The 54,312-nt window shown below is 68.3% G+C and carries 53 protein-coding genes, 1 tRNA gene, 1 pseudogene and 1 riboswitch (2 of these 56 running past the window's edge); of the genes and pseudogenes, 33 read left to right on the top strand and 22 right to left on the bottom strand.

Going from position 1 to position 54,312, the window contains the following annotated elements; genetic code table 11:
* On the bottom strand, window positions 1–114 hold the 5' portion of the coding sequence (locus ACFWZ4_RS07310; RefSeq protein WP_231326092.1) for a (2Fe-2S)-binding protein. Its footprint begins 93 nt before the window's first position; only the first 114 of its 207 coding nucleotides appear in the window; the start codon lies at window positions 112–114; its stop codon lies off the left edge, out of view.
* A gap of 47 nt (window positions 115–161) precedes the next feature.
* Complete coding sequence (locus tag ACFWZ4_RS07305; protein WP_439704063.1) at window positions 162–707, bottom strand: RNA pyrophosphohydrolase; 546 nt, start codon at window positions 705–707, stop codon at window positions 162–164.
* A 158-nt stretch (window positions 708–865) separates the two neighbouring features.
* Between ACFWZ4_RS07305 and ACFWZ4_RS07300 the strand changes: the two genes are divergently transcribed.
* The 15 genes from ACFWZ4_RS07300 to glmU all read left to right on the top strand — a co-directional run bounded on the left by ACFWZ4_RS07300 (window position 866) and on the right by glmU (window position 12,885).
* Window positions 866–942 (top strand) — tRNA-Met (locus ACFWZ4_RS07300).
* Window positions 943–1,029: 87 nt separating this feature from the next.
* Window positions 1,030–1,392, top strand: coding sequence for a 6-carboxytetrahydropterin synthase QueD (gene queD, locus ACFWZ4_RS07295; RefSeq protein ID WP_439704062.1), 363 nt, complete (start codon window positions 1,030–1,032; stop codon window positions 1,390–1,392).
* 118 nt (window positions 1,393–1,510) lie between these two features.
* Entirely contained in the window at window positions 1,511–1,897 is a 387-nt protein-coding gene (locus tag ACFWZ4_RS07290; RefSeq protein ID WP_439704061.1) for a phasin family protein, read from the top strand.
* A 254-nt stretch (window positions 1,898–2,151) separates the two neighbouring features.
* Window positions 2,152–2,517, top strand: coding sequence for a hypothetical protein (locus ACFWZ4_RS07285; RefSeq protein ID WP_231322889.1), 366 nt, complete (start codon window positions 2,152–2,154; stop codon window positions 2,515–2,517).
* Between the two features lie 3 nt (window positions 2,518–2,520).
* Complete coding sequence (gene atpB, locus ACFWZ4_RS07280; protein WP_439704060.1) at window positions 2,521–3,327, top strand: F0F1 ATP synthase subunit A; 807 nt, start codon at window positions 2,521–2,523, stop codon at window positions 3,325–3,327.
* Between the two features lie 68 nt (window positions 3,328–3,395).
* A complete protein-coding gene (atpE, locus tag ACFWZ4_RS07275; RefSeq protein ID WP_291196641.1) occupies window positions 3,396–3,674 on the top strand; it encodes a F0F1 ATP synthase subunit C in 279 nt (92 codons plus the stop codon).
* Window positions 3,675–3,767: 93 nt separating this feature from the next.
* On the top strand, window positions 3,768–4,238 hold the full coding sequence (locus tag ACFWZ4_RS07270; protein WP_291196643.1) for a F0F1 ATP synthase subunit B: 471 nt from the start codon (window positions 3,768–3,770) through the stop codon (window positions 4,236–4,238).
* Between the two features lie 2 nt (window positions 4,239–4,240).
* A complete protein-coding gene (locus ACFWZ4_RS07265) occupies window positions 4,241–4,774 on the top strand; it encodes a F0F1 ATP synthase subunit delta (RefSeq protein WP_439704059.1) in 534 nt (177 codons plus the stop codon).
* A gap of 125 nt (window positions 4,775–4,899) precedes the next feature.
* Complete coding sequence (gene atpA, locus ACFWZ4_RS07260; protein WP_439704058.1) at window positions 4,900–6,450, top strand: F0F1 ATP synthase subunit alpha; 1,551 nt, start codon at window positions 4,900–4,902, stop codon at window positions 6,448–6,450.
* 87 nt (window positions 6,451–6,537) lie between these two features.
* Window positions 6,538–7,455: a F0F1 ATP synthase subunit gamma gene (gene atpG / locus ACFWZ4_RS07255; RefSeq protein WP_439704057.1), complete on the top strand. Its 918-nt coding sequence runs from the start codon at window positions 6,538–6,540 to the stop codon at window positions 7,453–7,455.
* A gap of 141 nt (window positions 7,456–7,596) precedes the next feature.
* Entirely contained in the window at window positions 7,597–9,030 is a 1,434-nt protein-coding gene (atpD, locus tag ACFWZ4_RS07250; protein WP_439704056.1) for a F0F1 ATP synthase subunit beta, read from the top strand.
* Window positions 9,031–9,083: 53 nt separating this feature from the next.
* Window positions 9,084–9,512, top strand: coding sequence for a F0F1 ATP synthase subunit epsilon (locus ACFWZ4_RS07245; RefSeq protein ID WP_091335041.1), 429 nt, complete (start codon window positions 9,084–9,086; stop codon window positions 9,510–9,512).
* 269 nt (window positions 9,513–9,781) lie between these two features.
* Window positions 9,782–10,300: an energy transducer TonB gene (locus tag ACFWZ4_RS07240; protein WP_439704055.1), complete on the top strand. Its 519-nt coding sequence runs from the start codon at window positions 9,782–9,784 to the stop codon at window positions 10,298–10,300.
* A gap of 64 nt (window positions 10,301–10,364) precedes the next feature.
* Complete coding sequence (locus ACFWZ4_RS07235; protein ID WP_439704054.1) at window positions 10,365–11,447, top strand: hypothetical protein; 1,083 nt, start codon at window positions 10,365–10,367, stop codon at window positions 11,445–11,447.
* 64 nt (window positions 11,448–11,511) lie between these two features.
* A complete protein-coding gene (gene glmU / locus ACFWZ4_RS07230) occupies window positions 11,512–12,885 on the top strand; it encodes a bifunctional UDP-N-acetylglucosamine diphosphorylase/glucosamine-1-phosphate N-acetyltransferase GlmU (protein WP_439704053.1) in 1,374 nt (457 codons plus the stop codon).
* A 201-nt stretch (window positions 12,886–13,086) separates the two neighbouring features.
* Here the strand turns inward: glmU and ACFWZ4_RS07225 are convergent, their stop codons facing one another.
* Window positions 13,087–14,079: a pteridine-dependent deoxygenase gene (locus ACFWZ4_RS07225; protein WP_439704052.1), complete on the bottom strand. Its 993-nt coding sequence runs from the start codon at window positions 14,077–14,079 to the stop codon at window positions 13,087–13,089.
* A gap of 90 nt (window positions 14,080–14,169) precedes the next feature.
* Between ACFWZ4_RS07225 and ACFWZ4_RS07220 the strand changes: the two genes are divergently transcribed.
* The 8 genes from ACFWZ4_RS07220 to fabG all read left to right on the top strand — a co-directional run bounded on the left by ACFWZ4_RS07220 (window position 14,170) and on the right by fabG (window position 20,537).
* Window positions 14,170–14,439, top strand: coding sequence for a phosphopantetheine-binding protein (locus tag ACFWZ4_RS07220; RefSeq protein WP_439704051.1), 270 nt, complete (start codon window positions 14,170–14,172; stop codon window positions 14,437–14,439).
* A gap of 85 nt (window positions 14,440–14,524) precedes the next feature.
* The gene (locus ACFWZ4_RS07215) at window positions 14,525–15,229 is read left to right on the top strand and encodes a xanthomonadin biosynthesis protein (RefSeq protein ID WP_439704050.1); all 705 of its coding nucleotides are present in this window, start codon (window positions 14,525–14,527) and stop codon (window positions 15,227–15,229) included.
* Window positions 15,226–15,531 (top strand): hydroxymyristoyl-ACP dehydratase, encoded by a 306-nt coding sequence (locus ACFWZ4_RS07210; RefSeq protein ID WP_439704049.1) that lies wholly within the window; start codon window positions 15,226–15,228, stop codon window positions 15,529–15,531. Before ACFWZ4_RS07215 ends, ACFWZ4_RS07210 begins: the two co-directional genes overlap by 4 nt.
* Window positions 15,528–16,481 carry an LpxL/LpxP family acyltransferase gene (locus ACFWZ4_RS07205; protein WP_439704048.1) on the top strand — a complete coding sequence of 318 codons (954 nt, stop codon included), beginning with the start codon at window positions 15,528–15,530 and terminating at the stop codon, window positions 16,479–16,481. Before ACFWZ4_RS07210 ends, ACFWZ4_RS07205 begins: the two co-directional genes overlap by 4 nt.
* Window positions 16,405–17,043, top strand: coding sequence for a LolA-related protein (locus ACFWZ4_RS07200; RefSeq protein ID WP_439704047.1), 639 nt, complete (start codon window positions 16,405–16,407; stop codon window positions 17,041–17,043). The genes ACFWZ4_RS07205 and ACFWZ4_RS07200 overlap by 77 nt, the downstream gene beginning before the upstream one ends.
* A gap of 2 nt (window positions 17,044–17,045) precedes the next feature.
* Window positions 17,046–19,379 (top strand): MMPL family transporter, encoded by a 2,334-nt coding sequence (locus ACFWZ4_RS07195; RefSeq protein ID WP_439704046.1) that lies wholly within the window; start codon window positions 17,046–17,048, stop codon window positions 19,377–19,379.
* Window positions 19,363–19,803: a phosphotransferase gene (locus tag ACFWZ4_RS07190; protein WP_439704045.1), complete on the top strand. Its 441-nt coding sequence runs from the start codon at window positions 19,363–19,365 to the stop codon at window positions 19,801–19,803. The genes ACFWZ4_RS07195 and ACFWZ4_RS07190 overlap by 17 nt, the downstream gene beginning before the upstream one ends.
* Window positions 19,800–20,537, top strand: coding sequence for a 3-oxoacyl-ACP reductase FabG (gene fabG, locus ACFWZ4_RS07185; RefSeq protein WP_439704044.1), 738 nt, complete (start codon window positions 19,800–19,802; stop codon window positions 20,535–20,537). The genes ACFWZ4_RS07190 and fabG overlap by 4 nt, the downstream gene beginning before the upstream one ends.
* 122 nt (window positions 20,538–20,659) lie before the next feature.
* Here the strand turns inward: fabG and ACFWZ4_RS07180 are convergent, their stop codons facing one another.
* From ACFWZ4_RS07180 to ACFWZ4_RS07150, 7 genes are all read right to left on the bottom strand, one after another.
* A complete protein-coding gene (locus ACFWZ4_RS07180; protein WP_439704043.1) occupies window positions 20,660–22,585 on the bottom strand; it encodes a M56 family metallopeptidase in 1,926 nt (641 codons plus the stop codon).
* A 2-nt stretch (window positions 22,586–22,587) separates the two neighbouring features.
* A complete protein-coding gene (locus ACFWZ4_RS07175) occupies window positions 22,588–22,974 on the bottom strand; it encodes a BlaI/MecI/CopY family transcriptional regulator (RefSeq protein ID WP_439704042.1) in 387 nt (128 codons plus the stop codon).
* 233 nt (window positions 22,975–23,207) lie between these two features.
* On the bottom strand, window positions 23,208–23,657 hold the full coding sequence (locus ACFWZ4_RS07170; protein ID WP_439704041.1) for a nuclear transport factor 2 family protein: 450 nt from the start codon (window positions 23,655–23,657) through the stop codon (window positions 23,208–23,210).
* A gap of 29 nt (window positions 23,658–23,686) precedes the next feature.
* Complete coding sequence (locus ACFWZ4_RS07165) at window positions 23,687–24,553, bottom strand: helix-turn-helix domain-containing protein (protein ID WP_439704040.1); 867 nt, start codon at window positions 24,551–24,553, stop codon at window positions 23,687–23,689.
* A gap of 33 nt (window positions 24,554–24,586) precedes the next feature.
* A complete protein-coding gene (locus ACFWZ4_RS07160; RefSeq protein WP_439704039.1) occupies window positions 24,587–25,594 on the bottom strand; it encodes a ribonucleotide-diphosphate reductase subunit beta in 1,008 nt (335 codons plus the stop codon).
* A gap of 275 nt (window positions 25,595–25,869) precedes the next feature.
* Window positions 25,870–26,094, bottom strand: coding sequence for a hypothetical protein (locus tag ACFWZ4_RS07155; RefSeq protein WP_439704038.1), 225 nt, complete (start codon window positions 26,092–26,094; stop codon window positions 25,870–25,872).
* 12 nt (window positions 26,095–26,106) lie between these two features.
* Window positions 26,107–28,521, bottom strand: coding sequence for a ribonucleoside-diphosphate reductase subunit alpha (locus ACFWZ4_RS07150; RefSeq protein WP_439704037.1), 2,415 nt, complete (start codon window positions 28,519–28,521; stop codon window positions 26,107–26,109).
* 243 nt (window positions 28,522–28,764) lie between these two features.
* Window positions 28,765–28,979, bottom strand: a riboswitch (cobalamin riboswitch).
* Window positions 28,980–29,244: 265 nt separating this feature from the next.
* On the opposite strand from ACFWZ4_RS07150, the gene ACFWZ4_RS07145 reads away from it, so the two are divergent.
* Window positions 29,245–30,264 carry an SDR family oxidoreductase gene (locus ACFWZ4_RS07145; protein ID WP_439704036.1) on the top strand — a complete coding sequence of 340 codons (1,020 nt, stop codon included), beginning with the start codon at window positions 29,245–29,247 and terminating at the stop codon, window positions 30,262–30,264.
* Window positions 30,265–30,268: 4 nt separating this feature from the next.
* Window positions 30,269–30,739 carry a DUF421 domain-containing protein gene (locus ACFWZ4_RS07140; RefSeq protein WP_439704035.1) on the top strand — a complete coding sequence of 157 codons (471 nt, stop codon included), beginning with the start codon at window positions 30,269–30,271 and terminating at the stop codon, window positions 30,737–30,739.
* A gap of 133 nt (window positions 30,740–30,872) precedes the next feature.
* Here ACFWZ4_RS07140 and ACFWZ4_RS07135 read toward each other — a convergent pair whose 3' ends face one another.
* The 4 genes from ACFWZ4_RS07135 to ACFWZ4_RS07120 form a co-directional block, all read right to left on the bottom strand.
* Window positions 30,873–31,271 carry a hemerythrin domain-containing protein gene (locus ACFWZ4_RS07135; RefSeq protein WP_439704034.1) on the bottom strand — a complete coding sequence of 133 codons (399 nt, stop codon included), beginning with the start codon at window positions 31,269–31,271 and terminating at the stop codon, window positions 30,873–30,875.
* Entirely contained in the window at window positions 31,268–33,091 is a 1,824-nt protein-coding gene (locus ACFWZ4_RS07130) for a putative bifunctional diguanylate cyclase/phosphodiesterase (protein WP_439704033.1), read from the bottom strand. The genes ACFWZ4_RS07135 and ACFWZ4_RS07130 overlap by 4 nt, the downstream gene beginning before the upstream one ends.
* A 144-nt stretch (window positions 33,092–33,235) precedes the next feature.
* Entirely contained in the window at window positions 33,236–34,342 is a 1,107-nt protein-coding gene (gene zapE / locus ACFWZ4_RS07125) for a cell division protein ZapE (protein ID WP_439704032.1), read from the bottom strand.
* Window positions 34,343–34,454: 112 nt separating this feature from the next.
* Window positions 34,455–35,144 carry an alpha/beta hydrolase gene (locus tag ACFWZ4_RS07120; protein ID WP_439704031.1) on the bottom strand — a complete coding sequence of 230 codons (690 nt, stop codon included), beginning with the start codon at window positions 35,142–35,144 and terminating at the stop codon, window positions 34,455–34,457.
* 54 nt (window positions 35,145–35,198) lie between these two features.
* On the opposite strand from ACFWZ4_RS07120, the gene ACFWZ4_RS07115 reads away from it, so the two are divergent.
* The gene (locus ACFWZ4_RS07115) at window positions 35,199–35,777 is read left to right on the top strand and encodes an ACP phosphodiesterase (RefSeq protein WP_439704030.1); all 579 of its coding nucleotides are present in this window, start codon (window positions 35,199–35,201) and stop codon (window positions 35,775–35,777) included.
* A 165-nt stretch (window positions 35,778–35,942) separates the two neighbouring features.
* Here ACFWZ4_RS07115 and ACFWZ4_RS07110 read toward each other — a convergent pair whose 3' ends face one another.
* A complete protein-coding gene (locus ACFWZ4_RS07110; RefSeq protein ID WP_231322953.1) occupies window positions 35,943–36,464 on the bottom strand; it encodes a c-type cytochrome in 522 nt (173 codons plus the stop codon).
* A gap of 313 nt (window positions 36,465–36,777) precedes the next feature.
* Here ACFWZ4_RS07110 and ACFWZ4_RS07105 point away from each other — a divergent pair, with 313 nt between their 5' ends.
* From ACFWZ4_RS07105 to ACFWZ4_RS07095, 3 genes are all read left to right on the top strand, one after another.
* Window positions 36,778–38,001 (top strand): efflux RND transporter periplasmic adaptor subunit, encoded by a 1,224-nt coding sequence (locus ACFWZ4_RS07105; RefSeq protein WP_439704029.1) that lies wholly within the window; start codon window positions 36,778–36,780, stop codon window positions 37,999–38,001.
* 176 nt (window positions 38,002–38,177) lie between these two features.
* Entirely contained in the window at window positions 38,178–41,420 is a 3,243-nt protein-coding gene (locus ACFWZ4_RS07100; RefSeq protein ID WP_439704028.1) for an efflux RND transporter permease subunit, read from the top strand.
* 595 nt (window positions 41,421–42,015) lie between these two features.
* Window positions 42,016–45,129 carry an efflux RND transporter permease subunit gene (locus ACFWZ4_RS07095; RefSeq protein WP_439704027.1) on the top strand — a complete coding sequence of 1,038 codons (3,114 nt, stop codon included), beginning with the start codon at window positions 42,016–42,018 and terminating at the stop codon, window positions 45,127–45,129.
* A 263-nt stretch (window positions 45,130–45,392) separates the two neighbouring features.
* Here ACFWZ4_RS07095 and acpA read toward each other — a convergent pair whose 3' ends face one another.
* The 3 genes and pseudogenes from acpA to ACFWZ4_RS07080 all read right to left on the bottom strand — a co-directional run.
* A complete protein-coding gene (acpA, locus tag ACFWZ4_RS07090) occupies window positions 45,393–47,081 on the bottom strand; it encodes an acid phosphatase (protein ID WP_439704026.1) in 1,689 nt (562 codons plus the stop codon).
* Window positions 47,082–47,172: 91 nt separating this feature from the next.
* Complete coding sequence (locus ACFWZ4_RS07085) at window positions 47,173–47,487, bottom strand: Lrp/AsnC family transcriptional regulator (protein WP_439704025.1); 315 nt, start codon at window positions 47,485–47,487, stop codon at window positions 47,173–47,175.
* Window positions 47,488–47,584: 97 nt separating this feature from the next.
* A pseudogene (locus ACFWZ4_RS07080) lies at window positions 47,585–47,668 on the bottom strand (Lrp/AsnC family transcriptional regulator); the annotation flags it as partial.
* Between the two features lie 114 nt (window positions 47,669–47,782).
* Here ACFWZ4_RS07080 and ACFWZ4_RS07075 point away from each other — a divergent pair.
* Window positions 47,783–48,697 carry a DMT family transporter gene (locus tag ACFWZ4_RS07075; RefSeq protein ID WP_439704024.1) on the top strand — a complete coding sequence of 305 codons (915 nt, stop codon included), beginning with the start codon at window positions 47,783–47,785 and terminating at the stop codon, window positions 48,695–48,697.
* Window positions 48,698–48,770: 73 nt separating this feature from the next.
* The gene (locus ACFWZ4_RS07070) at window positions 48,771–49,454 is read left to right on the top strand and encodes a glutathione S-transferase family protein (protein ID WP_439704023.1); all 684 of its coding nucleotides are present in this window, start codon (window positions 48,771–48,773) and stop codon (window positions 49,452–49,454) included.
* Between the two features lie 3 nt (window positions 49,455–49,457).
* Here the strand turns inward: ACFWZ4_RS07070 and ACFWZ4_RS07065 are convergent, their stop codons facing one another.
* The 4 genes from ACFWZ4_RS07065 to ubiE all read right to left on the bottom strand — a co-directional run bounded on the left by ACFWZ4_RS07065 (window position 49,458) and on the right by ubiE (window position 51,806).
* Window positions 49,458–50,072: an FmdE family protein gene (locus ACFWZ4_RS07065; RefSeq protein ID WP_439704022.1), complete on the bottom strand. Its 615-nt coding sequence runs from the start codon at window positions 50,070–50,072 to the stop codon at window positions 49,458–49,460.
* A gap of 2 nt (window positions 50,073–50,074) precedes the next feature.
* Window positions 50,075–50,341, bottom strand: a complete 267-nt coding sequence (locus ACFWZ4_RS07060; RefSeq protein ID WP_231322971.1) for a DUF2249 domain-containing protein — start codon at window positions 50,339–50,341, stop codon at window positions 50,075–50,077.
* A 73-nt stretch (window positions 50,342–50,414) separates the two neighbouring features.
* A complete protein-coding gene (locus ACFWZ4_RS07055; RefSeq protein WP_439704021.1) occupies window positions 50,415–51,050 on the bottom strand; it encodes a TMEM175 family protein in 636 nt (211 codons plus the stop codon).
* Window positions 51,051–51,053: 3 nt separating this feature from the next.
* Window positions 51,054–51,806: a bifunctional demethylmenaquinone methyltransferase/2-methoxy-6-polyprenyl-1,4-benzoquinol methylase UbiE gene (gene ubiE / locus ACFWZ4_RS07050; protein ID WP_091334956.1), complete on the bottom strand. Its 753-nt coding sequence runs from the start codon at window positions 51,804–51,806 to the stop codon at window positions 51,054–51,056.
* 892 nt (window positions 51,807–52,698) lie between these two features.
* Here ubiE and ACFWZ4_RS07045 point away from each other — a divergent pair.
* Window positions 52,699–53,196: a MarR family winged helix-turn-helix transcriptional regulator gene (locus ACFWZ4_RS07045; protein ID WP_439704020.1), complete on the top strand. Its 498-nt coding sequence runs from the start codon at window positions 52,699–52,701 to the stop codon at window positions 53,194–53,196.
* A gap of 15 nt (window positions 53,197–53,211) precedes the next feature.
* Window positions 53,212–54,312, top strand: partial view of an FUSC family protein gene (locus ACFWZ4_RS07040; RefSeq protein ID WP_439704019.1) — the 5' portion only. It continues 996 nt past the right edge of the window; 1,101 of the gene's 2,097 nt are visible here — the first part of the coding sequence; it begins with the start codon at window positions 53,212–53,214; its stop codon lies off the right edge, out of view.

The following is a 54,312-nucleotide window of genomic DNA, read 5'->3' as shown; positions in this document are numbered from 1 at the left end:
GGAGCAGCCGGTACGCGCCTGTAGCTCGGAGAAGGTGCGCACGCCGTCGGCGACGGCGCGGCGGATATCGCCGTCGGTCACGGCGTTGCAGAGGCAGATGTACATGCCGCGCATTCCAGCGCGAATGCGAATGATTGTCAACTAGGTTTCCGCACTCTTGTTCAGGCGACCGCGCGGTCGCCTGGACGGGTGCCCTCGGGCGCGCGCGGCAGGGCGCCGAGCTGGACGCTCAGCAGCTCCTCCACCAGCGGCGCGAAGTGGCGAAGCGCGCGTTCGTACACCTGGCGCTTGAAATTGACCACGTGCACGGCCGGATACCAGAAGTCGACCCAGCGCCAGATATCGAACTCCGGCTTGTCGCAGGCGTCCAGCTTGAGTGCCTCCTCGCCGCCGACCAGGCGCAGCAGAAACCACACCTGCTTCTGGCCGATGCAGGTGGGTCGCTGATGGTGGCGCACATAGCGGTTGGGCAGGCGATATCGCAGCCAGCCGCGGGTGCTGGCGATGACTTGAACATGTTCCGGCGCGAGCCCCGTCTCTTCGGCCAGTTCGCGGTACATGGCCTCGAGCGGGGTTTCGTCGCTGCGCATGCCGCCCTGCGGGAACTGCCAGCCATCGTGGCTGACGCGGCGGGCCCAGAACAGCTGGCCGTCGCCGTTGAGCAGCACGATGCCTACGTTGGGGCGATAGCCATCCGCGTCGATCATGTCGCCTCCTCAAGCCCGCGTGCCACGGATGCAGCGGCCCTGGACCTCGAATCCAACCATAGCGCGCGTGACGTGGGAAAGCGAAGAGGCTTGAACCGGCCGGATGCGCCGATTACACTGCCGGGCTCCGTTGGCGCCTCGCGCCGGCGATGCCCCATGGCTATGTAGCTCAGCCGGTTAGAGCACAGCACTCATAATGCTGGGGTCGGTGGTTCGAGTCCACCCATAGCCACCACGCGCCCGCGGCGCCGTGTCTTTCCCACCGCCTCCCCTTTGCGTCGTCGCCTTGGCCTGGCCCCGGGGCGACATACAATGGCTCGCTATGCACATCCATAAAATGTTCCAGATCGAGGCGGCACACCGGTTGCCCAACGTGCCGGCCGGGCACAAGTGCGCGCGACTGCACGGGCATTCGTTCCGCATCGAGATCCACGTCGAAGGCGAGCCGGACCTGGCCATGGGCTGGGTGATGGACTTCGCCGACGTCAAGGCGGCTTTCGCGCCGCTGTTCGAGCAGCTGGATCACCACTATCTCAACGAGATCGAAGGGTTGGAGAACCCGACCAGCGAGATGCTTGCGCGCTGGATCTTCCGTCGCCTGGAGTCCCGCCTGACGGGGCTGGACCGGGTGGTGGTGCACGAAACCTGCACGTCGGGTGCGAGCTGCAGCCGGGATAGCTTCTGATGCGTTGCGGAAGCTTCTCGCGTCCGGCCCTTTGGTGGCGTCCGTTGCTTGATGTTGCAATGCACAAAAACCTTTGCTAGGCTTGTTTCACTCCCAAGACTCCCGCGAGGGGCAAGCCATGACCAAGCCGTTCGATTCCCAGATGTTTGCCTACGCCCGTCAGTTCGCCGACAACGCATTCAAGGCGCAGGCGCTGGTCTTCAAGGGGCTGGAACAAACCGTCGGACTCCAGTTGGCCGCGCTGGAACAGCATTCCCACGCCGCCGCCGATTTCCTGCTCACCGCTGGCGAGGCGCGTGACCCCGAGGCCCTGCGCGGCTTGTGGGACAAGGGCGTGGCGCTGAGCCGTGCCCAGGCCGAACAGGGCGTGGCGCTGAGCCAGAACCTGGTGGCCGTGGGTCGCCAGACGGTCGAATCGCTCGGCGCGATGGTGCAGCCGCTCACGGCCGCCAACGACGCGGTCGCCGCGAATGCCGCTGCTGGCCGTAAGGCGGCAGCCAGGTAAGGGCTTCTGCCCGCGTCCCATCCTCCCCGCCGGGACGCACTTCGAGGGTCGGACTTTGGTCCGACCATTTTTTATGGGGACTCGATGCAAGAACTTGCGCCACCTCTCAAGGTGAACACGAGCGCCCGCACGACAAGATGTCGCAGCCGCTGCGGCTTGTCCGTCCAAACGCCCGGCTGATATACTTTTGCGGATTGGATCGTGGCCCGCAGCTGCAAGGGTGACGCCTGGTGCGAAGCCGCGCGGGAACACACGTGCTCAACAGTCTTGCCTCCGGACGCCGTCTGGCCCTGCGCATCGTGATGTGGCAGGTCGCCGCGGCAGCGCTGGTCGGCCTCGTCTTCCTGATGCAGGGGCGCCGCGAAGCCTTGGCGGCTCTTGCAGGCGCCCTTGTGGTGGCGCTGGGCAACGCGCTGCTTGGCGCGCGGGCCTTCGCCGGGATGCACGGGGCTGGCATGGCACTGGGCCGGCTGCTGGTGGGCATGATCCTCAAGTGGATTGCGGTCATCGGAGGGATGGGCGTGATCCTGATCAAACTGAAGTTGCCGCCGCTGGCTGCCATTACGGGGCTGGCGGCTGCTTACGCGGTTCATCTGCTGGCGTTTCGATTCAAGGGTTGACACATGGCAAGCGAGCCGCAGGGCGGTCTTACCGAATACATCTCCCACCACCTCAAGCACCTGACTCCGCATACGAGTCCGGAAGGCTTCTGGGCGGTGCACGTCGATTCGGTCACTGTGTCGCTGGTGCTCGGCGTCCTGTTCTGCCTTTGGTTCTGGGCGAAGGCACGCAAGGCGACGGCCGGGGTGCCCGGCAAAGGTCAGGCGTTCGTCGAGATCGTGCTCGAGTTCGTCGACGGCCAGGTCAAGGACGTGTTCCACGGCGACCGCCGCGTGCTGGGCCCGCTCGCGTTGACCGTGTTCGTCTGGGTGTTCCTGATGAACGCGATGGATCTACTGCCGGTCGATCTGTTGCCCTGGATCACCGAGAAGTTCGGTATCGGCCACTTCCGTGCCGTGCCCACGGCCGACATCAACATGACGTTCGCGATGTCGTTGACCGTGCTGATCCTGATCATCTTCTACAGCTTCAAGGCCAAGGGCTTCAGCGGCTACATGCACGAGATGTTTACCGCGCCGTTCGGCAAACACCCGCTGCTGTGGATCCCCAATTTCGCGCTGAATCTGGTCGAGCTGCTCTCCAAGCCGGTGAGCCTGGCGATGCGACTGTTCGGCAACATGTACGCCGGCGAGCTCGTGTTCATGCTGATTGCCGGGCTGTTCACCGCCGGCAGCTGGGCGCTGTATGGCATGGGCATCATCGGCTACACCGTGTGGGGGATCTTCCACATCCTGATCATTTCGATCCAGGCCTTCATCTTCATGGTGCTGACCGTCGTGTACATCTCGATGGCTCACGACCACCACTGATCTGCAGTCCCGTCTTTCGAACAACGTCCAACCGAAACACATAAGCTTTTCTTTCTGAGGAGATCGTCGTGGAAGCTATCGTTCAAATCGCGCAAATCCAGGGTTTCACCGCCATCGCGCTGGGCCTGATCATCGGCCTGGGCGCCCTCGGCGCCTGTATCGGTATCGGCGTCATGGGTTCGAAGTTCCTGGAAGCCGCTGCCCGCCAGCCGGAGCTGGTGCCGCTGCTGCAGGGCCGCATGTTCCTGCTCGCCGGCCTGATCGACGCGGCGTTCCTGATCGGCGTGGCGCTGGCGATGTACTTCGCGGTGGCCAACCCGCTGCTGTCGGCCCTCACGGCGAAGTAAGCCCGAAGCGGCGCTTGCGCACCGCTCCCCTACGGGCGCCCGCGTCAGCGGCGCCCGTACCCGTATCACCCCGCATTTACAGGTAACGCAGCGATGGATTTCAACGCGACCTTGATCGGCGAAATGATCGCCTTCGCGATCCTGATCTGGTTCACGGTCCAGTTCATCTGGCCGCACATCAACAAGGCCATCGAAGAGCGCCAGCTCAAGATTGCCGAAGGCCTCGATGCCGCCGAGCGCGCCCGCGCCGAGTTGCGCGATGCCGACAGCAAGGTGGCCGCCGAGATCAAGGTGGCACGCCAGCAGGCGGCCGAGATCATCGATCGCGCCCAGCAGCAGGCCAATCAGATCCTCGATAAGGCCCGCGCCGATGCCATCGGCGAGATCAACCGCCTGAAGGCCAGCGCGCAGGACGACATCGCCTCGATGGCCCAGCGTGCCCGCGAGGAGCTGCGCGAGAAGGTCGGCGCGCTCGCCGTGCAGGGCGCCGCCAAGATCGTGCAGCGCGAGATCGATCCGGCCGCGCACAAGGCGCTGCTCGACCAGCTCGCCACCGAGATCTGACCATGGCCCAGGCAATCACGCTCGCCCGTCCGTATGCGCGCGCCGCCTTCGAGCTGGCGCACGAGGCCGGCACGCTCGGCGAATGGTCGCAGGCCTTCGGCTTCGCCGCGGCGGTCGCGAAGGACCCGCGCGTGGCCGCGCTCGTCGGCGATCCGCGTGTGCAGCCGATGCAGCTCGTGGCGCTCCATCTGCCGCAGGGCATGGCTGCCGACAACGCGTTCGCGCAGTTCCTCACGACGCTCGCCGAACAGCGCCGCCTGGCGCTGTTGCCGGAAGTGGCGGATCTGTACGAGGAGCACAAGCGTGAGGCCGGCTCCCAGCTGAAGGTCAAGGTGACCAGCGCGATGGCGCTGGATGCCACGCAGGCCGAGCAGCTGAAGGCGTCGCTCAAGCGCCGCTTCAAGCGCGAGATCGAACTGGAAGCCAAGGTCGATCCAGCCTTGCTCGGCGGCGTGGTGATCGATACCGGCAACGAAGTCATCGACGGCTCCGCGCGCGGTCGCCTGCAGCGTCTCGCCAGCGTCCTGGCAAATTGATTCAAGCGCGGCGTTCGCGTCGCGAATCGGGGCCGGCCATCCGGCACTGAAGAAAATATCGAAGAGTAAAACCGGCCATGGGGTCGGACTCTTGAAAAAGCATTCCCAAATTCAGGAAAGCGACCATGTCCAGCACCACTCTGAACCCGTCCGAGATCAGCGAACTGATCAAGAGCCGCATCGAGCAGTTCAAGCTCGGTGCCGAGGCCCGCAACGAAGGCACCATCATCAGCGTGTCCGACGGCATCGTGCGCATCCACGGCCTGGCCGACGTGATGCAGGGCGAAATGATCGAGCTGCCGGGCAACGCCTTCGCGCTCGCACTGAACCTCGAGCGCGACTCGGTCGGCGCCGTGGTGCTGGGTGAGTTCCAGCACCTGAAGGAAGGCGACACCGCCAAGACCACCGGCCGCATCCTCGAAGTGCCGGTCGGCCCGGAGCTGCTCGGCCGCGTCGTCGACGCGCTGGGCAATCCGATCGACGGCAAGGGCCCGATCGCCGCCAAGAAGACCTCGCCGATCGAGAAGGTCGCGCCGGGCGTGGTGTGGCGCAAGTCGGTCGACCAGCCGGTGCAGACCGGCTACAAGGCGATCGACTCGATGATCCCGATCGGCCGCGGCCAGCGCGAGCTGATCATCGGCGACCGCCAGACCGGCAAGACCGCCGTGGCGATCGACGCGATCATCAACCAGAAGGATTCGGGCATCTACAGCATCTACGTCGCGATCGGCCAGAAGCGCTCGTCGATCGCCAACGTGGTGCGCAAGCTGGAAGAGAACGGCGCGCTGGCCAACACCATCGTGGTCGTCGCCTCGGCCTCCGAGTCCGCCGCGTTGCAGTACATCGCGCCGTATTCGGGCTGCGCCATGGGCGAGTACTTCCGCGACCGCGGCGAAGACGCGCTGATCGTGTACGACGATCTTTCCAAGCAGGCCGTGGCTTACCGCCAGATCTCGCTGCTGCTCAAGCGCCCGCCGGGTCGCGAAGCCTACCCGGGCGACGTGTTCTATCTCCACTCGCGCCTGCTCGAGCGCGCCGCGCGCGTCAACGAGGCCTACGTCGAGAAGGAAACCAACGGCGAGGTCAAGGGGAAGACCGGTTCGCTCACCGCGCTGCCGATCATCGAGACCCAGGCCGGCGACGTGTCGGCGTTCGTGCCGACCAACGTGATCTCGATCACCGACGGCCAGATCTTCCTGGAGACCGACCTGTTCAACGCCGGCATCCGCCCGGCCGTGAACGCCGGTATCTCGGTGTCGCGCGTGGGCGGTGCGGCGCAGACCAAGATCGTCAAGAAGCTCTCCGGCGGCGTGAAGCTGTCGCTGGCGCAGTTCCGTGAGCTGGCTGCGTTCGCGCAGTTCGCCTCGGACCTCGACCCGGCCACCCGCGCCCAGCTCGACCGCGGCCAGCGCGTGACCGAGCTGATGAAGCAGAAGCAGTACGCGCCGCTGTCGATCGCCGAGCTCGCGCTGTCGGTGTACGCCGCCGAGAAGGGCTACCTGGACGACCTGCCGGTCGCCAAGGTGCTCGACTTTGAGCGTGGCCTGCACGCGTTCTTCCATCAGAACCATGGTGAGCTGATGAAGAAGATCGTCGCCACCGGGGACTGGAACGGCGAGATCGAGGGCGTCTTCAAGAGCGGCCTGGACGAATACAAGAAGACCGGTTCCTGGTGAACCCGCCGGAGGGCTTTCGGGCCCGCCGTGCACGTTGATGGCGGGCGATAAGCCCGCCCCACGCAGGTCGAACCCAAGAGCAGACAGATGGCAAGCGGACGCGAAATCAAAACCAAGATCAAGAGCACGCAGAACATGCGCAAGGTGACGCGTGCGCTCGAGATGGTCTCGGCCTCGAAGATCCGCAAGGCGCAGGACCTTATGAAGGCCTCGCGTCCGTATGCGCGGATGATGCGCCGGGTGATCGCCCACGTGGCCCAGGCCAACACGGACTTCAAGCATCCGTTCCTCATCGAGCGCGAGAACGTGGCGCGCGTGGCCTTCATCGTGATTTCCACCGACCGCGGCCTGTGCGGCGGCCTGAACTCCAACCTGTTCCGCCGCGTCCTGCCGGCAGTGCGCGAATGGCAGGACAAGGGCGTGCAGGTCGACGTGGTGGCGATCGGTCAGAAGGCGATCCAGTTCTTCCGCCGCATCAAGGGCGTCAACCTGGTCGGCAGCGTCAGTCATCTGGGCGAGCGTCCCAAGCTCGAACAGTTGGTCGGCGTGATCAAGGTCGTGCTGGACGCCTATACGGCCAATGGGCTGGATCGAGTGTTCCTGGCCTACAACGACTTCGTCAACACCATGACGCAGAAGCCGATGGTCGATGCGCTGCTGCCGCTGCCGCTGGTTGCGGCCGAGCTGGCCGCGCAGCAGGCGTCGGGCGACAACGCCTATGCCGGCATCACGCTGGAACAGACCCACGACTGGGACTACATCTACGAACCCGATGCCGCCGCCGTGCTGGAACACGTGCTCGGCCGCTACATCGAGTCGGTGGTGTACCAGGGCGTGCTGGAGAATCTCGCCAGCGAGCACGCCGCGCGCATGGTCGCCATGAAGAGCGCCTCGGACAACGCCAACAAGGTCATCGCCGAGCTGACGCTCAGCTACAACAAGGCACGTCAGGCCGCGATCACGCAGGAGATCTCGGAAATCGTTGGTGGTGCCGCGGCGGTGTGAGTGCTGCGGTGTTTACTAGTGCGAGCATCCATGCTCGCAAGAGCAGATCAAAAAGCGGCCATCCATGGCCGCACTCTTCACAAGAGCGACGCTTCGGTGGCGCTTTTTAAAGAAACCTAGAAATCCATCCGGAGCACATCCATGAGCCAGGGCAAAGTTGTTCAGATCATCGGCGCGGTCATCGACGTCGAGTTCGCGCGCGATCAGGTGCCGCAGGTGTACGACGCACTGAAGATCGACGGCATGGACATCACGCTGGAGGTCCAGCAGGTGCTGGGCGACGGCGTCGTCCGTACCATCGCGCTGGGCTCCACCGAAGGTTTGCGTCGCGGCCTGGTCGCGCACAACACCGGCGAAGGCATCAAGGTGCCGGTCGGTGCCGCGACCCTCGGCCGCATCATGGACGTGCTCGGCAACCCGATCGACGAGGTCGGCCCGATCAACGCCGAAGACCACTGGGTCATCCACCGCGAAGCGCCGACCTACGACGAGCAGGCCGCGGCCAACGAGCTGCTGGAAACCGGCATCAAGGTGATCGACCTGGTCTGCCCGTTCGCCAAGGGCGGCAAAGTCGGCCTGTTCGGCGGCGCCGGCGTGGGCAAGACCGTGAACATGCTCGAGCTGATCAACAACATCGCAACCCAGCACGCGGGCCTGTCGGTGTTCGCCGGCGTGGGCGAGCGTACCCGCGAGGGCAACGACTTCTACCACGAGATGCAGGACGCGGGCGTGGTCAAGCTCGACAACCTTCCCGAATCGAAGGTGGCGATGGTTTACGGCCAGATGAACGAGCCGCCGGGCAACCGTCTGCGCGTGGCACTGACCGGCCTGACCATGGCCGAGTACTTCCGCGACCAGAAGGACGAGAGCGGCAAGGGCAAGGACGTGTTGCTGTTCGTCGACAACATCTACCGCTACACCCTGGCCGGCACCGAGGTGTCCGCGCTGCTCGGCCGTATGCCGTCGGCAGTGGGCTACCAGCCGACCCTGGCCGAGGAAATGGGCGTGCTGCAGGAGCGCATTACCTCCACCAAGACCGGTTCGATCACCTCGATCCAGGCCGTGTACGTGCCCGCGGACGACCTGACCGACCCGTCGCCGGCGACCACCTTCGCGCATCTGGATGCGACCGTGGTGCTGTCGCGTAACATCGCCGCGCTCGGCATCTACCCGGCGGTGGACCCGCTGGATTCGACCAGCCGCCAGCTCGATCCGAACGTGATCGGCGCCGAGCACTACGACGTCGCCCGCCGCGTGCAGGGCACGCTGCAGCGCTACAAGGAGCTCAAGGACATCATCGCGATCCTGGGCATGGACGAGCTGTCCGAGGAAGACAAGCAGGTCGTGTCGCGCGCGCGCAAGTGCGAGCGCTTCTTCAGCCAGCCGTTCCACGTGGCCGAAGTGTTCACCGGCGCGCCGGGCAAGTACGTGTCGCTGGCCGAGACCATCCGCGGCTTCAAGATGATCGTGGACGGCGACGTGGACCACCTGCCGGAGCAGGCGTTCTACATGGTCGGCGGCATCGACGAGGCGATCAAGAAGGGCGAGGAGATGTCCGCCAAGAAGGCGGCCTGATCCGACGGCGGGCCATCCGGCCCGCCATCCCCTGAGCAGAACGAGACATCCACATGGCAACCACCATCCGCGTCGAAGTCGTCAGCGCCGAAGCCGCGATCTACTCGGGCGAGGCCACGATGGTCGTCGCCACCGGCGACCAGGGCGAGCTGGGCATCACGCCACGCCACGCCCCGCTGATCACCCGCCTGAAGCCGGGCAAGGTCGTCGTGACCGAGGCCGGCGGCGAGAAAGTCGACATCTCGATCACCGGCGGCGGCATCCTGGAAGTGCAGCCGCACGCGGTCACCGTGCTGGCCGACACGGCCGTGCGCTCCGAGGAGATCGACGAGGCTGCCGCCCTGGCCGCCAAGAAGGAAGCCGAGGACGCCCTGGCCAACCGCTCCGACGCCATCGACGTGGCCGAGGCGCAGGCCAAGCTGGTCGCCGCGCTGACCCAGCTGCAGGCGCTCGAGCGCCTGCGCCGCAACCTGAAGCACTGACGGGTTGCGAAGCATCACCAGGGAACGCCGGCCTTGCGCCGGCGTTTTCGTTTTCGGCAACCGGGCTCGCGTTCCCTCCGGAAGGAGGGTTTGGGATAAGGGGCCGCGCTTGCGGGTACACGCAAGTCAGCTGTGGTTCCGAACGGATTTTTCCGTGAGCCCCGACCTCGCCCCGGTCCTATCCCCGGAGTGAAGAGCAGGCAAGGCTGCGCATTGGCGCGTGCGGCGCCCCCGGCTAGGCTGTACCGGAATCCAGGAAGGACCGGAACATGATCCGTGCGATCAGTCTGCTCGGCACAGCCGCCTTCCTGTCGGCCTGCGCACACACGGCGCAGAAGCCCGCGACCGATCCGGGTGTCGGCTCGACCAGTTACCGGATAGCCGACGACACGGGGCTGGCGCACTACTCGCTGGCCCTGGGCCAGGTCGCCACGGGTGCCACCATCGAGCAGCACGTCCCGCCTGCCTACCCCGCCTCGGAGCTTGCAGCCTGCCCGCCGCAGGTCGAACTGCCCGCACGCGTGGTCGTGGACCCGCGAGGAAACGTCAGCGAGGTGCGCATGGCACCACCGGCCGCACAACGTTTTTTTGCCGAGGCCGTACGGAGGGCCGTGCAGGACTGGCGCTACACGCCGCTGACCATCACCCGCTGGGCGGCCGATGCGGACGGGAACAGTCATGCGGTGGATACCGAAGCCAAGCCCTTCAGCCTCGACTACGTGTTCACCTTCCGCTGCGAGCACGGCCATACCTCGGTGTCCTCGGGGCCGGAATCGCCCGCCGGTTGATCTGAACGCTGCGCCCACACGCCCCCGCCTAGACTCGCGGCGGACTGGGCTGTCAGGACCCTGCATGAAACACGTCGCCCGCCGTACGCTGGTCATCGTGCTGGTCATCGTCGCGCTCCTGGTGGTGGCGCGATTGGCCCTGCCCTACGTGGTCAAGGACTATCTCAACCGCAAGATGGACCGCATGGGCGACTACCACGGCCACGTCGCCGACGTGGACATTCACCTGTGGCGCGGCGCCTACAGCCTTGGCGACCTGCGCATCGACAAGGTCGACGGCAAGGTGCCGGTGCCGTTCTTCAGCGCAGGCACGACCGACATTGCGATCAGCTGGCGCGCGCTCACCCACGGCACCGTCCGCGGCCGCGTCGAGTTCGACCATGCCAGCCTCAACTTCGTCGACGGCGGCGACCAGGCGCCCAGCCAGGCCGGCAAGGGCGTGGACTGGCGCCAGCAGCTGGAGGCGCTGATGCCGATCCGGCTGGACGAGGTGACCGCGCACAACAGCCAGGTGACCTTCCATAACTTCGTGTCGCACCCGAAGGTGGACATGAAGATGACCGACGTGGAAGCCAGGGCAGTCAACCTGAGCAACGCAAACCGCGCCCAAGGCAGTCGCGTGGCCGACTTCCACGCCACCGCCAACGTGCTCGGCAATGCGCCGCTGACGGCCGATGCCAGCTTCGATCCACTGGATCCGAAACTGCTGGATTTCACCTTCGACCTGCGCGTCCGGGAGATCGAGCTCAAGCGCCTCAACGACCTGGCACGCGCTTACGCCAAGCTCGACTTTGCCGGCGGCAACGGCACCTTCGTCATGCAACTGCAGGCTCGCAATGGCGAGCTCAACGGTTATGCCAAGCCGCTGCTGCACGACGTCAAGGTGTTCAGCTGGAAGCAGGATGTCGAGCAGGACAAGGAGAACCCGTTGCGGGTCGCCTGGGAGGCTCTCGCCAGCGGTGTCACCTGGCTGTTCAAGAACCATGAGAAAGACCAGTTCGCGACCAAGGTGCCGATCAGCGGCCGGATCGACAACAAGGACGTCGGCGCCTGGCAGGCGGTGATCAACGTGCTGCACAACGCCTTCGTGCAGGCGTACACGCCCAAGCTCGAAGATTTGAAGCCGGCGCCGGAAAAGCAGGACTGACCAGTCCGCTTCACGACCGCGCTGTTATCCTCAGCGCCCGTTGAAGGCTTCCACCGGTATCCGCATGCCCGCTTCGCCCCTCCACGTCGTGATCCTCGCCGCCGGCGAGGGCAAGCGCATGAGATCCCGCAAGCCCAAGGTGCTGATGCCGCTGGCCGGCAAGCCTCTGCTGGGCCACGTGCTGGCGACCGCCCGGGCGCTGTCGCCGAGCACCATCCACGTCGTGTACGGGCATGCCGGCGAGCAGGTGCACACCGCTTTCGCCGCCGATCCGGACATCGGATGGGTCGAGCAGGCCGAGCGGCTCGGCACCGGCCACGCGGTGGCGCAGGCGCTGGCGCACATCCCCGACGGTGCACGCGTGCTGGTGCTCTACGGCGACGTGCCGCTCTTGCGCGCTGACACACTGGCGCCGCTGGTTGCGGCCGACGGCCTGGCGCTGCTTGCCACCGTGCTGGACAACCCCTTCGGCTATGGTCGCGTGCAGCGCGATGCCGAAGGTCGCGTCGCCGGTGTGGTGGAGGAAAAGGACGCCGATGCCGCGCAGCGCGCCATTCGACTGGTCAACACCGGCATCCTCGCTGGCGACGCGGTCGCGCTGCGTGGGTGGATCGGCCGGCTGGAGCGCAACAACGCGCAGGGCGAGTACTACCTCACCGACGTCTTCGCGATGGCCGCCGCCGAAGGCCGTCCCGCCGCCTGCGTCGAATGTCCCGATCCGGTCGAGGCGGCCGGTGCCAACAACCCGCTGCAGCTCACCGAACTGGAAGACCACCATCGTCGCCGTGCGACGCGGGAACTCTTGCTGGCGGGCGTGCGCATGGCCGACCCGGCACGGCTGGATGTCCGCGGCCAGGTGCATGCCGGCATGGACGTGGAGCTGGACATCGACGTGCTCCTCGAAGGGCGCGTGGCGCTCGGCGACGAGGTACACGTGGGTCCGTTCGTGCGGCTGAAGGACGTGCAGCTGGCCGCCGGTACGGCAGTGCTGGCGCACTGCGACCTCGAAGGCGTCATCACCCACGGCCCGTGCACCATTGGCCCGTTCGCGCGGCTGCGTCCTGGCACCGAATTGGCAGCCGGCGTGCACATCGGGAACTTCGTCGAGACCAAGCAGGCGAGCCTGGGCGAAGGCAGCAAGGCGAACCACCTCACCTACCTGGGCGACGCGAGCATCGGCGCGGGCGTCAACGTGGGCGCAGGCACCATCACCTGCAACTACGACGGTGCCAACAAGCACCTGACGCGCATCGAGGATGGCGCCTTCATAGGGTCCAACAGCGCACTGGTCGCGCCGGTGACGATCGGCTCCAACGCCACCATCGGCGCAGGGTCCGTGATCACCAAGGACGCGCCCGAGGGCGAACTCACGGTCGGGCGTGCGCGTCAGCAGATGATTTCCGGCTACAAGCGGCCCATCAAGAAACCTAAGCCGTAGGAGCGCACCTGTGCGCGACAGCCGTCTGCACGGGACCGCGCGTGGCCGGGGGCACGCGTTCCCGCGAGCTGCCATCACCCTTGCGCTTGGGAAAGCTGGCAAGTGTGAAGCGCACTGTGTGTGTGACATGCGTGAGCGGGCCGCGCGGTCGCGCACAGGTGTCGCTCCTACCACCGCGACACGGCCCTCCCGGGATGTGCGTCAGGCGTAACGCCAGCCGTCGATCTCCACCAGCAGTTCGGTGCGGCAGATGTCGCCGTGGAGCAGCAGCACCGGCACGCCGGGCAGGCGCCGGGTGATGAACTCGCGCACCTGCGCGGCGTCGGCCGGATGGCGCACGTATGCCTTCAGCGGCGAGTGGGTATCGAAGCCGGGTGCGAGGCGACCGCGCGCCAGCAGCGCCTCGAGGTTGGTGAAGGTCTCCTCGAGCTGCGCTTGCAGGTCGTCCTCATGCGCCGAGGCGTGGCCGACCACGGCCGCCGTGCCGGAAATCGCCAGTGCATCCTGCGCCGGCAGCAGCATCGCGCGGGCGAAGCTCGGCGGCGTGCGGCCGTACTGGCGCGGGTAGCACCAGGCGCTGACCTGTCGCGGGTTCTCGATCCGCTCGCCCGGCTGATCGCACGCCAGCAGGTACACCTGCAGGCGGCCGCGCGGTCCGTGGTGGCCGATCGCGGTGGCGGCCGGGTAACCCTCGGTGAAGAACCCGCCCATGCCGGTGGCGCGGCCTTCGCAGAACAGCTTGTAACGCTCGGCGTCTCCTTCGCCCTGGTTGATCGCCTCCAGGTAATTCCAGATTCGCAGCACGTGCCGTTCGGCGCGGCCTTCGACCAGCCGGCGCAACGCGTGGTAGGCATGGGTCGCCGCGGGACCGGGGCCACCATGGGCGGCTTCGTCCAGCTCCACCGCGGCGAACAGCCAGCCGCCGCCGGCCGCCCAGCGCACATCGCCGTCGCGGCCGTGGTCCACCTCGGCATCGACTTGCCAAAGCTCCAGCGACGCCGGCGCGTCGAAACTCTCCAGCGCCACGCGCAACCAGCGCGGATCCTCGCTCGCCGGCGCGCCGCTACCGAACCCGAACACCGCCAGCGTGCCGTACTCGGCCAGCACCGTAGCCGCCTCACCGCTGCGATAGGCGACCCGCGGCGCGCGGCGCGGCAGCGGTTCGGCCAGTGCGTTTTCACAACCCTGCATCATGCATTGCCAAACCAGGAGCAACAGGCCGCTATGTTACACTCCGCGCCGGTTGCCGCCGGGGGGAGGCACGCATGGGGTACGGAAAAAAGCATGGCAGAACAGACTGCGGTCCAGCTCGAGCTGGCCACCTTGATCGTCCAGAGCCTGAATCTGGAATCGGTCGCACCCGAACAGATCGACCCGGACGCACCGCTGTTCGGCGGCGATCTGGGACTGGATTCGATCGACGCGCTGGAAATCGCGTTGGCGGTGTCCAAGCGCTACGGCTTCCAGCTGCGCTCGGACAACCCGGAGAACAAGCGCATCTTCACGAGCCTGGCCACGCTCTCGGCGCACATCGAGCAGAACCGCGCCGCTTGAGCTGGCGCGTATGCGTCCTCGTGACGCGCTCGCCAACCCATCGCGCGGATCATCGACTTTTCCACCACTGATGCACGCGCACGTCATGTCCAAAGCCCGGCGCCCCGGCAAGCGCCCGCTGCCGCTGTTGCTCGCCTATCCGTTGCTGGCCGTCGCCGGCGCCTTAATGCACCGGCAATTGCTCTCGCTGGCGGCGCTGTCGCTGCTGCTGGGCTTGTTGTGGTGGCCGGCTCTGCGTGACCGCCGCCCGGCGGCCTGGCTGCTGTGGCTGGCTCTGTCCGGCATGTTGGGCTGGCTCGCTTCGCGCGGCCTGGCCTCGCTGGTTCTCGACGCGGTGCCCGTACTGTTGAACCTGCTGCTGGCTTGGGTGTTCGGACGGACCCTGCGGGCGGGGCGCCAGCCGCTGGTGGCGCAGTTCATCGAGGCGATCGAAGGCGCGCCACGGCTGGCCATGCCGGGCATCGTCCCCTATGCGCGCGGGCTCACCGCGTTCTGGAGCTTGCTGTTGACCGCCCAGGCGCTGCTGCTGGGCGTTCTGCTGTCGTGCCAGGTACCGGGGGGCCTGCTCGAAAGGATGGGCGCCCCTTCGCCCTGGCCGCTGCCGCAGCCATGGGTCCAGGGCTACGTGCACCTGGGCGCCTATCTGTTGATGGCGCTGGTGTTCATCCTGGAATACATCTTCCGTCGCTGGCACTTGCGGCACCTGCCGCACCTGGGCCTGCATGATTTGTTGCACCGGCTGGCGCTACGCTGGCCCCAGCTGATCCGCGGCAGGAACCGCGAGCCATGAGTACCGACAGCTACCACACCACTTTTTCCTTCGCGGCCGGCCACCCGAGCCTGGCAGGCCACTTTCCGGGGCGCCCGCTGGTCGCCGGCGTGCTGCTGCTCGAACAGGTCGCCGACGCCCTGCGTGCCTGGCGCGGCCAGCGGCTGGCCTGCGTACGCGAGGCCAAGTTCGTCGCGCCGCTCCAGCCGGAGGAGTCGGCCGAACTGGAATTGACGCCGGCCGGCGCGCAGGTACGCTTCGAAGTACGTCGCGACGGCACTCTGCTGGCGCGCGGCCTGGTCGAGGGAGCGACTGACGCATGACCCAGCATTGGCAAAGCCGGCCCGAAGGCGGCGGACGTTTCGCGCTGTGGCTGATCCGCAACATCGCGCTGTACGGCGGGCGGCGTTTCGGACGGCTGTTTCTCTACCCGATCACGCTCTACTTCTTCCTGCGCCGCGGCCCCGAGCGCGCCGCCTCGCGCGCCTACCTGAGCCGCGTGTTCGGTCGGCGCGCCTCGTCCTGGCAGGTGATGCGGCACATCCATTGCTTCGCCGCCACGATCATGGACCGGATCTTCCTGCTCGCCCACGGCGAGAAGCACTTCGAGATCGAGACGGTCGGGCTGGAGATGCTCGACGAACGCCTGGCGCGAGGGCATGGCGTGCTGCTGTTCGGCTCCCACCAGGGCAGTTTCGAGGCGCTGCGCGCGATCGGCGCGCGACGCCCGCAGATGCCGTTGCGCGTGCTGCTGGACAAGCAGAAGACCCCGGCGATGACCGAATTGCTCGAAGCGCTGGCGCCGGAAGTGGGCGCCTGCGTGATCGACGCCTCGCAGGACGGCACCTCGATCACCCTGGCGATCGCCGAAGCCTGCCAGCAAGGCGCACTGGTCGCGCTGCTGGCCGATCGCGGGCGCAGCCACGAGGCGTTGCGCCACGCACCGTTCCTCGGCCAGGGCGCGCCGTTCCCGGTCGGTCCCTGGCTTCTGGCCCATTCGCTGAAGGTGCCGGTGGTGCTGTGCTTCGGGCTGTACCTGGGTGGCCGGCGCTACCGCCTGGTGTTCGAGCCGCTGGTGGACCAGGTGGATATCCCGCGCCACGCCCGTGGTCCGGCGCTGGATGCGCTCATCGCCCGTTATGCCCAGCGGTTGGAGCATTACGTCCACGTGGCCCCCTACAACTGGTTCAACTTCTATGACTTCTGGCAGCAAGATCAGCGCGGTCCTGTGCACTCTGGCCCTGACCTGCTCGGCGAACGCCTCGGCACCTGACGCCACCGATGCGCTGATCAGCCAGCTGGGCCGTCCCGCGCCCGCGCGCACCGCGTTCGCCGAAGCGCGCTTCATGCAGGTGCTCGACCGTCCGCTGGTGGTCTCCGGCGAACTGGCCTGGCTGGGCGGCGACACGCTCGAGCGCCACGTCACCAAACCGCACGAAGAGACCGCGCGCATCGCCGACGGCAAGGTCACCCAGCAGCGTGAAGGCAAGGGTGAGCGCAGCTTCTCGCTGGAGCGCGCACCGCAGCTGAAAGTGCTGGTGGACAGCTTCGTGGCGCTGCTCGGCGGCGACCCGGGCCACCTGCGCCAGGCCTTCGCGATCGCCCGTCGCGGCGACGCCACGGGCGCCTGGACGCTCACGCTGACCCCGCGTGATCTGGAGGTCGCGCGCACCGTCGCCACCATCCGCATCGACGGCAAGGGCGACGAGGCACGCTGCATGTGGATGCAGGAAGCGGACGGCGATGTCGCCATCGACCTGCTCGGCAGCCTGGCCGCGAAGATGCCGGCCGAACCCACCCGCGAGGCCCTCGCCACGCTCTGCAAGGGCACCTGAACATGCCGTTGCGCGCGCGCGTCGCGCTGCTGGCCGGATGGCTGCTGGTACTGGCCCTGCTGGGGCTGTGGGTCGTGAAGCATCTTCAGGTCGGCACCGACCTGCGCAGCTTCATGCCCGCACCGACCACGCCCGACCAGCGCCTGCTGATGGAACAGGTGGGCGAGGGCCCCGGTTCGCGCCTGCTGTTGCTGGCGATCACCGGCAAGGACGAAACCATGCTGGCGAAGCTGAGCCAGGCGCTCGCGACGAAGCTCAAGGCCGACCCGCGTTACGCGCAGGTGCTCAACGGCAGCTTCGACCTCACCGCGCTCGATCCGAAGCTGCTGCCCTACCGCTACCTGCTCTCGCCCACGCTGGACACGCATGCGCTCGACGCGGCGTTCCTGGGCGACGAGCTGCAGCAACGCCTGGACGAACTCGGCTCGCCGGCGGCCAGCCTGTTCAAGGGCCTGCTGCCGCGCGACCCCACGCTGGAAGTGCTCAAGCTCGCACAGCGCTGGGCGCCGGCGCGCTCGCCGCAGATCCGCGACGGCGTGTGGTTCTCCCCACAAGGCGAGGCGCTGTTGCTGGTGCAGACCCGCGCGCCCGGCTTCGATCCCGATGCGCAACAGGCGGCCATCGGCGGCATCGAGCAGGCACTGCATGGGTTGCCTGGCGGCCGCGAGGCGAAGTTGACCGTGTCGGGCCCGGGCTACTTCAGCGTGGTCGCCAGCTCGCAGACGCGCAACCAGGCCGACTGGATCGGCCGCATCTCCACGGTGGGCTTCATCGTGCTGTTGCTGCTGGCCTATCGCAGCATCGGCTCGCTGCTGCTGGCGGCGCTGCCGGTGGCCAGTGGCGCGTTGGCCGGCATCGCGGCGCTGACGCTGATCTACCCGCAGGTGCACGGCATCACCCTGGCGTTCGGTTTCACGCTGCTGGGTGTGGCGCAGGAATATCCCATCCGTGTACTGAGCCACCGCCGCGCCGGCGAGGATGCGGTGGCGAGCGTGCGCGACCTGTGGTCGTTGCTGCTCACCGCCATCGCCTCGGCGTGCATCGCCTACCTCGCGTTCTACGCTTCGGGCGTCAACGGTCTGAAGCAGCTGGCCGTGTTCACGATCGTCGGGCTGCTCGCCGCCGGTTTCAGCACGCGCTACCTGCTGCCGTACCTGCTGCCGATCCGGGTGCGCGATGTCGCCGCGCTGCCGTGGCTCAAGCGCCTGCGCGGGGTGGTCGACGGCCTGCCGCGCCCGCGCTGGATCCCGTGGGCGGTCGCCGTCGTCATCGTGGCGTTGCTCGCACTGGGGCGCGGGCCGTTCTGGCAGAACGACCTGGCTGCGCTCACGCCGCTGCCGACCGACCTGCTGCTGCGCGACGCCCGCCTGCGCTCGGCGCTCGGCGCGCCGGACGTGCGTTACCTGCTGGTGCTGGAGGCAGCCACGCCCGAGGCGGTGCTCGCGCTGTCCGAACGGCTCGAGCCGAAAGCGGACGCGCTGGTTGCGAACAAGGCCGTCGATGCGATCGAATTGCCCTCGCGCTACCTTCCCAGCGCAGCCACGCAGAGCGCGCGCCAGCAGAAACTGCCAGATCGCGCGTCACTGGAGAAGTCGCTCGCCGAGGCCACCGATGGCCTGCCGTTCCGGCGCGACCTGTTCGCCCCTTTCGTGGCCGACGTGGAGACCGCGCGCAGTCTGCCGCCGTTGGCCCCGAAGGCCTTCGCAGCCAGTCCGCTGGGCCAGCGCCTGGCCGCGATGCTGGTCGAACGCGACGGCCACTGGCTCGGCCTGGGTACGGTCAGCGGCGTGCACGATGCCGCGACGCTGGCGACGCTGGCCCGGGGCAGCGGCGGCACCGTGCGCGTGCTGGATCTGAAGGGCGCAGCCGAATCGCTGGTGATCGCCTACCGCACGCGCATCCTGCAGGCGTTGCTGGCCGCCACGATCCTGCTGGTGCTGACCATCAGCTTCGCCCTGCGCAGCCTGCGCCGGGCCTGGCACGTGCTGGCGCCGATGACCCTGGCGACCTTCCTGGTGCTGGCGGTCGAACGGGTGGCAGGCGTGCAGATCTCGCTGTTCCACCTCGTCGCGCTGATCCTGGCCGGTGGCCTGGGCCTGCACTACGCGCTGTTCTTCGAACGCGACACCGGCGATGCCGCCGAGCAGCGGCGCACGTTGCACGCCACGCTGGTGTGCGTGCTGTCGGCGCTGCTGGTGTTCGGCATGCTGGCCTGGGCGACCATCCCCGTGCTGCGGGCGATCGGCCTCACCGTCAGCCTGGGCGTGGCCTTCCACTTCTGCCTTTCCATCCTGATGGCGCCGCACGCGCAGGCCGAGCATGCTGCCGAAGAGTGACTGGGCCCACCTGATCCCGCACGCCGGCGGCATGTGCCTGCTCGATGCGGTGCCCACGTGGGACGTGGACACCATCCATGCCACCAGCGAAGGACATGCCCGTCCCGACAACCCGCTGCGCGGTCCGCATGGCCTGCACGCGGTGCACCTGGCCGAGTACGGCGCCCAGGCGATGGCGGTCCATGGCGCGCTGCGGGCGCGCGCCGGCGGCGTCGAGACCGTCCGGCCGGGCATGCTGGTGAGCCTGCGAGAGGTGCGGTTGGCTGTCGAGTACGTGTCACCCGACGGACGTCTGGACGTCCATGCGCAATGCCTTTATGCCGGCGATACCGGCGCCCAGTACATGTTCCGCATCGAACGCGACGGCCACCTACTGGCCAGCGGTCGCGCCGCGGTGATCCATCCGGAGGGACCGAACTCATGAGCACGTCCGCTTCGCCCCGCCGCGCCCTCGTCACCGGCGGCAGCGGCGATCTCGGCAGCGTGATCTGCCACGCGCTGGTGACAGCCGGCTATCAGGTCATCGTGCACGCGAACAGTGCGCTGGAGCGCGCCGAGGCCGTGGCGGCGGCGATCCGCGACTCGGGTGGGCAGGCCCGCGCCATCGCTTTCGACGTGACCGATGGCGACGCCACGCAGGCAGCGCTGGAGAGCCTGCTGGCCGACGGTCCGATCCACGCCGTGGTCAGCAACGCCGGCGTGCACGACGACGCGCCGATGGCCGGCATGAGCGCCCGGCAGTGGCAGCGCGTGATCGACGTTTCGCTGAATGGTTTCTTCCACGTCGTGCAGCCATTGCTGTTGCCGATGGCGCGCGTGCGCTTCGGTCGCGTGGTGGCGGTCGGTTCGGTCAGCGGCCAGGTCGGCAACCGCGGCCAGGCCAACTACGCGGCGGCCAAGGCCGGTCTGCACGGCGCGGTGAAATCGCTGGCACGCGAGATGGCCTCTCGCGGCATCACCGCCAACGTGGTGGCGCCCGGCGTGATCGAGGGACGCATGATCGGAGAGAATTTCCCGCCCGAGCGGATCCGCGAGATGGTGCCGGCCCAACGGGCCGGCAAGCCGGAGGAAGTCGCCGCGCTGGTCGCCTTCCTCTGCTCGGACGCCGCCGGCTACATCAACGGCCAGGTGATAGGCATCAACGGCGGCATGGCCTGACGGCGAACGGCCACCTCGCAGCAACCCGCTTGTAAGCGATGCCATACGGCCATCGGCAACAAGCGGGCCCTGCAGTGCCAGGAGTGCGCTCCCACCCGTCTTCCGCGGTGCGGCCTGACCGATCAGCGCGCCCCGGTCAGTTGCGCTTTGCCGCTGCGAACCGCTTCTTCCAGTAACTGCTGCATCTGCAGCTCGGCCTTGCGGCTGACATCCTGCTGGTGCTGGGCGAGTGCCTGCTGCTGCTTCTCGAACGCAGCCTGTTGCGCTTCGAGGTCGCGCTGCTGTCCGGCAATCTCTTTCTGCTGCGCGGCATGCCGCTGCTCCAGCTCGGCCTGCCGCTGCTCTAGCGCGTGCTGGCGCGCTTCGCGGTCGCGCGAAGCGCCCTTGTCCGCCCCCGAGTTGGCCTCCATGGCTTGCGCGGCGATTTCCGCCGCTTCGCGGGCAAGGTCCGCCTGCTCTCCGGCGAAGGCGGCATCGCGCGCAGCCAGTCCGGCCTGCTGGCCGGCCAGCCGTCCCTGCTCCCCGGCCAACCTGCCCTGCTCGCTCGCCAGCGCGGTCACTGGCGCGTAGATCGCCTTGGCGCGCGCGACCACCGCCGGGTCGTGCACGACGTACGCCTTGTCGGCGTGGCGGAACCAGACCAGCGGGGCGTTGCCATGCTGCAGGTGGCGGGCCGCGGCGATGTCTGCATCGTTGCCGTTGATGATCGCCGTGTCGCCATCGAAGATGGCCAGACCACTACGCGCGTCCGAATTGCTTTCGATGTGCAGGTGATGGCCGCCGAAGCCAGTCAGCGCCGGCGGAGGGGCGGGCGGTGCCGGAGGCGCAGGCGGTACGGCCGGCGCGGGCGGGGGCGGCGGCGGAGGTGGGGCAGGCGGCGCAGGCGGGATGCGGTACCGCGCCGGATGGGCGGCCGGTGCCGCAGGTGCGGCGGGCGCGGGAGCTGCGGCGGGTGCGGGAGCCGCGACGGGTGCCGGGCGTGCCGCAGGTAGCGCTGCCTGCGCGGGTTGGTCCTGGCTTGCGGGAGCATCCGCACTGCCGGCGGTCACGCGGTAAGGCACCACGCCGGCCACCGCGATCGCGACGAGCAGCAGCCAGGCGCGGCTGCGGCGGGAAGTGGCCTCGATGTGCTGCAACATGGTCAGTCGCCTCTTGAGGTTGTGGAACGTGGGGGAAGCTCCGGCCAGGCCGGAGGGGAGCGGTGCGGCCACGCCCAGTCGCAGCAGCAGGCGGCCGTAGGCCTGCGGTGCGCCGCCGGTGCAGGCCAGCGCCTGGGCGTCGCAAGCGGCCTCGCGGCTGAGCGCGTATTCGCGCATCGCCCAGGCCACCAGCGGGTGGAAGAAGAACAGCCGTTGCGCCAGTGCGGGCACCCAGCCCAGCCACAGATCACCGCGACGCAGGTGCGCCAGCTCGTGCGCGATGGCCATCGCGGTTTCCTCGTCGGACAGGCGCGCGTCGGACGGAAACAGCACCAGCGGGTGCCAGGCGCCGAGCACTTGCGGCGAGCCGATGGTCGGCGAAAGCGCGAGATGCGGGGCATGACGCAGGCCCAACCGCGCGGCCAGCGCCTGGCAGGCGCTCTGCCAGCCAGGCGGCGCCGGCTGCGCGCCGCGGCGGGCCCGCGCCACGCGCCAGCCCTGCCGCGTGACCAGCGCCAGTTGCAGTGCGACGCCGCCCAGCCACAGTGCCAGCAGCAGTCGGCCCCACGGGAACGGCGCGTGGTCCGCGGGAGGCACGAGCGCCGGCACGATTTGCGCGCGCACGGAGCGCGTAGCCATCGGCAGCAGCACGACCGGCGAGGCATGGGTGACCACCGCGGAAGTGGCCTCGGGCGGTGGCAGCCAGCGCAACTGCAACGGCGTGTGCCAGGCCAGCCCCAGCACCAGTTGCGCGCCGACCAGCCACCAGAGCATGCAGCGCACCGCGGCCGGCAGCCGCGGGAGCAGGCGGCAGGCCAGCGCGACCGCGCCGATCAGCAGGCAGGCCTGCGCCGAGGTCCACAGCAGGCGCGTGGACAGGGCATCGAGCAACGCCGCGAGCGTGGACATGGTCAGGTTTCCTTGCGCCGTGACTGCAACTGGGCCACCAGCGCCTCCAGCTCGGCCAGTTCGGCATCGCTGACCTCGGCACGCTCGGACAGGTAGGCCACGAACGGCGAGACCGACCCGCTCAGGGTCTTTTCCACGAAGCTGCCCACGGCGTGACGCATCGCCTCGCCTGGCGCGGTGGCGGGGCTGTAGCGGTAGAGGCCGCCGGCCTGGCGGCGCGTGAGGTAACCCTTGCCGCGCAGGCGCTCCATCATGGTCAGCACGGTCGAGCGGGCCAGCCCGCGCGCCTCGCCGAAGCCGGCGGCGACCTCGCCCACCGAAGCGGGCGCGTGGTCGGCCAGGTAATGGAGCAGGGCGAGTTCCTGGTCGCCGATGGACGGGCGTGGCATGGCGGCTTTCCTGACTACAGTTGTAGTCAAGCTAGCGCTGACTACAGGTGTAGTCAATAGGGCTGGTGGCATGGCGTCCGCTCCCCTTCCGGCGAGTGGGCTGGGGTGAGGGGACAAGGCTTGCGAGGAAGAAGGGCGTGGCGGGGGTGTGGAGGAGCGTCACCACGCGGATCCCGGCGAGCCCCGGCCCCTCAACCCAGCCCACTCGCCGGAAGGGGAGAGCGAGGCGGGAGCTAAGGCAACGGGACGCGCGTGGCTTCGGTGAAGACCACCCGCCAACGTCCGTCGCGCTCCGCCCAGATGTCGGCAAAGCGCAGGCGCACCTTGTAGGGCTTGCCCTCGCTGGTGCCTTCGAGCGTCACCACCCCACCGAGCACGGCGCCGCCGGCCCAATGGCGAACGACCTCGTCTTCCACCGTGAACGGCTTCATCGAGGCGCCGGGCGCGGTGTAGTCATGGATGAAGGCGGCCTTGTCCTCGACCAGGCCGCGGCTGTTGAAGAGCACGTAGTCGTCGGCGAGCAGCCGCGCGAGCGCCACGCCATCGCCCTTCATCTGCGCGCGATCGAACTCGGCGACCGCCGTGGCGAGCGCGGGCGGCAGCATGGCGTGCGGGGCGGTGGCGCGGGCGCGGCCCGCGTGAAAAGCGGCGACGAGGGCGAACAGGGCGACGGCGGTCTTCATGGACTACTCCCGTGGGGACGCCCGCAACGCTAGCGCCCGCGCGAACGCGTCGCTATCAAATACCTGCTCGCGCGTGCGGCCGTGTCCGTGCGCAGGCGCGCCCGCGCCGCCGCGGGTGTCAGCCCCACATGCCGTCGGAACGCCGCGCCGAAATGGCTGTGATGGCTGAAGCCGAGCTCGCAGGCCAGCGCGGCGAGGTCGTCCGTGCCGGCGGCAAGCCGTTCGAGCGCGAGCGCCAGGCGGACGCGCGTGCGGTAGTCGGCCAGGCTCAGGCCGAAGGCGCGGCGGAACACGCGTGCCAGGTGGAACGGCGAACAGCCGACCCGCGTGGCCAGCGCCGCCAGACCGACGGCGTCGGCGGGATCGGCAAGCAGCATCTCCCTTGCGCGCGTCGCCAGCCGCTGGGCGGGCGGCGCGAGTGGACCCCGGGGCAGCGCGGCGCGATGCAGGATGTCGTGGCACAGCGAGGTGGCCGCTTCCTCGACCGCCAGAGAATCAACCTCGCCCCGCACCAGCGCGGCGTGCAGCGCGCGGTGCCGGTACTGGTCGGCCGGAGTGGCCACGCGCGCCGCGTCGGCGCCGTCGCGCAGGCGGCGGCCGAACAATTCGTCCTCGTGCTCGGGTGCCACCTCGAAGCAGCTGCAGGCATCGCCGCCCTCGAACGGATGCGAAATGCGGTAGCTGTCGCCGGCGCGGTAGAGCAATGCGGTGGCCGGATCGCCCACGTACGCGGCGCCGCCCAGGTGGTAGCCGAAGCCGCCGCGCCGCAGCATGGCCAGATGCGTGCGCTCGTCGCCGCGCTCGCAACCGCAACCGCCGCGCGGATGGCGGCAGTCGATTCCGGTGATGCGCAACAGCGGGCTGTCGAACAGCACGGTGACGTCGGCCAGGCCCATCGGTTTCCTTCGACAAGGCAGGCCGCCAGCGTCTCAGAACGCCATGTCGAACGCCACCTCGCCCTGCACGCCGACCTGGTAGGCCGACACGCGCCGCTCGAAGAAGTTGGTCACCTCCTGCACGTCCTGCAGGTCCATGAAGTCGAACGGGTTGCTGGCGCCGTATTTCTTCGGGAAATCCAGTTGGGCCAGGCGCTGGTCGGCGCAGTATTCCAGGTACTGGCGCATGTCCCTGGACGACAGGCCGGCCACGCCGCCGGACAGCACGTCCTGGGCAAACTGCGTTTCGCAGGCGATCGCTTCCTCGAGCATCTGCTCGACCTGCGCGCGCAGTTCGTTGTCGAACAATTGCGGCTCCTCGGCGCGCACCATGCGCACCACTTCGAACGCGAAGGCCATGTGGCCGGACTCGTCCCGGAACACCCAGTTGGTGCCCGAGGCCAACCCGTGCAGCAGGCCGCGCGAGCGCAGGTAGTAGACGTAGGCGAACGCGGCGTAGAAGAACAGCCCCTCGATGCACGCGGCGAAGCAGATCAGGTTGAGCAGGAACCGGCGGCGGTCTTCGCGCGTGTCGAGTCGGCGGAGGTGCTCGATGGAGCCGATCCATTTGAAGCAGAACTCGCCCTTGGCGCGGATCGAGGGGATGCTCTGGATCGCGTCGAACGCCCGGTGCCGTTCGGCAGGATCGGGAATGTAGGTGTCCAGCAGGGTCAGGTAGAACTGCACGTGCAGCGCTTCCTCGTAGAGCTGGCGCGAGAGGTACATGCGCGCTTCGGGCGCGTTGACGTGCTGGTAGAGGTTGAGCACCAGGTTGTTGGCCACGATGGTGTCGCCGGTGGCGAAGAAGGCGACCAGGCGCTGGATCAGGTGGCGCTCGGCGGCGTTCATCCTGGCGTTGAGGTCGGTGAGGTCGGGCGCGAAGTCGACCTCGTCGACCGTCCAGGTATTGCGGATGGCGGCGCGGTACATCTCGTAGAAGGCCGGATAGCGCATCGGGCGCAGGGTGAGGGCGTAGCCGGGGTCGAGCAGTTGACTGGTCATACGATGGCCTTCGATTCTTCCTTCTCCCCCAGGCCTGCCTGAGCCAGTCGAAGAAGGGTGCCCCGGGGGGCGGATGAGGTACGGGTCATGTGCGGGATCGGGCGCGCGGCCCTCGATTTCGGTGCTGCGCGCACCCGCTCAGGCTGAGCCGGTTCCATGCAAGCGGACTCTCGCCGGTGGGAGCGCACCCTGTACGCGGCAGGATGGCCAGGGTTGCGCGATTCGCGGCAAGCGCCGAGCCGTCTTTCCCAACCCCTGTTCCGTTGGAGAAGGTTTCATGCCCCGCGTTCGTAGTCGTCGTGGACGAACTTGCTGATGTAGGAGGCCAGGCCCTCGCCGGCTTCGGCCAGAACCTGCATGTTCCGCACGTGCTCGGTCCCGGCACTTGCCGCCGAATACTGGTAGTCCTCGCCGTTGACGAACCACACCCGGATCCAGTCCGTGCCGAGTTCGAAGGCAGTCACGCCCGAATGGCCGTCCAGATTGCGATAAGGCTGCATGCGCGTTCCTCGTCACTGGCAGGCCTCGCAATACTCCGGATTCTCCAGTGAACAGAACACCGCTGCGTTCGCCTCGACCTGGCTTGGCGCGGCAACGGTCGTCTTGGCGATCTTCGTCGCCGGTCGCGAGCGAAGGTAGTAGGTGGTCTTGATGCCCGCCTTCCATGCGTACATGTACATCGAGGAGAGCTGGCCGATGTTCGGGTTCTCCATGAACAGGTTCAGCGACTGGCTCTGGTCGATGTATGCGCCGCGCGCGGCGGCCAGATCGATCAGCGCCTTCTGCGGCAGCTCCCACACGGTGCGGTAGACCTGGCGCAGGTGTTCGGGGATCACCGCGATACCCTGGATGGAGCCGTCGGCAAGCTTGATCGCATCGCGCACCTCGGTCGTCCACAGGCCCAGCGTCTTCAGTTCCTCGACCAGGTAACGGTTGACCACCAGGAAGTCCCCCGAAAGCGTTTCGCGCTTGAACAGGTTGGACACCTGCGGTTCGATGCATTCGTAGCAGCCGGCGATCGAGGCGATCGTGGCGGTGGGCGCGATGGCGATCAGCAGCGAGTTGCGCAGGCCGCTGTTTTTGACGCGCTCGCGCAATGCGCTCCAGCGCGCCTCGTCGTGCGGTGCGGCCCGCGGCCAGTAGTCGAACTGCAACTCGCCGCGCGCGGCGCGGGTCTCGCCGAAGCCCGGATGCGCGCCGGCCCGTTCGGCCAGCTCGCAGGATTGCTCCAGCGCGTGGAAGTAGATTTCCTCGGCGATGCGCGTGGACAGGTCGAGCGCCTCGGCCGAATCGAAGGCCAGGCGCAACTGGAACAGCACGTCCTGCAGGCCCATGATGCCCAGGCCCACCGGGCGCCATTTGCGGTTGGCGCTTTTCGCGCTGGCGATCGGATAGAAGTTCAGGTCGATCACCCGGTCCAGCTGGCGCACCGCCGTGCGCACGGTGGTGCCCAGACGCTCGAAATCGAACGCGCCCTCCGCGAGGTGACGCGAGAGATTGATCGAGCCAAGGTTGCACACCGCCGTCTCGCCCGCGCCGGTGACCTCCAGGATCTCGGTGCACAGGTTGGACAGGTGAATAACGTTGTCCGCCTCGGCCGTCTGGTTGCCCGTGGCGTTGCAGCGGTCCTTGAAGGTCATCCAGCCGTTGCCGGTCTGCGCCAGCGTGCGCAGCATGCGTGCATAGAGCTCGCGCGCCTTGATCGTCCTGGCGGCGAGACCGGCGGCTTCCGCCTCGCGGTAGGCCTGCTCGAAAGCCACGCCCCACAGGTCGACCAGCTGCGGCACGGCCTTCGGGTCGAACAGCGACCAGTCGCCGTCGGCTTCGACCCGTCGCATGAATTCGTCGGGGATCCAGTTGGCCAGGTTGAGATTGTGCGTGCGCCGCGCCTCGTCGCCGGTGTTGTCGCGCAGCTCCAGGAATTCCTCGATGTCCGCGTGCCAGGGCTCCACGTACACGCAGCACGCGCCCTTGCGCTTGCCGCCCTGGTTGACCGCGGCGACGGAGGCGTCGAGCGTCTTCAACCATGGCACCAGGCCGTTGGAGTGACCGTTGGTGCCGCGGATCAGCGACCCGCGCGAGCGCACGCGCGTGAACGAAAGGCCGATGCCACCGGCGAACTTCGACAGCTTGGCCACGTCCGTGTACTTGTCGTAGATCGCCTCCAGCGAGTCGGCCGGCGAGTCGAGCAGGAAGCAGGAGGACAGTTGCTCATGCGCGGTGCCGGCGTTGAACAGCGTGGGCGAACTGGGGATGTAGTCGAGGGCGGAAAACAGGCGGTAGAGCTCCAGCGTCTCGCCCACCTCGTTGCCGCCGAGCGCGCAAGCGATGCGCATGAAGAAGTGCTGCGGCGTCTCGATGACTTTGCGCACCTGCGGATGGCGCAGGAGGTAGCGGTCGTACACGGTGCGCAGGCCGAAGTACTCGAAGCGGCGAGTGGCCACCGGATCGATCGCGTCATTCAACTTGCGCGCGTGCGCGGCGACGAAGTCGCGCAGCCTTGGGTTGAGCAGGCCAAGCTCCGCACCGCGTGCGATCGACTGCGAAAAGCTCTGGATCTCCTGCCCGCGCACTTCCTTGTCGATGTAGGCGCCGAGCAGCCGCGCGGCAAGCTGGCCGTATTCGGGCTCCTCCGCGGTGAGCGCCGCGGCGGTGCGGATCGAGAGCTGGTCCAGCTCCGCCGTGCTGGCGCCGTCGTACAGGCCGCCGATGGTCTTGAGCGCAACGCGCAGCGGATCGACCCCGTGCAGGCCGTCGGCGTTGCGCGTCACCGCGCGCACGATTTTGTTGACGTCCACGCTTTCGGTAACGCCGTTGCGCTTGGTCACGCGCATCTGCGCGGGGCTGTGCGGCGGGGTCAGGGCAAAGCCGTCGTCGGCAGGTGGCGCGGCCGTGCCGTCGCGGGAAGCGGTATCGAGGGTGTCCAATGCGGGTCTCCGGGAGGGAAGCCGCCGCGCCGGTACGGAGGAGAACGCACCGACGCGACGGTTCCAAAAACGTCAAACGCCTGCTCCCGCGCGCAGGGCCTGAGGGCTCGCTTCCGACGGACGGCACGCCCACGCGGGCGCCAGAACGCCCGCATGCAACGCGCCTCCCCGCGGAAGCGGTCACCCGCGCCGGGCCGCATCAGGATCGGACGGTCGCGTCTCATGCGACGCGACCGCCAGCCCTTGGGGCCCGGCGTGCCGGCAGGTCTTCGGACTTCGCGGACGCGGGTCGGTCGACCCACCTACTTGCCCTCGCTTCCCAGGCGCTGCGACCCAGTGCATGTGAGGACGTTCGTTTCCGCTTACCGCTGCGGGGCAGTTCCGGATTTACACCGGATTCCCTTTTAAGCCCGACCGACAGTCGCGTCTGGACGGGCACCGACGAGGCACAACATATCTGGGCTTTGGGCGACGGTCAACCCAACATTTAGTGGTCGACGGTCACCAAAAGCGCTCCGCCCGCGTTCGGGCACCTTCCCTATGGGACTGGCAAGGGCCGTGATCGCGCAGTGCCCCCTTGCCGGCACTTCCCCTTTCGAATGCGGCGGAAGGTGCCAACAAGTGCTCCTTTGGCACGAGTTCCCGGCCGCAACGCTGCGCTCACTTGTCCCCCACGGCGCGCTGCCTATCGTCGCGAGCCATACCCAGCCACAGCGGGAGCGGATGATGGCCACGACGAAAACCGCCAAAGGCGGCAGCGGCGCCGGCAAGGCGGTAGCGAAAGAACGCCGGGTGCAATCGCGCATCGACGCCAAGGACAAGCAGAAGCAGGCATCGAAACCGGCTGGCAAGAGCGCCGCAAAGAAACAGCCTGGCCAGACCAGCACGCGCGCCAGGCCGCGCCCGCCGTTGCCCGAGCAGCACCTGAGCAAGCCGGGCAAGGAGGCCAAGCTCAAGCCGCGCCCGCAATTCCTGGCGCCCGACTACCGTGGCAGCGGAAAACTCGAAGACATGGCGGCGATCGTCACCGGCGCCGACTCGGGCATCGGCCGCGCGGTGGCCGTGTTGTTCGCCCGCGAGGGCGCGGACGTGGCGGTGGTGTACCTGTCCGAGGACGAGGACGCGCGCGAGACCAGGCGCCATGTCGAGAAGGAAGGCCGCCGCTGCCTGCTGATCCGCGGCGACGTGAAGGATCCGGGCTTCTGCGAGCAGGCCGTGCAGCAAACGGTGGACGAGTTCGGCCGTCTGGACGTCCTGGTCAACAACGCCGCTTTCCAGGAGCACGCCGACGCGCTGGAGGACATCACCGAGGAACACTTCGACCTCACCATGCGCACCAACATCTATGGCTATTTCCACATGGCCAAGGCCGCGCTCCCGCACCTGCGCGAAGGCAGCTCGATCATCAACACCGGTTCGGAAACCGGCCTGTTCGGCAACGCGAACCTGCTCGACTACTCCGCGACCAAGGGCGCGATCCACGCCTTCACCATGTCGCTGGCAAGCAACCTGGTGTCGCGCGGCATCCGGGTGAACGCGGTGGCGCCGGGGCCGGTATGGACGCCGCTCAATCCGGCCGACAAGCCGGCCAAGGGCGTAAGCAAGTTCGGTTCGAAGAATCCGATGGGGCGACCGGCGCAGCCCGAGGAGCTTTCGCCGGCCTACGTGTTCCTCGCCGCGCCCAGCTGCTCCAGCTACATCAGCGGCGCGATCGTGCCGGTGATGGGCGGCTCGACCGGCTGACGCCATGCACCTGTCGGACCCGTGGTGGGTGTATGCACTGCGCGGGGCGGGGGTGTATCTGGGCCTGTTGCTCCTGCTGCGGCTGCTGGGCAAGCGTTCGTTCGGCGAAATGACGACGTTCGACATCGTGGTGCTCATGCTGGTCGGGGGTACGCTGCGCACGGCGATCATCGGCGACGACAAGGCGCCCCTTGCGGCGATCATCGGCGTGCTGGCGATCTTCCTGCTGGACAAGGCCATCGCCTGGGTGGCCGCGCGCTGGCGATTGTTCGATCGCGTGATCGAGGGCAGGGCCAGCCTGCTCGCGCGCGATGGACGGATCATCGAGGGGGCCTTGCGCAAGCACGACATGTCCGATGAGGCGTTCTGCCGGGTGCTGCGCGAGAAAGGCTTGCGCGAAGTGGGCGACGTCGCCGAGGTGCGGCTGGAAGCCAACGGCAGGATCAGCGTGCTGAAGGCGCCCCATCACGACTGAAGCGTCCCGGCCCGTCCCCGTGCAGGAACGCACCTGTGCGCGAGCGTGCGGCCACGCACAGGTGCGCTCCTGCAGGAAGCCGGTCCTGTCGTGCGCGCAGGCAGGAAGGCTGGCGCCGCCCGCGGCACTTCCATCACTCGCTTTTTTCGCAGTGCGCCTCGTAGGCCGGATACAGCCGGTCCTCCTCGCGGCTGATCCGCTGCTTCAGCTCCGCCAGCAACTGCCCCAGGCTGCGCGAGAAGGCCTCCGCATCGGCATTGCCCTCGTGGTAGGCGTCGAAGAACGCCAGCAGCGCCGGCGTCAGCTGCTGCATTTCCCCGACATAGCGGCGGGCCAGGGCGGAGGTGGATGGATGCGCTTGCAGCGCCGGATAGAGCCGGCTGTCCTCCAGGGTCAGGTGCGCGACCATCGCCTGCCTCGCCTTGCGCAATCGCTCGCCGCCCTCGGGGCCGGCCAGGCCCAGGCCTTGCAGTTCGTCGAGCAGGACGTACAGCTGCGCATGCTGGTCGCGCAGGATGTCGGTCAACCTCACGGAGCGTCCTCGCCGTCGATCTGGTGCCAGTCGGCCGAGCGCTCTAGCCAGGGCGGCACGGCGGCAGCCGGCATGGGGCGCGAGACGTGGAAGCCCTGCACCTCGTCGCAGGCCATGCGGCGCACGGTGTCGTAGATGCGCCGGTTTTCCACGCCCTCGACCACCACGCGGAAGCCGAGGTCGTGTGCGAGTGCGGCGGTCGAGCGCACGATCGCCGCGTCATGCCGGCTGGCGTCCATCGCGCGCACGAAAGACTGGTCGATCTTCAGGCAGGTCGCGGGCATCTGCCGCAGCGAGGCGAGGTTGCTGTAGCCGGTGCCGAAATCGTCGATGGCGATGCCGGTACCCAGCTCGCGCACCGCGTCCAGGTGGCGCCGCGTGGCGTCGCTGTGCGCCAGCAACGTGCTTTCGGTGAACTCCAGTTCCAGCACGCGCGGATCGACCCCGTGGCGACTCGCCACGTCCTGCAGGCGCGTGACCAGGTCGGCGTCGAAATCGGCGTTGGATATGTTGAGCGACAGGCCGACGTCGCAGCCGGTGCGGCGCCAGGCGGCCAGCTGGGCGACGCCGTGGTCGAGCACCCAGCCGGTCAGCGAACGCATCAGCCCGGCGCGCTCGGCCAGCGGCACGAACTGGCCCGGCGGCACCTCGCCCAGGGTCGGATGGCGCCAGCGTGCAAGCGCTTCCAGGGCGACGCAACGGCCGTCGCTCAGGCGCACGCGCGGCTGGTAGTGCAGATAGAGCTCGGTGCGCTCGGTCAGGGCGGCCGCAAGCTCGGTGACCAGGAAGAACTCCTGCCGGTGCCGTTCGTCCTGGCTGCGCTCGTACAGCGCCCAGCCGCGCGGACTGCGCTGGGCGGCGTACGAGGCGCTCATCACCTGGCGCAGCGGATCGGCGCCGTCGAGCTGGCGCACGTCCAGGTCGAGCAGACCGACACCCGGCTGCAGCGTGAGCGGGATGTCCAGGCAATCGAACGGCGTGCGCAGGCGGGCCACCAGCGCGTCCAGCTGGCTCGTTTCCAGCGGCTGGCCCCCGTCCGGCAGCACGGCGGCGAAGCGGGTGACGCCGACCTGGAAGAGGTTGGTGCGCGCCGGCATCCAGTCCTGCACGCGCGCGGCCACCGCGCGCATCAGTTCGTCCGCGTAGGCAAAGCCCATCGCGCGCACGAAGGCATTGAAGCGCTCCACCGGGGCCACTTCGATGGCGATCAGCCATGCGCGCTGCACGCCGTTCTTGTGTCGGTTGCGCAGGTCCTCGAAGAACGCGCTGCGATGCGGCAGCTGGGTGACCGGATCGGTGCGTCCCAGATAGCCGCCCAGCACCACGCCGGCGCCGGCCAGGCGCGCGGCGTCGCGCAGCGCGGCCAGCCCCGCCTCGTCCAGGCCGCTGCGTGGCGCGTGATCCATCACGCATAGCGCGCCGACGTGGCGGCCGCTCAGGGTGAACACGGGTTCGCAGGCGAAGAAGCGCAAGCTGGCCGGCGAGGGGCCGGTGAGCGGCGGCGTGTCGCGGTAGCGCGCGTCGGCGGCGATGTCGGGCAGCACCTGGCCGGCGCCGCGGCGCGCCGCCTCCAGGTAGAGCGGATGCAGCACATGGGGGGCCTGCGGGCCCGCATCGCTGCTGTACCAGTAGGCGCTGCCGCCATCGAGCACCAGAGCGACCATCGCCACGCCGAGCGAAGCGGCAGCCAGGTGGGCGACGGCATCGAAGCCGGGCACGGTGTAATGGTCGGTCGTGGCCAACGGGTCTGCCCCGTCGCCAGGAGCGGTGTCCCTGTCCATGAACGTCGCTTCCAGCGCGTGCTCCATGGTCGTATGCATGGCGTTCTCCCTCCGGCCGACCAGGTGGGAACCGCTTGTAACCCGTCGGCCAGAGTACTTCGGCCGCGTCGGCAGCCGCAATGCGAAAAATGGGAAAGTGCGAAGGCTGCCGCGCGAGGTGGCGGGGCCTTCTGCGGACCGGGCCTATTCGGGCCGGTGCGGCAGCGCCAGGTACTCCTCGCTCTGCATCTCGATCAGCCGCGATTCGGTGCGGCTGAATTCGGCGCGATGCCGCTCGCCGTCGTACAGCTCGGTGATCGGCGCGGCGGCCGAAAGCACCAGCTTGACGAGGCGGTCGTAGAACTCGTCCACCATGAGCACGAACCGCCGCGCGGCGTCCTCGCTGTAGACGGAAAACTGCGGCACGTTGGAGACGATCACGGTGGGCACCCGACGCGCGAGCGCGATGTAGTCGGAGACGGCGCGCGGGCCCTCGCACAGGGCGTCGAAGTCGAACCACAGCACGCCCGGCGCCTGCCGGCGCACCGGAATCGGACGGCCGTTGATGTCCAGCGTCCCGCCGTCCTGCCCGTCGCCTTGCGACTGGCTGGCGAAGACGCGCGCGAGTGCGCGTTCGGCCTCGGCGCCCGGCGGAGTCAGGTAAACCGGCGCCTGGGTCAGCGCGCGCAGGCGCCAGTCGTGCGGCGAGACCATCTCCACCACCCGGCAGTGCTTCTCGATCAGCGCGATGGCGGGCAGGAAGCGGGCGCGCTGCAGGCCGTCCCGATAGAGGTTCTGCGGCGGCGTGTTGGAGGTGGTGACCAGCGCCACGCCACGGCGGAACAGCGCGTCGAGCAGGTTGGCCAGGACCATCGCATCGCCGATGTCGTTGACCAGGAACTCGTCCAGGCAAAGAACGCGGCAGCGAGCGGCCAGGCCTTCGGCCACGTCCTCCAGGGGATCGGCACGTTCGCCGAGCTCGCGCAGGTGCGCGTGCACCTCGCCCATGAAACGGTGGTAGTGCCGCCGCAGCGCCACGCCATGCGGCAGGCTGGCGGCGAACAGGTCCATCAGGAAGGTCTTGCCGCGGCCGACGCTGCCCCACAGGTACAGGCCCGGCACCGGCGCACGCTCGTCGTCGCCGAACAGCGATTTCAGCCGTCCGAACAGGCCGCCGTCCTCCATTGGAGCACATAGCGCCGCGTGCATGCGATCGAACTCCGGCAGCACGGCAAGCTGCGCCGGATCGGCTTCCCAGCGGTGCGCGACGACGCCTTCGTGGTAACGGGCGGAGGGGGTGAGGGTGGTCATCGAGCGGAATTCGGCATGGCGGGTCCTCCGACTGTTCGCCAGGGGAGGTTGGAAAAGGGTCGGGGTGCGCGCGAAAACTCCCCTCCGTCAAAAGAAGGGGAGCGGGACCGGTTCATCCGTTGCGCGGCGGCGGCAGCCACGGCTGCACCGCATGCTTGACCGCGCCGCGCAGATCCATCAGCCGGCGGTGGAAGAAATGGCTGGTCTCGGGCATGCGCACCACTTCCGGCTCGACCGGCAGGCTGTCGATCCAGTCGAACACCGCCTGCGGTTCGACCACTTCGTCGGCTTCGCCCTGCACGATCAGCCAGGGGCACTGCGGCGGCTCGATCCCGGTCAACGCGAAACGCCCCGCCGGCGGCGCGATGCTCACCAGCGCGGCGGCACCCAGGCGCACCGCGTTGCGGATCGTCACGTAGCTGCCGAAGGAAAACCCGGCCAGCCACAGCACGTCGTCTTGACGCACGCGGCGTACCCAGGCGGCCACCGCCGCCAGGTCCTCGCTCTCGCCGTTGCCTTCGTCGTAGCTGCCTTCGGAGGCGCCGGTGCCGCGGAAGTTGAAACGCACGGTATCGAGCCCCGACTCGCGCAGGCTGCGCTCGACCATCGTCACCACCTTGTTGTGCATGGTGCCGCCCTGCACGGGGTTGGGATGGCAGATCACCGCCACGCCGCGGCGCGCCTCCTCCGGCGCGGCGACGTCGCTGATCGCCTCCAGCTTGCCGGCGGGGCCGTCGAGCGCGAAGCTCGCCTCTTCAATCGGGAACGCGGCGGGATTGTCGGGAACGGTGGTGGGCGTCATGCGCACAATGATAACCGTCGCGGCCGTGCACCGGCCGTGGTGCCGGGAGATGGCATGAACCACCTGGCCCATGCGCTGCTGGCCGGTGCCGACGAGGGCCGGATCCTGGGCGGAGTGCTCGGTGACTTCGTGCGGGGCACGCCGGATGCCGCGTTGCCGACAGGGGTGCGCGAGGGCATTGCGCTGCACCGGGCGATCGATGGGTATACCGACCGCCACCCCGAGGTACTGGCGGCGCGCGCGTTGTTCGAGCCGCCGTACCGGCGTTATGCCGGCATCGCGCTGGACATGTGGTTCGACCATCTGCTGGCGCGTGACTTCGCGCGCTGGTCGCCGTTGCCGTTGCCGGCCTTCTCGACCGACCTGCGCGAGCTGTTGCGCCGGCAGGACGCGCTGTTGCCGGTCACCGCGCGGCGTTTCGCGCTCTACATGCAGGCCAATGACCTGCCGGCCGCGTATGCCGAGCCGGTGGTGCTCGATCGCGCGCTCGCCGGCATCGGGCAGCGCCTGCAACGCGACAACCCGTTGGACCGGATGCTGCCAGTGCTGCAGGAAATGGATGCTCCGCTGCAGGCGCGCTTCGATGCGTTCTTCCCGCAGTTGCAGCGATTCGCGCACGAGTGGACGCCGTAGGAAACGCCCGCGCGAAACGGGCCGGGTATGAGCGGGCAAAATCCCGGGGGCGTCGGCGAGGTCGACCCCTCATCCCAACCTTCTCCCCGCAGGGGGAGAGGGTGCGAACGAAAAACGCCGCCCGATGGGCGGCGTTTTGACGGAAGCTTTTTCGTCAGGCCAAGGTTACTTGGCCTGGCTGACGATCCACTTGACCGTGTTGCCCACCTGCTCGTCGGTGAGCGAGGGCATGCCGCCCTTGGGCGGCATGAAGTTGCCGTCCGGGCCGTGGTAGCCCTCGATCGCGTGCTTGACCAGGGTGTCGATGCCCTGCGCGATGCGCGGTGCCCAGGCGGCCTTGTCGCCCAGCTTGGGAGCGCCGGCCACGCCGGCGGTGTGACAACTGTGGCAGAGGCCTTCGTAGACGGTCTTGCCGTCGGTGCTGCCGCCGAAGGCAACCTGCGAAGCGGCGGCCTTGGCGGCCTCTTCCTGCGCGGCCAGCATGGCGGCGCGGCCGGTATCGCCGGCGTAGGCCGCGCCGGCGGGCGCCAGGCGCTCGGCGACCTTCTGCGCCGCGTGCGGGTTGGTTTCCTTCGCCGCGTGGGAGTAGATGCTGTAGGCCATGATCAGCAACACCAGCGCCAGCACGTGCAGACCGGCGATCAGCCAGCTGAACTGGCGGATGAAGCTCTGGTCCGATTTGGTCATGGAACCGCTCACGCAAGTAACTCCAGGTAATCAGTGGACGTGCCGAAAGGCCTCGGGGCCGGCCGGCGCGGGGCAGACAAGTCGCCGATTATAGATCAAAGCGCGCGCCAAGGTTCAGGCCACGCTGCGCACGGTGCGACTGCGGCAAAGCGCCGCCGTCCGTGCCGTCGGTAACGTGTCATCGGTCATGGGGCACCCCTGTCAACTGGCATTGTCCAAGGCCGTTGCTGTAACCCTATGCTTTTCACAGGGTCGGCTTCGGCTGCGCGCGGCGCAGCGTGAAGGCCGGCAACCATTCCGGGAGCTTTGTCTAATGTCGCGTTTTTGGAAGATCGCGCTGATCGTCGTGGTGGTGCTGGTGCTGGCCGTGGTCGGCCTGCGCCTGATGCACAAGCCGGGCGGCCAGCCAGGGCAGGCCAACGCCCAGGGCCAGGGAGAGGAGGGCAAGCAGCCGCCGGTGCCGGTCACCGTGGTGCCGGTGGCGCGCCAGGACGTGCCGGTGTACCTGACCGCACTGGGTACGGTGCAGGCGCTCAACACCGTGGCGATCAGCCCGCAGGTGAGCGGCCGCCTGATCAGCCTGGAGTTCACCGAGGGCCAGCCGGTGAAGAAGGGCCAGGTGCTGGCGCAGATCGATCCGCGCACCTTCCAGGCCACCTATGACCAGGCCACGGCACGGCTGCACCAGGACCAGGCGCAGCTGGCCACCGCCAAGGCCAACTACTCGCGCAGCCAGGAACTGGGCCCGAAGGGCTATATCGCCAAGCAGGACCTGGACGCGCTGCGCAACACCGTGCGCCAGCTGGAGGCGACGCTCGCCTCGGACCAGGCGCAGATCCGCGACGCCGAGGTACAGCTGGGCTATACGAAGGTGGTCTCGCCGATCGACGGCCTGGCCGGCATCCGCGGCGTCGACCCGGGCAACGTGGTGACCACCACCAGCACGATCGTCACGCTGACCCAGCTTCACCCGATCAACGTGATGTTCAACCTGCCCGAGCAGAACCTCGACATGGTGCGCCAGGCGGCCGTGGGCGGGGGCGCGCTGTCGGTCGCGGCGCTTGCCCGCGACGACGCGCACGTGATCGCCGACGGCGGCGTGCTCAAGGTGATCGACAACCAGATCGACGCCAGCACCGGCACCTTCCGGCTCAAGTCGGAATTCCCCAACCAGAAGAACGAGCTGTGGCCCGGCCAGTTCGTCAACGTGCGGCTGAAGGTGCGCACGGTCGGCGGTGGCCTGGTGATCCCGGCGCAGGCGGTGCAACGCGGCCCTGACGGCGACTATGTCTATCTGCTGCAGAAGGACGACACGGTCAAGATGCAGCCGGTGCAGGTGGCGCAGGAAGTGGGCGACAGCGCGGTGATGATCGCGGCCGGGCTGACCGAGGGCCAGCGCGTGGTCACCGAAGGCCAGTTCCGGCTCAAGCCCGGCAGCAAGGTCAATCCGCTCAAGCCGGGCGAGGTGCCGCCGGCGCCGACCAAGGAAGAGCTGGAGAAGGCCAAGAAGGACGGCGGCGGCCGACGCGGGCACTGATGACAGCAGGCAGCCCCGGGGCCGAACGCCGGGGCGCCGCAAAAATGGTCGTTCGCCCTGAGCGCAGGCCGCAGTCGAAGGGCAGCCCTTCGACGTCGCTGCACTGCGTTCGGGGCAAACGGCGGTTGGGTTGCGATCCACGCGCGCCTTCACCTGATAGACAGACCGGATAACCCATGGGCTTTTCCACCCTTTTCATCCGCCGCCCGATCGCCACATCGCTGCTGATGGTCGCGGTGCTGCTGCTGGGCGTGCTCGGTTATCGCCAGCTGCCGGTGTCGGCGCTGCCGGAGATCGACGCCCCCAGCCTGGTGGTGACCACGCAGTACCCCGGCGCCAGCGCGACCACCATGGCGGCGCTGGTGACCACCCCGCTGGAGCGCCAGCTCGGCCAGATTTCCGGCCTGTCGATGATGAGCTCGGATTCGTCCGCGGGACTGTCGACGATCATCCTGCAGTTCAACATGGACCGGGACATCGACATCGCCGCGCAGGACGTGCAGGCGGCGATCAGCTCGGCCAAGGGCACGCTGCCCAACAACCTGCCCTATCCCCCGGTCTACAACCGCGTGAACCCGGCCGACGCGCCGATCCTCACGCTGATGCTCACTTCCGACAGCCGCCAGCTGCGCGAGGTGAACGACCTAGCCGATTCGATCATCGCGCAGAAGCTCTCGCAGGTGCAGGGCGTGGGCCTGGTGTCGATCGCCGGCAACGTGCGCCCGGCCGTGCGCGTGCAGGTCAACCCGTCGCAGCTGTCCAACCTGGGCCTCACGCTGGAAGACGTGCGCGCATCGCTGCAGGCGGCCAACGTCAACGCGCCCAAGGGCACCTTGAACGGCGCCACGCAGAGCTATTCGATCGGCACCAACGACCAGCTGGCCGACGCGGCCGCCTACGGGCAGACCATCATCAGCTACAAGGACGGCGCGCCGGTACGCCTGAAGGATGTCGCGCGTGTCGTCGACGGCGTGGAGAACGACCAGCTCGCCGCCTGGGCCAACGGCAAGCCGGCGGTGCTGCTGGACATCCGCCGCCAGCCCGGCGCCAACATCGTGCAGACCGTCGAGCAGATCCGCGCCGTGCTGCCCTCGCTGCAGGCGGTGCTGCCGGCCGACGTGCACCTGGATGTCTTCGCCGACCGCACGGTCACCATCCGGGCGTCGGTGCACGACGTGGAGTTCACGCTGATCCTCACCGTGTGCCTGGTGGTGGGCGTGATCTTCATGTTCCTGCGCCGGTTGTGGGCGACGATCATCCCGTCGATCGCGGTGCCGCTGTCGCTGATGGGCACGTTCGGCGTGATGGCCTTCACCGGCATGTCGCTGGACAACCTCTCGCTGATGGCGCTGACCGTGGCCACCGGCTTCGTGGTCGACGATGCGATCGTGATGATCGAGAACATCGTGCGCTACATCGAACAGGGCAAGAGCGGCAAGGAGGCCGCGGAAATAGGCGCGAAGGAGATCGGCTTCACGGTGCTGTCGCTGACCGTCTCGCTGATCGCCGTGTTCCTGCCGCTGCTGTTGATGCCTGGCGTCACCGGACGCCTGTTCCACGAGTTCGCCTGGGTGCTGACCATCGCCGTGGCGATCTCGATGCTGGTGTCGCTGACGCTGACGCCGATGATGTGCGCGTATCTCCTCAAGCCCGACCAGCTGCCGGAAGGCGACGACGCACACGAGCGCCACGCCGCCGCCGGCAAGCGCGGCGTGTGGCTGCGCACGGTCGATTTCTACGGTCGCACGCTGGACTGGGTGCTCGACCATCGACGCCTGACCATCCTGGTCGCGGCGGCCACCGTGGTGCTCACCATCATCCTCTACGTGGTGATTCCCAAGGGCCTGCTGCCCGAGCAGGACACCGGCCTGGTCACCGGCGTGGTGCAGGCGGACGAGAACGTGGCCTTCCCGCAGATGGAGCAGCGCACCAAGGCGGTCGCCGCGGCGCTGCGCGCCGACCCGGCCGTGTCCGGCGTGGCGGCCTTCATCGGCGCAGGCACCATCAATCCCACGCTCAACCAGGGCCAGCTCTCGATCGTGCTGAAGGACCGCGGCGACCGCGGCGGCCTGGACGAGGTGATGCCGCGATTGCAGCAGACGGTGGCGAACATTCCGGGCGTGGCGCTGTACCTGAAGCCCGTGCAGGACGTGACGCTGGACAGCCGCGTGGCCTCCACCGAGTACCAGTATTCGCTCTCGGAGGTGAACTCGGCGGACCTGGCCAAGCGGGCCGAGCAGATGACCCAGGCGCTGCGCCAGCGGCCCGAGCTGGCCGACGTCGACAACAACCTGGCCAACCGGGGCAACGCACTCAAGCTCACCATCGACCGCGAGAAGGCCAGCCGCCTGGGCGTGCCGGTGCAGACCATCGACGACACGCTGTACGACGCCTTCGGCCAGCGCCAGATCTCGACCATCTTCACCCAGCTCAATCAGTACCGCGTGGTGCTGGAGGTCGCGCCGGAGTTCCGCTCCAGCCGCGACCTGCTCAACAAGCTCACCGTGCGCGGCAACGGTTCGGGCGCCCTGACCGGCTCCAACGCGACCAGCTTCGGCCAGCTCACGTCGGCCAATTCGGCGACCCCGTCGGGCATCGGCAACACCGGCAACGTCGGCTTCCAGGTCGGTGCCGGCGGCACCATTCCTATCGCCTCGCTGGCCACCGCCGAGGTCACCAGCGCGCCGCTGGTGGTCAGCCACCAGCAGCAGCTGCCGGCGGTGACGGTTTCCTTCAACCTGGCGCAGGGCTATTCGCTGTCCGAGGCGGTCGACGCGATCCACGAGGTCGAGGCGCAGCTGGATTCCCCGCCGCAGGTGCGCGGCCAGTTCATCGGCAAGGCGGCCGAGTTCAACGCGTCGATCGGCGACGAGGTCCTGTTGCTGCTGGCGGCGATCGTGGTGATCTACATCGTGCTGGGCGTGCTCTACGAGAGCTACATCCACCCGCTGACGATCATCTCGACGCTGCCGCCGGCCGGCGTGGGCGCGTTGCTGGCGCTGATCCTGTGCGGCATGAGCCTGTCGGTGGATGGCATCGTGGGCATCGTGCTCCTGATCGGCATCGTCAAGAAGAACGCGATCATGATGATCGACTTCGCGATCGAGGCGCAGCGCGACGGATTGAACGCGCGCGAGGCGATCCGGCGGGCGTGCCTGCTGCGCTTCCGGCCGATCATGATGACCACGGCCGCGGCCATGCTCGGCGCCTTGCCGCTGGCGCTGGGCAACGGTATCGGCGCCGAGCTGCGCCGGCCGCTGGGCGTGTCGATCGTCGGCGGCCTGCTGCTGTCGCAGCTGGTGACGCTCTACACCACGCCGGTGATCTACCTGTACATGGAGCGTTTCTCCGACTGGCTGCGGCTGCGCCGCGAGCGGCGGGCGCTGGCGCGCGCAGCGGCTGACGCCCGCGCGGTGTGACCCGATCTTCTCCCTCTCTCCTCCGGGGAGAGGGCTGGGGTGAGGGGCCGGGGCTCGCGGTGGTATCTCCTGCGGGCCCCGTTCTTGGCTTTGCGGTCACGAGCGAGCCTTCCCGCGACCTGGCTCGCCTGCGGCGGGCTTCCGAGCGCCTGCCGGCGCTCGGGTCACTTTTCTTTGCGGGCCCAAAGAAAAGTAACCAAAAGAAAAGGCCTGCTAAGCCCGGTGAGAGATAAGAGCTAGGTGCCTTCTGGCTTTGCCTGGTGAGCGCCTGCTCTTAGAGGAGCTGCCGCCGCTTTGCCGCGGGCGCTCGGGAGCTGAGGTAACAAGAGCTTCGGAGTGTGCGTAAAGCGACGCCGCGCGCTCTGTTCCCTCTCCCCTCCGGGGAGAGGGTTGGGGTGAGGGGCCGGGACTCGCGGGAAAGCCGTCAAGAACGCCACCTTGCTCGTCGCCTTTGCGGGACTTCCGCGGCTTGGCTCGCCTGCGGAAGGGGTGACCAGCGACGCCGCTTCACCGATCAACCGATCGGTCGGTTGCGCGTTAGCACGGCGATGCCGCGTATCCTCTCCCCTTTTGACCTGCCCTCCCCCGCCGTCGCATGAACCTCTCCGGCCCCTTCATCCGCCGCCCGATCGGCACCTCGCTGCTGGCCATGGGCGTGATCCTCGCCGGGATGATCTGCTACGCGTTGCTGGGCGTGTCCGCGCTGCCGCAGATGCAGTTCCCGGTGATCTTCGTGCAGGCGCAGCAGGCCGGTGCCGATGCCACCACCATGGCGTCGACCGTGGCCGCGCCACTGGAGCGCCACCTGGGCCAGGTCCCGGGCATCGAGTCGATGCGCTCGCACAGTTCCGAAGGCCGCGCGGTGGTGTTTCTCATGTTCCGCGGCGGCACCAACCTGGATTCGGCAGCGCGCGACGTGCAGGCGGCGATCAACGCCGCAGCGCCGGACCTGCCATCGGGTCTCAACAGCCCGCCCAGCTACGAGAAGGCCAACCCCAACGACGATCCGGTCATCGCCTTCGCGCTTACCTCGGATACCGAATCGGCCGCCACGCTTTTCAACGTGGCCGACTCCCTGCTGGCCCAACGGCTGCGCCAGTTGCCCGGCGTGTCGCAAGTGGAGATCGCCGGCGCCGCGACGCCGGCGATCCGCGTGGATATCGACCTGCACGCGCTCAGCGCCATGGGCCTGACGCCCGACCAATTGCGCAACGCGCTGACCGCGGCCAACGTCACCTCGCCGCAGGGTTTCCTGTCCAACGGCGCGACCACCATGGCGGTGACCGCCAACGACCAGCTGCACAGCGCCGACGACTTCGCCGGCCTGATCATCGCCGTGCGCGGCGGGGTGCCGATCCGCCTCTCGGACGTGGCCCACGTCTACGCCGGCCAGCAGGATGCCTATCAGGCGGCCTGGTTCCAGGGCAAGCCGGCGGTGCTGATGTACGTCTACAAGAAAGCCGACGCCAACGTCATCGCCACGGTCGATGCGGTCAAGGACCAGGTGCCCGCGCTGCGCGCGTACCTGTCGCCCGGCACCGTGCTCACTCCGTACTTCGACGGCACCCCGACCATCCGCGCCTCGCTGCACGAGGTGCAGGCGACGCTGCTGATCTCGCTGGCGATGGTGGTGCTGACCATGGCGCTGTTCCTGCGCCGGCTCGCGCCCACGCTGATCGCCGCGCTGACCGTGCCGCTCTCGCTCGCCGGCGCCTTCGTGGTGATGTACACGCTCGGCTACACGCTCAACAACCTCACCCTGCTGGCGCTGGTGATCGCGATCGGCTTCGTGGTGGACGACGCGATCGTGGTGATCGAGAACGTGATCCGGCACATCGACCAGGGCATGCCGCGATTGCAGGCCGCGCTGACCGGTGCGCGCGAGATCGGCTTCACCGTGGTGTCGATCACCGCCTCGCTGATCGCGGTGTTCATCCCGCTTCTGTTCGCGCCGGGCATCACCGGCATGTTCATGCACGAGTTCACGATGACGCTGGTGGCGGCGATCGCGATGTCGGCGGTGATCTCGCTCACCCTGACGCCCTCGCTGTGCGCCCTGTTCCTGCGCGGCCATGCCAACGCGAAACCCACGCGGCTGGGCCAGGCGCTGGACCGCTTCCACGCCGGCATGCTGCGCATCTACACCCGTTCGCTGGACTTCGCCCTGCGCCACGCGCTGGCTCTGTCGCTGACGCCGCTGGTGCTGATCGTGGCCACGTTCTTCCTGTTCGGCGTGGTCAAGAGCGGGCTGTTCCCCAAACAGGACACGGGGCTGATCTGGGGCCGCGCCAGCGCCAGCGCGACGGTGTCCTTCAAGGATGCGATTGCGCGCCAGGACCGGCTCACCGCGATGCTGCTGGCCGATCCGGACGTCAAGGCGGTCGGCTCGCGCCTGGGCATCAACTGGCAGGGCACCAGCGGCTCGTTCAACATCGAGCTGAAGACCCGTGGCGAGGGCCGCACCGACGACACCTTCGCCGTGCTCGCGCGCCTCTCGGCCAAGGCCGACCGCTTCCCCGACCTCGACCTGCGCCTGCGCCCGATCCAGGACCTGCCCAGCGGCGGCGGGGGCGGCGGCAACCAGGGCGCGCAGTACCAGGTCTCGCTGCAGGGCGACGACCTCGCCGAACTGCAGCAATGGCTGCCGAAGCTGATCAACGCGCTGAAGAAGAACCCGAAGTTCAAGGACGTCGGCAGCGACATCGACGACGCCGGCCTGCGCCAGAACGTGGTGATCGACCGCGACACCGCCGCGCGGCTGGGCGTCTCGATCGGCACCATCGACGGCGCGCTGTACAACGCCTTCGGCCAGCGCCAGGTGTCGACCATCTATTCGGACATCAACCAGTACAAGGTGGTGCTCAACGCGCTGCCCTCGCAGACCGCCACGCCGGCGGCGATCAACCGCATCTACGTGCGCTCGGACAGCGGCAGAATGATCCCGCTGGGCGCGCTGGCGCACATGGAGCCGGGACTCGCGCCGACCTCGGTCTCGCACGAGGACCAGCACACCACGATGGACCTTTCGTTCAACCTCGCACCGGGCGTGAGCATGGGCGAGGCGATGGGCATCGTGCAGCGCACCGTCCAGGACCTGCGCATGCCTGGCGATATCCGCCTCAACGTGGGCGGCGACTTCCGCCGCTTCATGGAAACCCAGAGCGGCATGGGCTGGCTGATCCTGGCGGCGATCCTCACCGTCTACATCGTGCTGGGCATGCTCTACGAGAGCCTGATCCATCCGGTAACCATCCTGTCGACGCTGCCGGCGGCGGGCGTGGGCGCGTTGCTCGCGCTGTGGCTGACCGGCACTGAGCTGTCGGTGATCTCGCAGATCGCGCTGGTGCTTTTGATCGGCATCGTGAAGAAGAACGCGATCATGATGATCGACTTCGCGCTGGTGGCCGAACGCGAGCACGGCAAGGCGCCGCTCGATGCGGTGCGCGAGGCGTGCATCGTACGTTTCCGGCCGATCATGATGACGACGATGGTGGCGATCCTGGCGGCGTTGCCGATTGCGATCGGGTTGGGCGAGGGTTCGGAGCTGCGCCGCCCGCTGGGCATCGCGTTGATCGGCGGGCTGCTGATCTCGCAGAGCCTGACTCTGCTCAGTACGCCGGCGCTGTACGTAATCTTCTCGTGCCTGGCGGCGCGCTGGCGCGCCTTCCGCTCACGGCATCGCCGCCGCGACGTGGTTGAAGCCTCCTGATTCAGCGCCCCTCTTCCTAGGAGGGTGAGGGGCCGCAGTCGCGGAAGGACCCGCAAGAACGAAAAGCTCCTTTGTCATCCCGTGAACCGTCCACCCCGCCGCCCTCTGAGGCGTCGACGGCTGGCGGAAAGCCCATTGCCGTTCGGAGAGAGGCTTTCATCCCGCCATGGGTCTTGCCGCGCGCGTGCCTGGAGGGCCGAAGCCCATCCTACGGGCCAAGGCCTCGCGGCTCCGCCGCTGCTTCCCGGAGGGAGAAGAAGGCATCACGCCTCGTCGAACTCCAGCGCGGCGGTGAGATCCCCCGGCGCCGGCCCGCCGGCGGCCCGCATGGACTCCTCGCGCAGGGTCAATCCGGGCAGCTTGCGCAACCCGAACCGGCGAGTCAGGAAGCGCGCGATCGAGCCGGTGTCGTACACCGTGTGGTCCACGTGGCCCTTCTTCGCATGCGGCGACACGATGATCGCCGGGACACGCGAGCCCGGGCCCCAGCGGTCGCCCTTGGGTGGCGCCACGTGGTCCCACCAGCCGCCGTTCTCGTCGACCGTGACGACTACCAGCAAGCCCGGCCACGCCGGCGATTTCTGCAGCGCCTCCACCACGGCCATGACGTGGCGATCCCCAGCGTCCACGTCCGAATACCCGGCGTGCATGTTGAGGTCGCCCTGCGGCTTGTAGAAGGTCACCGGCGGCAGCGTGCCGGCGGCGACGGCGGCGAGGAAGTGGTTGGTTTCCGCGGTCTCGCCCACGCCCGCATCGCGCAGGTGCTTCTCGCGCGCCGCCGTGCCCGGCGCGTACGCGGTGAAGTAGTTGAACGGCTGGTGGTGCGGCTGGAAGTTGGGCCGCTGGGGGAAATCGGCCTGGTCGCCGTCGCCCTTGCCCTCGAGCGCCAGTTTCCAGCCGCCGGCGTACCAGGCCCAGTCCACGCCCGCCTCGGAAAGCACGTCGCCGATGGTCGCGTGCTTCTGCGGCACCACGGTGTTGGCGCTGTCGGGATCGGCATGGGCGGGATCGTTCGGATCCTTGGAGAAACCCGGCGCGTAGGGCGGCCCCATCGTGTTGACCGCCCAGAAGTCGGGCGTCAGCGCATTGGGCGTCAGCGTTTCGGGCTTGCCCTCCATCGCGCTGGCCGGCGAGTCGTGGGCGAGCTTGAGATGGATGTCGGTGGCCTCGCCGCTGACCGTCTGCGCGATGTTGAAGCGTGCAGGGCTCTGGTCCGCGTGCGGGTAATACGGCGGCTGCGCGGCGATCAGGTACTGGTGGTTGAGGAACGAGCCGCCGAACGCGCCCATGAACCAGTGGTCGCACAAGGTGTACTGGCGCGCCAGCTGCCACAGCCGCAGGTTGGCCGCGTTGTCGCCGTAGTAGCCCATCACCAGCGCGCCCGAGTCGCCCCAGGCCACGAAGCCGTCATTCTTGCCGCCGTTGATCTGGCGCTGGTTCTCGTAGAAGCGATGCCACAGGTCGCGCGTGACCACGCCCTGCGGCAGCGGCTCGCCGCCGCCGGTGCGCAGCGCCCACGGCGCATTGGGCAGGTCGACGATGTCCTCCTGGCGCACCACGTACTTGCGGTGGTTGACCACTTGCTCGTGCGGCGCCACGCCGTGCCATACGGGCGGGAGCTGCTTGAGCACCGAGCCGTCGCGGTCGCGCTGCAGGTACTGCTCGGGCCGGAGTCCCGAGAGCGGCTCGGCCACGCCGGGGAAATCGGCGAACAGGTTGTTGAAGCTGCGGTTCTCGGCGTAGATCACGACCACGCGCTGGATGTGCTTGCGCAGCAGCGCGTCCAGCTTCGTCGGTGGGAGCGCCGCGCTTTTCGCGTTCGCCACGGCATCGACGCTGGCGCCGCCCAGCGCCAGGCCGGCGCCCGCCGCGGCCAGGCCGCCGAGCAGTCGGCGGCGTTGCGGGTCGGTCGGCTGCTCGTCACTGTCGGGCGGTAGGGGGAGGTCGGACATCGGAGGCTCCTCGGGGGCGTTCAGGTGTGCAGTATGCCGGCATCCGGCTCGCGTGCCCCGGCGCCACGCCGCGAAGCAAAGGGAAGGCGCCTCAGCCTTCCACCGCGTGCGCCGCCTGCCACATCGCGCGCGTCAGCGGCCGGTTCGTGTGCGGCGTCTGCAGCACCACCAGCGTGGTCGTGCTCACGCTGGGGTGGATCTTCAGCAGCCGGTCGAGCACCGCCTCCAGATGCGCCACCGACAACGCGACCACGTGCAGCAGCGCCGAGTCCTCGCCAGCGAGTCGGCGGCACTCGAGCACCTCGGGAATGTCGGTCACCAGCGCGCCGATGCGCGCGCAGATACCGCCGTCGCAACGCAGGCGGATCATCGCGTCGATGCTGTAACCCAGTCGCTTCGGATCCACCACCGCGCGGTAGCCGGCGATGATGCCGGCTTCCTCCAGCCGCTTGACGCTCGGCCACGGCCGGTGGGGACAGGCCGACCTGCCGGCCCAGTTCCGCGTAGCCCTGCCGCGCGTCCTGCTGCAGCGCTTCGAGCAGCTGCCAGTCGCGGGCGTCCAGTTCGGGTTTCGATACGAAGGCCATGATGGAAACCTGCAATTCGTTCGTTGGCGAAGCATGCCATTCTGGCTTGGTTGCATGCTTCCTGCGTAACCCGGCCCTCACTAGGATGCGCACTTCCCCGCACCGGAATTCCCCATGGATACCCCTCGCCTGGACGGGCGGACGCTGGCCCTGATCGGCGTCGCCTTGGTCACCTGGTCGTCCGCGTACGCGGCGATCGCCTTCGCGCTGCCGGCCTTCACGCCGGGCGAGGTGGCGTTCGCGCGCCTGGGCATAGGCTCGCTCTGCTTCGCGTTGTGGCTGCTGGTCAAGCGCCCGCCGCTGCCGGCCCGGCGCGACTGGCCGCAACTGGCGGCACTGGGCGTGATCGGCCTGACCGTCTATCACATGGCGCTCAATTACGCCGAAACCCGCATCGCCAGCGGCACCGCCGCGATCCTGATCTCGCTGGTGCCTGCGGCCACCGCGGCGCTTTCGGCGCTGTGGCTGCGCGAGCGTTTGCCGGCGCGCACGCTGGCGGGCCTGGGCGTGGCGCTGGTCGGCGTGGTGATGGTGGTGCTGGCCAGCGGCAAGCAGGTGAAGTTCGAGCCGATGGCCGCACTGGTGCTGCTTAGCGTGGCCGCCTCGGCGATCTACTTCGTCGGGCAGAAGCCGTTGTTCGCGCGTTCGAGCGTGTTCGGCGTCACCGCCTTCACCTTCTTCGCCGGCACGCTGGGCGCGCTGCCGTTCGCCATCCACCTGCCGCAGGCACTGGCCGCCGCGCCGTGGCCGCGCATCGGTGCGCTGCTGTGGCTGGGCTTCGCCCCCACCTTCGTCGGCTACATCGCCTGGAACATTGCCATCCACCGCAGCTCGGCCTCGCAGGTGTCCAGCTTCATCTATTTCTCGCCGCCGATCGCCGTGCTGATCGGCTGGTTCTGGCTCGGTGAACGGCCCGGGCTGCTGACCCTGGTCGGCGGCGCGGTCACCGTCGGCGGCGTGATCCTGGCCAACATGCGCCGGCGCGCCGCGGTGCGCACCGCCCACCAACCCGCGGTCTGCAAACCGTAGGCTGGCTCGAGCGCGCCATCGACGCACCGGAGCGGTGGGCTGAAAGTCCACCTTGCAAACTGCGAGGGATGCCATGGAACTCTTCATCGCCAACAAGAACTACTCTTCCTGGTCGCTGCGGCCCTGGCTGCTGATGGTCGAGCAGGGCATCCCGTTCGAGGAACACCTGGTCGCCCTGCGCGACGGCTCCAGCTGGGACGCCTTCCGCGCCTTCGCGCCCAACGGCAAGGTGCCGTGCCTGCGCGACGGCGACACGGTGGTGTGGGATTCGCTGGCGATCGTCGAGTACCTGGCCGAGCGCCACCCGGGCGTGTGGCCGGCCGACGCAAAGGCGCGCGCCTGGGCCCGCTGCGCCAGCGCCGAGATGCATTCGGGCTTCACCGCCCTGCGCACCACCTGCCCGATGAACTGCGCCGTGCGCGTGGAACTGCATGGCATCGACGCGCCACTGCAGCGCGACCTTGCCCGCCTGGCCGAGCTGTGGGGCGAAGGGCTCGCGCGCTTCGGCGGACCGTTCCTGGCGGGCAATGCCTTCAGCGCCGTGGATGCGTTCTTCGCGCCGGTCGCCTGGCGCATCCTGAGCTACGGGCTGCCGCTGGACGAGACCTCGCTCGCCTACGCCACGCGCCTGCGCGAACTGCCCGGGATGCGGCGCTGGTACGCCGCGGCGCTTGCCGAGACGGTACGTCTGAAGGACAGCGAGGACACTGCGCGCCGCGTCGGCACGGTGCGCGGGGACCTGCGCACGCCGGCCTGAGCGTCAGGCCAGCGCTTCGACGCGGACCACCGCCGGGTCGTCCGCGTGGTCCAGCAGCAGGCGCCGCACGCGGTCCTGCCACAACTCGCCGAAGGCGCGCTGCTGCTCGGCCGTGGCCGACGGTGCCAGCGCCTCGGCCATGCGCTCGCGCAGGCCCGGTGGCGACGGCACGCGGGCGAGATCCAGTTCCACCCGCACCGCCTGGCCGGTGTCGCGCCGCTGGAAGCGCACGCCCGGCACTTCCTGCGCCGTCCCATAGTGCAGCAGGCCCTGGCGCACGAAGCGCCCGCCGATGCCATGGAAACCGTTGGCCGATGCCGCGCCGGTGACCAGTGTCAGCACCTGCGCGACCACGCCGGTGGTGCCTTCCTGTTCCGGCCCGCCCATCCGCACCGACACGCCGCCGCGTTCGGCGGGACCATCGGGGTAAAGCGCGCGCAGCGCGGCACGCGCCATCAGGAAGGCGCCGCCCACGGTCGGGCAGGAGTGGCCCGCCAGCCGCACCGCATCGGCATAGCCGTAGACCAGCAGGCCATCGTCGGACGCACCCAGCAGTGCGGCCAGCGGGTCGCGCACGGTGATGCACGGCGCGAGGAAAAAAAACGCGGGGAACGCCATGCTCACTCGCCGGGCAGGCCGACGATGCCGAAATCCACCACCACCGCCTGCGGACCGCGCTCGCGGTAGCTGACCGTCAGGTATTCGCCGAAGCGCTCGCGCAGCTGCGCCAGCAGCGGCAGCGGGTCGTGGTCGTTGATGAAGCGCATCGTCTCGCCCGAGCGCAATGCGCCCAGCGCGCCGAAGATCGCCGAATGGCGGAAGCGGCGGGCGATGCCGCGGGCGTCGAAGATGTGGATGTTCTGTTCGGGGCTGAGATTGGCGTGCATGGCGGACACTCGCGGGATGGGAGCGCCACCCTACGGCCGCGCCCACCCCGTGCCCATGACTTGGATCAGCCGATCAGGACGTCGCCGGCGAGGCGGGAAGCCGCAGCGCGCGGCGTCGGCCAAGCGCGGCGTAGGCGCGCGCAAGCAGCGGGATCGACAGCAGGAAAAAGTTGTTGTTGCCCGGCATGCGCCAGGCCATGAGCAGCGCGATCGTCGTGGCGGTGGGCAGGGTCAGTGCACGCCAGCGCAACGCGTTGATCTCCTCCGGCGGCACGTCCGCGCGCGTCCGCCCGGGCTTGAGCGCCACCCGGAACAGCAACAGCTGCAGCAGCCCGGCCGCAAGCAGGGTGGCCGAGTAGAACACCTCCGGCACGCGCGCGAGCGGATTGGAGCTCATCAACGCGGTGGCGAAAGGCATGAACGCGATCACCATCAGGAGCAGCATGTTCGGCCACATCAGCTTCGGCTCGTAGCCTTCCAGCACGCCGAACAGCCGGTGGTGCGCCACCCACAGCGCGCCGATGGTGAGGAAGCTCAGCGCGAAGCCCATGAAGCTGGGCACCAGGTGCGCCAATGCGACGAGGTAGGCTGCATCGTCCGGCGTATCGAGCCGCGGCACGTGCACCTCGATCACCAGCAAGGTGATGGCGATGGCGAACACGGCGTCGGAAAAGGCCTTCAGGCGTTCAAGTTGCGCGCCGTGGTTCATGCCTCAGAGCTTCCAGGCCTTGTGGATCGCCACGATGCCGTTGGTGAGGTTGCGCACCTCGACGCGGCCGAAGCCGGCCGCTTCCATCATGCCCTTCAGGGTCTGCTGGTCCGGGTGCTTGCGGATCGACTCGGCCAGGTACTGGTAGCTGTCCGCGTCGCCGGCGAAAAGCTGGCCGAGCTTCGGCAACACCTTGAACGAATGGAAGTCGTAGAGCTTGCCGAACAGCTCGCTCTGCACGCGCGAGAACTCCAGCACCAGCGCGCGACCGCCGGGCTTCAACACGCGGCAGATGTCGGCCAGTGCCTTGTCCTTGTCGGTGACGTTGCGCAGACCGAAGGCCATGGTCACCGCGTCGAAGCTGTTGTCCGGGAAGGGCAGGCATTCGGCGTTCAATTGCGCCCAGCGCAGCCCGCCGACCAGGCCGCGGTCGGTCATCCGGTCGCGGCCCACGCCGAGCATGGCGGCGTTGATGTCGCCCACCACCACCTCGCCCTCGTCGCCGACCACCGGCTTGAGCAGCGCGGCGATGTCGCCGGTGCCGCCGGCCAGGTCCAGCACGCGGTCGCCGCGCCGCACGCCGCTGATCGCCACGAAGTGGCGCTTCCACAGGCGATGGACGCCGAACGACATCAGGTCGTTCATCAGGTCGTAGCTGCGCGCGACCGAGGTGAATACCTGGCCGACCAGCTTCTGCTTGTCGCCTACCGGGACGTCGCGGAAGCCGAAATGGGTAGTTTTGGACTGCTCGCTCATGGGCGGCAATGCTACAGCCTCTGGCGCCCTCTCCCCACCGGGGTGAGGGCTGGGGTGAGGGGCCGAGGCTCGCGGGGATGCTTTTGCATGGACGTTGCCTTGCATGTCGTTCTTGCGGGGATCTGCGGCGACTGGGCTCGCCTGCGGCGGGCTTTCGATCGCCTGCCGGCGCTCGAGTCACTTTTCTTTGCTGGCCCAAAGAAAAGTAACCAAAAGAAACGGCCTGCGAAGCCCGGTGTGGGATAAGAGCTAGGCGCCACGTCGCCTTGCCGGGCCAGTCTCTTGCTTTTAGAGGAGCTGCCGCCGCTTTACCGCGGGCGCTCGGGAGTTGGGGCAAGGGTGGGTTTGCGGCAGCGTGGAGCTGCTACCGATTTGCCCTTCAAGAGCGGTCGGTGTTCTGGCCCGAACGATCTACAGGCCGACGGAAGTGATCAGGTACGAAGGCACCGTTCGTCCGTTTGATGATCGCGAGGCTAAGAGCAAGCAAACGGCGAGCGCCCGCTTTGCAAGCGAGCGAGCCACTCGAGCCGGCACTATCAAATCGCTGAATACCTCCCTCGCCTCAACTCCCGAGCGCCCGCGGTGAAGCGGCGGCAGCTCCTCTAAGAGCGAGCGGCTCACCCGTCAAAGCGAGGTGGCACCTAGCTTTTTAGCTACACCGGGCTTAGCAGGCCGTTTCTTTTGGTTACTTTTCTTTGGGCCCGCAAAGAAAAGTGACCCGAGCGCCGTCAGGCGATCGGAAGCCCGCGGCAGGCGAGCCAGGTCGCGGAAGATCCCCGCAAGAACGAAAAGCTCCCTTGGACATCTCCGCAGGTGAGCGACGCCACCCACGAGCCTGCCATTGCGTCATTTAGTACATAAATGTAATATCACCCAAGCAGCCAAAATCCCCATGAGCAGCTTCCTCCCCACCGAACAACGCCTCGCCGTCACCCGTCGGCGCCACCCCGCGTTCCCGCGCGAACCGGCGGTGCTCGTGCGCCTCATCAAGCACTTGCACAAGCGCATCCACGACGACGCCAACGCGGCGCTCAAACCCTTTGGCCTCAACCATCCGCAATACGACCTGCTGATGATGCTCTACGGCACCGATGGCCACGGGTTGAGCCCGTCGGAACTGGCGCGCAGTTCGGGCGAGAAGGCGGCCAACATCACGCGGCTTACCAACGAACTGTGCGAGAAGGGCCTGATCGGGCGTGCCGCCAGCGAGGACGATCGACGCAAGCTGGTCCTCAGCCTCACGCCCGCCGGGCTTGCCCTGATCGAGCGTCTCCTGCCCTCGATCTGCACCCTGCTGGACGAGCAGACCGAAGGGCTGACCGCGCGCGAGCAGGCCGGGCTGGAACGGCTGCTCAAGAAATTCCTCGACGGGTTCGACCGCCGCGCCTGAAGGCTTTCGCAAACCATGTCCGCCATCACAACCGCCAAGCTGCCGCGCTGGCCCTGGCTGGGCGCGTTCCTCGCCGAGGAATCGCGCGCCTGGCTGTTCGTCGCCAAGTCGCTGCTGGCGATGTACGCGGCCGCCTGGCTGGCTATGTGGCTCAAGCTCGAACAGCCCTCGACCACCATGATCACGGTGGCGGTGGTGATGCACCCGCACAGCGGCATGGTGCTGGCCAAGAGCTTCTACCGCGCACTGGGCACGCTGGCCGGCAGCCTGTTCGGGCTGGCGCTGATCGCCCTGTTCCCGCAGCAGCGCGAGCTGTTCTTCCTCGTCCTCTCGGCGTGGCTGGCGCTGTGCGCTGGCGGCGCCACGCTGTATCGCAACTTCATGGCCTACGGCTTCGTGCTGGCCGGCTATACCGCCGCCATCGTGACGCTGCCGGCGGTGGGCAATCCGCTCAACAGTTTCGATTCGGCGGTGATGCGCGTGAGTGAGGTGCTGCTGGGCATCGGGGTCGCGGCCGTGTGCAGCGACCTGGTGCTGCCGCAGCGGTTGCGCGTGGTGCTGCGGCAAAGCGCGCGCACCCAGTTCGCGCGCTTCATCGACTTCGTGCGCGAGAGCACCGGCGGCGCGCTGCCGCGTGCGCGGATGGAGCAGGCGCACCTGGAGTTCGTGCGCGCCGTGGTGCACCTGGAAGATCTGCGCGCCTCGGTGATCTTCGAAGACCCGGAAGTACGCTCGCGCAGCGCCCGCATGCGCCTGCTAAACCAGCGCTACATGGCCGCGGCGACCAGCTTCCAGTCGCTGCATCACCTCATCAACCGCCTGCAGCGGCGCGGTCGCGATGCGGTCGCCGAGGCGCTGGTCAACGCCTACCGGCCGATCGGCGAAGCGCTGTCGCCGCCGTCGCCGGCTCAGCACGAGCCGGCGGTGCTGACCCGACGCCTGCGCGCCTGTGTCGACATCCTCCCCGCGCACGTCGCCGCGTTGCGCGAGCGCTTCGACGAGCCGGCCGCGCAGCTGGAGTTCGACACCGGTGCGGCGCTGGTGCAGCGCTTCGCCGACGAGCTGGCCGACTTCACCGCGGTGGAAGCCTCGCTGCGTGGCGGCAACCTGCGCGGC

Source organism: Frateuria sp. GZRe12, from assembly GCF_051900535.1.
GTDB lineage: Bacteria > Pseudomonadota > Gammaproteobacteria > Xanthomonadales > Rhodanobacteraceae > Frateuria_A.
Note: the sequence above shows the minus strand (reverse complement) of the source record. Positions and strands in the feature narration are given on the sequence as shown.

What these genes read in the sequence shown, in the direction of transcription:
- ACFWZ4_RS07305 (WP_439704063.1), bottom strand. Translation starts at nt 707, where the DNA reads ATGATCGACGCGGATGGCTATCGCCCCAACGTAGGCATCGTGCTGCTC.
- queD (WP_439704062.1), top strand. Translation starts at nt 1,030, where the DNA reads ATGCACATCCATAAAATGTTCCAGATCGAGGCGGCACACCGGTTGCCC.
- ACFWZ4_RS07290 (WP_439704061.1), top strand. Translation starts at nt 1,511, where the DNA reads ATGACCAAGCCGTTCGATTCCCAGATGTTTGCCTACGCCCGTCAGTTC.
- atpB (WP_439704060.1), top strand. Translation starts at nt 2,521, where the DNA reads ATGGCAAGCGAGCCGCAGGGCGGTCTTACCGAATACATCTCCCACCAC.
- ACFWZ4_RS07270 (WP_291196643.1), top strand. Translation starts at nt 3,768, where the DNA reads ATGGATTTCAACGCGACCTTGATCGGCGAAATGATCGCCTTCGCGATC.
- ACFWZ4_RS07265 (WP_439704059.1), top strand. Translation starts at nt 4,241, where the DNA reads ATGGCCCAGGCAATCACGCTCGCCCGTCCGTATGCGCGCGCCGCCTTC.
- atpA (WP_439704058.1), top strand. Translation starts at nt 4,900, where the DNA reads ATGTCCAGCACCACTCTGAACCCGTCCGAGATCAGCGAACTGATCAAG.
- atpG (WP_439704057.1), top strand. Translation starts at nt 6,538, where the DNA reads ATGGCAAGCGGACGCGAAATCAAAACCAAGATCAAGAGCACGCAGAAC.
- atpD (WP_439704056.1), top strand. Translation starts at nt 7,597, where the DNA reads ATGAGCCAGGGCAAAGTTGTTCAGATCATCGGCGCGGTCATCGACGTC.
- ACFWZ4_RS07245 (WP_091335041.1), top strand. Translation starts at nt 9,084, where the DNA reads ATGGCAACCACCATCCGCGTCGAAGTCGTCAGCGCCGAAGCCGCGATC.
- ACFWZ4_RS07240 (WP_439704055.1), top strand. Translation starts at nt 9,782, where the DNA reads ATGATCCGTGCGATCAGTCTGCTCGGCACAGCCGCCTTCCTGTCGGCC.
- ACFWZ4_RS07235 (WP_439704054.1), top strand. Translation starts at nt 10,365, where the DNA reads ATGAAACACGTCGCCCGCCGTACGCTGGTCATCGTGCTGGTCATCGTC.
- glmU (WP_439704053.1), top strand. Translation starts at nt 11,512, where the DNA reads ATGCCCGCTTCGCCCCTCCACGTCGTGATCCTCGCCGCCGGCGAGGGC.
- ACFWZ4_RS07225 (WP_439704052.1), bottom strand. Translation starts at nt 14,079, where the DNA reads ATGATGCAGGGTTGTGAAAACGCACTGGCCGAACCGCTGCCGCGCCGC.
- ACFWZ4_RS07220 (WP_439704051.1), top strand. Translation starts at nt 14,170, where the DNA reads ATGGCAGAACAGACTGCGGTCCAGCTCGAGCTGGCCACCTTGATCGTC.
- ACFWZ4_RS07215 (WP_439704050.1), top strand. Translation starts at nt 14,525, where the DNA reads ATGTCCAAAGCCCGGCGCCCCGGCAAGCGCCCGCTGCCGCTGTTGCTC.
- ACFWZ4_RS07210 (WP_439704049.1), top strand. Translation starts at nt 15,226, where the DNA reads ATGAGTACCGACAGCTACCACACCACTTTTTCCTTCGCGGCCGGCCAC.
- ACFWZ4_RS07205 (WP_439704048.1), top strand. Translation starts at nt 15,528, where the DNA reads ATGACCCAGCATTGGCAAAGCCGGCCCGAAGGCGGCGGACGTTTCGCG.
- ACFWZ4_RS07200 (WP_439704047.1), top strand. Translation starts at nt 16,405, where the DNA reads ATGACTTCTGGCAGCAAGATCAGCGCGGTCCTGTGCACTCTGGCCCTG.
- ACFWZ4_RS07195 (WP_439704046.1), top strand. Translation starts at nt 17,046, where the DNA reads ATGCCGTTGCGCGCGCGCGTCGCGCTGCTGGCCGGATGGCTGCTGGTA.
- ACFWZ4_RS07190 (WP_439704045.1), top strand. Translation starts at nt 19,363, where the DNA reads ATGCTGCCGAAGAGTGACTGGGCCCACCTGATCCCGCACGCCGGCGGC.
- fabG (WP_439704044.1), top strand. Translation starts at nt 19,800, where the DNA reads ATGAGCACGTCCGCTTCGCCCCGCCGCGCCCTCGTCACCGGCGGCAGC.
- ACFWZ4_RS07180 (WP_439704043.1), bottom strand. Translation starts at nt 22,585, where the DNA reads ATGTCCACGCTCGCGGCGTTGCTCGATGCCCTGTCCACGCGCCTGCTG.
- ACFWZ4_RS07175 (WP_439704042.1), bottom strand. Translation starts at nt 22,974, where the DNA reads ATGCCACGCCCGTCCATCGGCGACCAGGAACTCGCCCTGCTCCATTAC.
- ACFWZ4_RS07170 (WP_439704041.1), bottom strand. Translation starts at nt 23,657, where the DNA reads ATGAAGACCGCCGTCGCCCTGTTCGCCCTCGTCGCCGCTTTTCACGCG.
- ACFWZ4_RS07165 (WP_439704040.1), bottom strand. Translation starts at nt 24,553, where the DNA reads ATGGGCCTGGCCGACGTCACCGTGCTGTTCGACAGCCCGCTGTTGCGC.
- ACFWZ4_RS07160 (WP_439704039.1), bottom strand. Translation starts at nt 25,594, where the DNA reads ATGACCAGTCAACTGCTCGACCCCGGCTACGCCCTCACCCTGCGCCCG.
- ACFWZ4_RS07155 (WP_439704038.1), bottom strand. Translation starts at nt 26,094, where the DNA reads ATGCAGCCTTATCGCAATCTGGACGGCCATTCGGGCGTGACTGCCTTC.
- ACFWZ4_RS07145 (WP_439704036.1), top strand. Translation starts at nt 29,245, where the DNA reads ATGATGGCCACGACGAAAACCGCCAAAGGCGGCAGCGGCGCCGGCAAG.
- ACFWZ4_RS07140 (WP_439704035.1), top strand. Translation starts at nt 30,269, where the DNA reads ATGCACCTGTCGGACCCGTGGTGGGTGTATGCACTGCGCGGGGCGGGG.
- ACFWZ4_RS07130 (WP_439704033.1), bottom strand. Translation starts at nt 33,091, where the DNA reads ATGCATACGACCATGGAGCACGCGCTGGAAGCGACGTTCATGGACAGG.
- zapE (WP_439704032.1), bottom strand. Translation starts at nt 34,342, where the DNA reads ATGACCACCCTCACCCCCTCCGCCCGTTACCACGAAGGCGTCGTCGCG.
- ACFWZ4_RS07120 (WP_439704031.1), bottom strand. Translation starts at nt 35,144, where the DNA reads ATGACGCCCACCACCGTTCCCGACAATCCCGCCGCGTTCCCGATTGAA.
- ACFWZ4_RS07115 (WP_439704030.1), top strand. Translation starts at nt 35,199, where the DNA reads ATGAACCACCTGGCCCATGCGCTGCTGGCCGGTGCCGACGAGGGCCGG.
- ACFWZ4_RS07110 (WP_231322953.1), bottom strand. Translation starts at nt 36,464, where the DNA reads ATGACCAAATCGGACCAGAGCTTCATCCGCCAGTTCAGCTGGCTGATC.
- ACFWZ4_RS07105 (WP_439704029.1), top strand. Translation starts at nt 36,778, where the DNA reads ATGTCGCGTTTTTGGAAGATCGCGCTGATCGTCGTGGTGGTGCTGGTG.
- ACFWZ4_RS07100 (WP_439704028.1), top strand. Translation starts at nt 38,178, where the DNA reads ATGGGCTTTTCCACCCTTTTCATCCGCCGCCCGATCGCCACATCGCTG.
- ACFWZ4_RS07095 (WP_439704027.1), top strand. Translation starts at nt 42,016, where the DNA reads ATGAACCTCTCCGGCCCCTTCATCCGCCGCCCGATCGGCACCTCGCTG.
- acpA (WP_439704026.1), bottom strand. Translation starts at nt 47,081, where the DNA reads ATGTCCGACCTCCCCCTACCGCCCGACAGTGACGAGCAGCCGACCGAC.
- ACFWZ4_RS07075 (WP_439704024.1), top strand. Translation starts at nt 47,783, where the DNA reads ATGGATACCCCTCGCCTGGACGGGCGGACGCTGGCCCTGATCGGCGTC.
- ACFWZ4_RS07070 (WP_439704023.1), top strand. Translation starts at nt 48,771, where the DNA reads ATGGAACTCTTCATCGCCAACAAGAACTACTCTTCCTGGTCGCTGCGG.
- ACFWZ4_RS07065 (WP_439704022.1), bottom strand. Translation starts at nt 50,072, where the DNA reads ATGGCGTTCCCCGCGTTTTTTTTCCTCGCGCCGTGCATCACCGTGCGC.
- ACFWZ4_RS07060 (WP_231322971.1), bottom strand. Translation starts at nt 50,341, where the DNA reads ATGCACGCCAATCTCAGCCCCGAACAGAACATCCACATCTTCGACGCC.
- ACFWZ4_RS07055 (WP_439704021.1), bottom strand. Translation starts at nt 51,050, where the DNA reads ATGAACCACGGCGCGCAACTTGAACGCCTGAAGGCCTTTTCCGACGCC.
- ubiE (WP_091334956.1), bottom strand. Translation starts at nt 51,806, where the DNA reads ATGAGCGAGCAGTCCAAAACTACCCATTTCGGCTTCCGCGACGTCCCG.
- ACFWZ4_RS07045 (WP_439704020.1), top strand. Translation starts at nt 52,699, where the DNA reads ATGAGCAGCTTCCTCCCCACCGAACAACGCCTCGCCGTCACCCGTCGG.